The sequence below is a fragment of the Maribacter confluentis genome (assembly GCF_030505015.1).
Lineage (GTDB): Bacteria > Bacteroidota > Bacteroidia > Flavobacteriales > Flavobacteriaceae > Maribacter > Maribacter sedimenticola.
Genome location: NZ_JAUKUC010000001.1, coordinates 2249190 through 2306860 on the forward strand (window position 1 = coordinate 2249190; position 57671 = coordinate 2306860).

Below are 57671 nucleotides of genomic sequence, written 5' to 3' on the forward strand. Positions count from 1 at the left end.
GATCACTTTTTTTCCTTCAGTAATATTTATGGTGAATTATCTTGAATCTATAAAAAAACCAAAATTTCTAGAATTAATACTTATAACTAGTATTGTTGCCCCTTTAATAGTATTCTTCACCAAACTTTAGTTTTGTTCTTTAAACTTTATCTTTGTAAAAAATAAAATATGTTCAGCAACTTTGCTTTTACCATTTTTAACGAGAGTATAGATAATTATCATCTTAAGGATGATGTTTATCAGGATTTCACCAATCCGTATCCGGCAGATAGTATTGAACATTTACTTTATAGAAAAAACTGGATAGATACCGTCCAATGGCATTATGAAGATATTATACGTAACCCCGAAATTGACCCTAAGGACGCATTGATCTTAAAACGTAAAATTGATGCCAGTAACCAAGATAGAACGGATTTGGTTGAATATATCGATAGTTATTTCCTAAGCAAATACCAATCGGTACAAGTAAAAAGTGAAGCTACTATCAATACGGAAAGTCCTGCTTGGGCCATTGACCGTCTTTCTATTTTAGCTTTAAAGATTTATCATATGAAGGAGGAAGTAAGCCGTATAGATGCTTCTGAGGAACATAAGGCCAAATGTCATTCCAAATTGGGTATTCTTTTGGAGCAAAAGAAAGATCTTTCCCAGGCAATAGACCAATTGATATTGGATATTGAGAACGGCAACAAATACATGAAAGTGTACAAACAAATGAAAATGTATAACGATGAGGAACTAAACCCCATCCTTCGTGGAAAAAAATAGAACACCCCATATTTTGGTCATCCGTTTATCTGCCATGGGAGATGTTGCCATGACCGTACCCATACTGTACGGACTTATAAAAAAATATCCAGATTTACATATAACGGTTGTTACCAAACCTTTTTTTAGCCCAATTATAGCACAAATACCTAGAGTCAAGGTTATTCCTGCCAATGTCAAGCAAAAACATAAAGGATTTTTTGGGCTCTGGAAACTGTATAGCGAGCTAAAGGTGTTGAATATTGATGGTGTTGCAGATTTGCACAATGTATTGCGTAGCTCAATTTTAAAACAATTCTTTAGGTTGCAATCTGTTCCCTTTATACAAATGGATAAGGGAAGAAAGGACAAAAAACAATTGACCGATCCAAACAGGAAGTTTTTTAAGCCATTAAAAACTACATTTGAGCGCTATGCTGCTGTTTTTGACAAGCTTGGTTATCCCATAGGTCTCAATGAAATGCATTCCTTGCCTAAGGAACAAATTCCTTTAAAGAAGAAGGAATTTGTTGTAACACAAACCAAAATTCAAATTGGTATAGCGCCTTTTGCAGCGTTTGCAAGTAAAACATATCCAACGGAGTTAATGGAAAAGGTTATTGCTTTACTAGATAATACCAAAAAGTATTCTATTGTTCTTTTTGGTGGATCGGAACAGGAAAAAAAGCAATTGACCGCATGGGAAAAGTCATTTACACAAGTAACGAATATTGCAGGCTTGTATGATTTTAAAGATGAATTGGCTGTGATATCCAATTTAGATTTAATGATTGCCATGGATAGCGGTAATGCCCATTTGGCAGCTATGTATTCGGTACCTACACTAACATTATGGGGCGTTACACATCCCTATGCCGGTTTTTATCCTTTTCAACAACCAATTTCAAACGCTTTATTGGCCGATCGAGAACAATATCCAAAAATACCTACTTCTATTTATGGAAATAAGGTGCCAGAGGGTTATGAAGATGTAATGAGAACCATTACCCCGGAATCCGTTGTTCAAAAAATCAATGAGATTTTAAGTGAACAGTCTTCCTAAATTGGATTAAGTGGTAACGGCTTTGGGTTCCAAACTTTTAAAATATTGTCGCAATTGTGCCATAAACCTATATTTTTTGGCACTGGGTGAACTGCCTACCATTAAGGTCCGCACGCCAAAATAAGAACTCATTAAAAAAGTGGCTACAGCTTCGCAATCTACATGTCTGTCCAAAAAACCGTTGAACTTTCCTTTCTGTAATGCGGTAATTAAATTGACCTCCCAAACCGTAACGATTTCGTTTAAATGCTGCATTATAACATCATTCTTACCATTAAACTCGGCAATGAAATTATGAAGTATACAACCGTAATCCATATCATTGTGAACGGCCGTTTCCATAGCATTATCAAAACAGGCAGTAATCAAATTTAAAGGATTTTCATGACCTTCTAATGGTTCAATTAAAGTACTGTACACTTTACGAGCCATTAAATTCTGAATGATCTGTACAAAAAAATCCTCTTTGGATTCAAAATGATAATAGAAAGCCCCTTTAGAAAGGTTCAACTCCTTTAAAATATCATCTACACTTGTATTATAATATCCCTTGGAATAAAATAGCTGTAGTCCGGTAACTTGAATTCTGTGCATGGTGGCCATGCGCTTAAGGCTCTTGTTCATAATATGTAGATTTGGGTCTAACCGACCATATGGTCTATTCAAAGAACAGATTTTATGTACTGTGGAAGTATATTTCTAGTTGAACGGCACAGTAAACTCGGTAAAAGTTGATTTTTCCGATGAAATACAAGGGAAATTTTCCCAAAAACGAACTCTTTGGTCTGTTATAATGTGTTGTTTTATAGAATGTTACAAAGTAAATATTGATTATTAAAATTGAAAACAATCTGATTTTTGAAAATGGAGGTTTTCAAAAAAATGATGAACCAGTTAGAATCCACAATCTATAATTGTCAGAGAATTGAACAAAAAAGCATAAGCTGCATTTTATTGTTTCACAAAAACCTGAAATTATTATTGGCGGATTGATATAGTAGCTTAAATGAGGTCCGGCTATAGTTTAAGGGCTGTATATTTATGTCAATGCGGAAAATTCAAGGATGATTTACAATCAATAAATCATCCTTGAATTTTTAAAATTAGGCTACCGTACCTTGGCAACTACTACCGGCCCCTGCGGTACAGCCATAGCAATGTTGGGAAATAATGATATTCCTATCATTTAATATATCCTCATTGTAGTCTTTTATATGTTTTACTTTACTGGCCACTTTTAAATCCAACATTTGGTTAAAATCGCAATCATAAAGCCAACCGTCCCAACTAATGGAAATGGTATTGGTACACATTACATTGGCAACTGCACTGGGGTTATATGCCTCTACTAGTGCATACATGTAGTCCTCATAATTTTCAGATGCGATCAAATAATCCAAAAAGCGGGCAATAGGTAAATTGGTTATCGCAAAGAGATTATGAAACTGAATGCCAAAATCCTCTTTCAGCGCTTTTTTAAAATCTTTTTCCATGGCTGCCTGATCACCGGGTAAATATGCTCCAGATGGATTATACACCAAATCTAACCTTAAATCGCTGCCCGGTAGCCCGTATCCTCTTTCATTAAGTTCTTGCAATGCTTTTATCGATTTGTCAAAAACACCGTCTCCACGTTGCTTATCTGTCTTTCCTCTGGTGTAATGGGGCATGGATGATATGACGTGCACATTGTGTTTTTTAAAGAAATCCGGCAGATCATGATATTTTTTATTGGCACGTATGATGGTCAAATTGGATCGCACGATAAAATCCTTGATTCCTGCTTTGGCGGCCTCTTCAACGAACCATCTAAAATCCGGATTCATTTCCGGTGCTCCACCCGTTAAATCCAACGTGTGGGCCCCTGTGTTCTTAATGACCTCCAGGCATAATTGCATTGTTTCCCTGGTCATAATCTCCTTACGGTCCGGTCCTGCATCCACATGACAGTGCTCGCAAACTTGATTGCACATATAACCTACATTAATTTGCAGGATTTCCAGTTTTTTAGGGCGAAGTGGAAAATGTCCAATTTTTGCAATTTGATCCTTAAAATAAGGTAGTTCCCCATCAGCAAATATTCCGCCATTAAGTATTTCTAGTTGTTTATTGGAAACCGCTAAATCGTTTCCTTTTGCCTTTAATGATTTTGTAGCCATTTTTTTAGTTGTTCGTTGTTCGTTGTTTGTTGTCGGCATTATTTAAAATGCTTCAAATTCTAACATTACAACATATAATTTCTTTTTCTTTTTAATAGATGTTTATGGTAAACACCCTATTTGCAATATCTTATTTAAATTTAGTTGATTTGGCTTCTAGAGGTGGATGCTTGGAACAACCAACAACCAAAACAAAATTTACATGGATAATTTATTGTACTTGTTCATCATTTGTACGCCATGTACTAGAGTTGCCCCACTTTCAATGGCAGCGCCAACGTGAACGGCCTCCATCATTTCTTCCTTCGTAATCCCCTTTTGTAAGCCGTCTTTGGTATAAGCATCTATGCAATATGGGCATTTAACCACGTGGGAAACGGCCAAGGCTATTAATGATTTTTCCCTAGCACTTAGTGCACCTTCTTCGAAAACCTTACCATAATAATCAAAAAATTTAGTACCAAGTTCTTCGCTCCATTCGGTAATCTTTCCAAATTTTCTTAAATCTGCAGGGTCATAATACGTATTTGCCATTTTTTTCTGTGTTTTAATTTGTTTTGAATTTTGTTGATCTTGATTAAAGTATATTGGAATTCCCTGTGCCATTTTTTCCACTTCCGGCAAAATTTCCATGTTGTCCCATATACCGGATGTAAGCGTATCTCCATAAGCTTCTGGCAAATGGTTGGCATACATTAATTTTTGAGCGGTTCCTGCATCATAGTCAAATGATTTATGGGAATAGAGAACTTTATCATCATGGATATCCATAATCATATACCAAACCCTTGCCGTACCGTCATTTGCGGGCATACCTATTACGCCTGGATTTAGCCACAATTTTTCTTTTATGGGCTGATGAAAGGGTAGTCCACAGTGTCCTGCAACGATGATATCGCTTTGGGTCTCCTTAAAAGCTTGTTGTTTGCTTTGGTCCGCGTTGGAAGCAAAAATGAACTCAGAGGTATTACCAAAATTACCATGTACTACGGTTACTTTTTTGTTCCCGTAATCAAAAGTTATGTATTCCGGTATTTCCTTCATCCAATCCAAAGAAGTTTGTGAAAGATGCCCTTTGGTATAAGGGAACCACATTTTTGAAAAATCATCACATCTACTTCCTTCCTTAAAATCGCATCCGCAATCCTCACTATCATTGGCCAATTGTAGCTCAACATTACCAGCTATGCTTATAGCACCCCATTTTCTAAATAGCTGAACGGTTTCTTCTGGTTGTGCGCAATATCCTGTAATATCACCGGTACAAATACAATTTTCCGGTGCAATACCTTCTTCCTGGGCAATGGTTATCAAACGCTCCAATGCCTGAAGATTACTATATACACCCCCAAAAAGCAACAGCTTTCCGTATTTTGTGCCAATATGTTTTATTTCTTTATCCATGTTGGTATATGATAAGCAAAAAGGCAACAAATTATGCCCCAAAAATTAACCCAAAGTAAATCGGCATACTTGCCGGTCGTAAATATCAATCCTGTCGGAAACCAGTTTAAAAGGAGTATACATCCAAAAAATATTCCCCCAAATACACTTAAATGAAAGCTCAGTATGGTAGCCTTGTCCTTCCAAAAAATAAAAATAGGTGTTAAGCCTATTACCATAGTACCGCTAATTGTGGTTGCAGATAAAATTTCTGCATTTAGAAATACAGGTATGGTACCTACTATAGCAATGATTACCATAGACCATCTACCTATGGTAAGTGTATTCCCTAATTTTAAATCTACGGCCAATAATTTTGAAAATGAGGAAAATGTAGAATCAAGAGTAGATGCCGCTGAGGTTATCATAATAAAATTAATAACCAACAAGATTACAATACCAAAGGCCTTGCCGACCTCTACGGCAGCCTGCCCTTCCATTCCTTGAGATTGGGCATACACACCAATAATACTGAACAATATAATACATAGCCCACCTAATATACTGGCCCAAACAAAACTTTTAAGGGTTACTTTAGGGTTACTAATAAAACCGCGATCCGTTAATACAGGGTCATGAAACGGATAGCTAAATGATTGTAGCACTGCTGCGAACAATAAGTTTAAGCCCGTGCCAAAGGACCAAGTTCCAGATGTAACTACCTCTGTTACGGTAACGGCATTCGAATTTCCAAAAATAGTGAACAATATTACCGCCAAAAGAATGGTAAACAGACCCATTTGAACAACATCGGTAAAAATAGAACTGCTCATTCCTCCTTTAATGACATAAGCCAATGTCAATGCCGTGAATATTAAGATCGACCAATAATACGCGGGAGAACCCATAGGGCCAAAATAGGAACCTATGACCATAGTATTGCTCCATACCTCATTGAACAAACGAATGGCAATAAGGATAGAAAATACCGATATAGCAGATTGCCCAAATTTGGAAGAAAGAAAATGGTGAATACTGGTATACCTTCCTTGCAACCGCATCTTATAAATTATCCACCCGGCTATGGCAAATGACAGATAATATCCGGCATAGGCCACACCTCCCACAATACCATAGTCCAACCCTAAATTGGCCGCATTCGTTATGCTTTTTGCAAAAATCCATGAAATGATCAGACTGCCCGTAAGCATTAAGGTATTTGGGGCTTTCTTATTCTGAACCGCTTTAAAAAATTGATTGGTATTTTTTGCCAAAGGGGAAAGTAAAAATAGCATCAAACTTGATGCTATAATTAAACCCCATTGCCAAATATTTACTTCAGTCATTTTTGTTTTTTCTCCTAACTCCTAACTTGATTATTCATCCCACCACACGGGAACATTTATACTATTGCCATCGGTTTTATTTGCGGCCTCTGCATAGTTGTTACTGTTCAATGCTTCTTCTTCTGCAGGATATGGCATTCTTACTGGAATAATATTATTGTTCAAACTTGCCGATATTGTACGTAATTGGGGAAATCCAGTTCTTCTATATTCTATCCAACCATCATAACCGTTTATCGTATTGGCAATCCATTTTTGAGTGATGATATTTTCTAGTTCCATCCCATCTTCAAGGGCTGCATTATTCATTATATAGTTTTCGGGAAGTGGTACTTGCCAATACTCAAAGGCTTGGGAAATACCCATTTGGTATAGACTTTCAGTATTACCGGATATATATCCTTTTAATGCGGCCTCTGCCAATAAAAAATGTGTTTCCATACTGGTCATGAAGTTGGCATCCAACAAACCTGTATTTTCCCTAAAAATTGTTCCCAGTAACGAATAATCCGCAACAGAAACCCCGGTAGAGGCATCAATACCATTCAGCAGGCCTTTAAAGTTGTTGTCGCCAGCATTACCTATAGGTCTATACAACCTTTCAATTCGTGGATCGTTCAATGCCTTCAAAATATCTTCCATGGTTTCCGATAGCACATAATTATTGAAATCCCCGATCCTTAGCCTTGCCAACCTAAAATTATTGGGCTCACCATCCGTAAAATTAAAAATGGCATTTTGCATGTTGGTGCCTATATAGTTATCCTCATTAAAAATGGATTGTAATTGGGGAGCTACATCTACTTTAGCAGAAATACGCATTAGGTATTTTATCTTCAACGAATTTGCAAAACGAATCCATCCTGATAAATCGCCCTCGTATAAGATGTCACCTTCTAAACCAATTGTGCCCGTATAGTTTTCCAATGCAGTTATTCCTAATTCAAGGTTGTTCAATATGCCCCCGTTATCCAAATAAATAGCTTCTTGACTATCATAAGCTGGCGTTACCGTTTCAGCATTACCTTTAAAAGCTTCCGAATAAGGGACATCCCCATATAAATCCGTCAATGCGGCGGCCATATATGCCTTTAGAATTCTTGCAGGGCCTTCATATACCGCAAATGCAGTATTTTCCTGGGAAAGGTTCAATAGTATTTCGTTGTCCCTTAAATTTTGGTACAATATTGGCCAAGGATTTCCGCCCAACTGAGGTGATTTTAGATCATGACGATCAAAAAGGTTAAAATCCAAAGCGGTACTGTATTGGCCCAATAAATTACCGGCAGTAAATCCTTCATAGGACATTTGCTCACCGTAATCATAAATGACCTGTCTCAACAAGAGGCTAGGTTGCACGGTAACGGGGGCATTGGTATTGGTATTTATTTCTTCGAAATCTCTAGTACATCCAACAAAAACCAACAAAATGAATATGTTATAAAATTTTCTCATGTTTTTTTAAAAATTAAATGAGGCCTTACATCCTATACTTCTAGAGGTAGCGTAGGACATGTCCTCTACGCCACTTATAAAACCATTGCCCTGTACGGCCAATTGTTCTGGGTCAAAATGTGGGTTTTCCGTTATTGCGAACAGGTTTTTTCCAATTAAGGACAGGTTCAATGTTGCATCTGTATTAAAAAGGTTCAGATTATTGAATGTGTAGCCAATAGCCAATTGCCGTAATTTTAAAAATGAGGCGTCATAAGTATTGTTCTCTTCATGGTTTCTATCATAAAATTGACGGTAATAGCTCTCTGCGGAAACTGCTATGGTGTTTGGAACATACACAGAGCTCTCCTCCGTACCGGTATTGACAACACCTTCGGGGACAATACCGGATTCTGGTCTAAACGCGGTTTCTGCCAACTGGCCACCCACGTTACCCAATGCTTTTGTCCTTGAAACCAAAATGCCTCCTTGCCTCCAATCTAAAAGAAAGCCTAAATTCCAATTTTTGTAGTTGAACCGATTATTAAACCCTACCATAAAATCAGGATTATAATTACCCAATTTTTGTAGATCGTTATTGGGGATGTATCGTCCTTCATCCGTCAAGATAAAATCACCATTTTCATTTCTTAAATACCCTGTTCCATACATATCACCAATTCTACCTCCTTCTTCTACCTGAAAAAATACCGTTTGGTTCTGACTGTCATATATTCGTGAATAGGCCAGTGTTAAACGGCCATCTTCTTGTGGCAGACTTTCTACTGTTGAACGGTTGATGCTAAAATTCACGGTACTGTTCCAGCTAAAATTTTCACTCACTATGGGCGATATACCCAATATGACTTCCAAGCCTTTAGAGCGGACTTCGCCGCCATTGACAACCTGTTGGGTATAACCTGACGAGATACCTATGGGCAATGCAATGATTTGATCTTTGGTCAATGCATTATAATAGGAAATATCAAAATGAAGTTGATCACGGAACAATCTTATATCCGCTCCAACTTCAAAAGAAGAGGTGCGTTCTGGCTGTAAATTAGGATTGGCAATGATATCTGTGTTACTAAAGGTAGGTTGGCCATTAAATGGGGTCTGTGCAATAAAAGTACTACTGGTCTGGTACGGATTGGTGTCATTACCTACTTGCGCCAAACTTGCCCTTAGTTTTGCAAACGATATACTTTCAGGCAGATCAATTACCTCCGACAAAATAAAACTGCTGGAAACCGATGGATAAAAGAAAGAGGTGTTTTCCACGGAAAACGGTGTGGCTAATGCACTGGACCAATCATTACGACCGGTTATATCCAAATAAAGGTAATTCTTATAACCAAATTTGACCAAACCATACAAACTATTAATGCGCTTGTTGGATTCATATTCAAATACCTCTATTGGTGATGCCGCGTTGGATAACCTAAAAATACCCGGTTGTGCCAGACTTGTGGTCTGTGATTGTGAGGTAAACGCTTGTTGGTCCAGCCTGTTTCCCCCTAAAGATACATCTACACTAACATCATTGAACCGATTGGTATAATTTAATAGAAAATCACTGTTTATCTCTCTAAAGAAAACATCATGCTCTGCATAACCACCGTTTTTAAAACGATTGGAACTATATGCCCTTCGTAGTTGACGCAATTCACTAGAATAGTCCATACCCGTTCTTATGGAAGCCGTTATATTATCCGTTATGTCATAACTGGCAGAAATATTACCAAATATACGATCCCTATTAAAGGAGTTTCTATTTTCATAAAGGATGAAATAGGGATTGTCAAAGTAAGTATAATTAAAGGAATACTGTTGAACGCCTTCTAGGCCTGGTTGCCAGTAGTCTTTAAGATTATTGATGTTAAGCGAACGTGGTCCCCAGGCAACAAGGGAATAATTGACATTTTCGGAACCGTAACCGTTAGATGGGCGGTTATCACTCTTTGAGTTGATATAACTAATGGATGAATTAATCGCTAATTTGTCAATTGGTTGAAAATTTAGTCGAGTGCCAATGGTCTGTCTGTCCAAATTAACACCGGGAATTATCGATTCACTGCGCATGTCGGTAAACGACAGTCGGTAATTTCCCTTATCAAACCCTGATGCTACGGAAATGTTATTAATAAAAGTAGTACCCGTTCTATAAAAATCCTTTAGGTTATCCTTATAGGACCTAAATTCAGTTGGTGTAATGGTATTGCCATTATATAGGGAAGTATCTCCGCCACGTACTGTTGAACCATCTGCCAAAGTAACCGGACCATCAAATTGGGGCACAAGGTTGCCTACATCCAAACGGGGCCCCCAGCTGTAGGTTATCAAATCATTGGTTCCTCCGCCCAATCCGTCCACAAATGCAAAAGCACCTGAATTTCCTTGTCCATACTCATTTTGAAAATCCGGTAATTGAAAAGCGGTATCCATAAAAAAGCTGGTATTGTAACTAATTCCCAAACCTTTTGTGTTTTTACCTGTTTTGGTTTCTATAATTATAACACCGTTAGAGGCTCTAGTACCATAAAGAGCAGCGGCACTGGGACCTTTTAAAACCGAAACTTCTGCAATATCATCTGGATTTACCTCCATTGCACCATTTCCAAAATCAATCTCCTGAAAACCTGCAGCTGCCTCATTGGTAAAATTGAAAATGGAAGCGTTGTTGATGGGTACACCATCCACCACAAATAACGGATTGTTATTGGAAAACGAGGCCTCGCCCCTTATGGTAATCTTTGAAGAGGAACCTACGCCTGTAGCGCCTTGATTAATGGTGACACCTGCAAGTTTACCCGATAGATTATCTAAAAAGTTAACCGACTTAACTTCTGTAATTCCTTCGGTATCCAAACTTTGGACTACATAACCCAACTCTTTGGTTTCCCTTTTCAATCCTAAAGCGGTCAATACTACTTCTTCAAGAATTTCGGTCGCTTCGGTTAGGGCTATGGAAATGTTTTTTTGATTATTAATCTTTAATACTTGGGTGGTATATCCCAATGCTGAAAATTCCAATTCTCCGGTGCGTGAAGGTACGGAGATGGAAAAATAACCGTCGTCATTGGTAATGGTACCGGTAGACGTACCTATCAACAAGATATTGACAAAAGGTATCGGGTTACCATTAACATCGCTAACAGTACCAGTAATGGTATCTTGAGCGTTGGCCTTGCATAGTAAAAGCAAGGTCAACACAAATAAAATGTGTTTCATAAAAGGCTTTTTGTACTACATTATCATTTATCCAACTGTTGGATAAAGGGGGATTGGGGTAAATGAATCTGCTGGAGAGCCTTTATTAAAGTAGCAGCGGGTAGCATAGCTATCTATATAGATATGGAGGGTGTAGTATAGGTGTTCAGTATTTCTTAATATACTTAGGATGAGCAACAACAGTGTGGTTGACAAACTATAAGAAAATGACAATATGGATTTTAGATCCTTTTCTGTATCAAGGTCTTGTAATACGGGTAATTGAACTACCTCTAGGGACTTTTTCTTTAGGGACAATGATATTTGTTTGAACAGGCCAAACCTTTGCCAAGGAAGGTTTTTTAAATCGTTGCTGTCAAAATTTACTCTTTGCAGTCCAAATAAATAGAAACCTCCGTCAATAGAACCTCCAATTACGGGTTTTCCTAAAGCTAACTGTTTTGCGGTATATATTAAATGCTGTGTTGTTAACTGCGGAGTGTCATTTCCTATTACGATAATATTATGAAAACCTTTATCATATATTGCCGTCATTGCATTGGTAAACCTTTCGCCAAAATTTGAGCCAATTTGCTCTTTTTCCGTGAAATGGAATACCGGCAACCCCGTTCTTCTAGCCTTGCCAAGAGTTACTTGCGTAAGAATATCGAACAGTTTTTTACTGCGTACAATAGATTTACAAACCAATTCCCGTCTGGAAGAATTGGCAAATAATAATATAGCCGTACTGTTCAATGCATTCAATGGGCAGACTTCTTTCTTGTTATTAAACTTACGTAAAAATATTGCAATGGTTTATTTTTTTTGGAATTTCTGAATTTAATAAATGAATCGAATAGATTGAATAAGTCAAAATGTCAGTGTAAACCATTCAGTCGGTTTTATCTATCAAAAAATAAGACTACATATGGTACATCATCGAAATTGGCTTGAAAAAATCGGATAAAAAGTCAATAGTGATCATTAATTAAGGGTCATTTTTAAACCTACAGACTGGTTAGTCTAAAAAATCCCTTAAAATTTCATTTATTTTTAAAAATATTTTAGCATTTATAATCGACCTTATGGCACACCTATTGACAACTTAAGATAAAAGAATTTTATTAAATTTATGTCATATGAAATCAGATACAAATACTAAAAGTGCTTGGAAAATATATTTATTTTCAGCGTTGATTGCATTTGCGGTCAGTTATGGGGTAATTGAGTTGACCAAAGAACAGACCAAATCAACTTCAGGAGTCACCGTTGTAGAATCAGTACCGGGTAGCCGAGTCCTGTATACCGCGGACAATGAAGGAAATTTTAAACCATTGGATTTTACGGACACTTCAGAAAAAGTGCTGGATGCGGTAGTGCATATAAAATCTACCCAAAATGGAACCAGCTATGGAAATCAAGGCGCACGTGAATTGCCCGATCCGTTCAAGGAATTTTTTGGTGATATGTTCAAAGGACAATCTCCTGAAGGTATGCAGTCCAGACCACGTGTTGGTACCGGGTCTGGTGTCATCATCAATGATAAAGGGTATATCGTAACCAATAACCATGTAATTGACAATGCAGATGAGGTAGAAGTTACTTTGTACAATAACGAATCATATAAAGCTACGGTAATAGGGACAGACCCAACTACAGATTTAGCATTATTACAGATTAAGGCAGATAACCTTAAAACAATGGCCTTAGTGAATTCTGATGATGTTGAGGTGGGTGAATGGGTCTTGGCCGTTGGTAATCCTTTAGGATTAAATTCTACGGTTACCGCTGGTATTGTTAGTGCAAAGGCAAGAAGTATACATATTAATACGGACAAATTTGCCGTGGAGAGTTTTATCCAAACAGATGCGGCCATTAATCCGGGCAATAGTGGAGGTGCTTTGGTAAACCTTGATGGCAATCTGGTCGGTATCAATACGGCTATAGCAAGTAGAACAGGAACCTACACCGGCTATGGTTTTGCCGTTCCAAGTAATATTGTTACCAAAGTGGTAGAAGATCTTTTAAAATATGGCAATGTTCAGCGTGGTATGTTAGGGGTTACCATACGTACCATGGACAGTAACTTGGCTAAGGAAAAGGATGTGGACTTTACAAAAGGTGTTTGGGTGGAGCAAGTTGGTGAAGACAGTGGTGCAGATTTGGCCGGTATAGAAGCTGGTGATATTATTGTAAGTGTCAATGGTAAGGAAACCACCACATCCCCTAGATTACAGGAAATTATTGCAGGCAAAAGACCTGGTGACAAAGTAATGGTTACCATTAATAGAAATGGCAGGGAGAAAGAATTAGAAGTAGAGCTTCATAATTCTCAAGGAGGTACAGATATTATCAAAAAAGAAAAGAAAGAGGTATTTAACCTTCTTGGAGCCGATTTTGAAAACTTGAGCAAAGACCTTGCTAAGAAGTTGGATATAGATGGTGGAGTTCAGGTTACAAAACTTTATCCCGGAAAAATAAAGAAGGAAACACAAATAAGAGAAAGGTTCATTATAACCCATATTGATGGTAAGCGTATTAAGGACATCAATGATATTGCCTCATTATTGGAAAATAAAAAAGGCGGGGTAATGTTAGAAGGTGTATATGAAGATGGTTCTAAATATTATTATGCCTTCGGATTGGATTCATAGTCCGCTTTAATGATTAATTTTATGCCAAGTGGATAATGTTGTCCACTTGGCATTTTTTTTGAAATTAATTCTAGATAGATGCAAATACGTTCAAAATCCATAGGATTGGTACTTTCAGGTGGTGGTGTACGCGGTATGGCGCATATAGGTGTTATCAAGGCCATGCAGGAATTTGGCCTGGAAGCAAAGGTCGTAGCCGGAAGTAGTGTAGGGGCATTGGTAGGTGCTTTGTACGCAGCAGATAAATCCGTGGTAGATATGCTTTGTTTTTTTAAGGACACACCACTCTTTAAATATAATTATTTTGCTGTTGCCAAACCCGGTCTTTTAAATACCGAACGGTTTATAGATGCGTTTCTGCATTATTTTCCTGAAGATAGTTTCGAGGCCCTTAAAAGAGAACTTTTTGTTGTGGCCACTAATTTGGAGCAAGGCGAAGAAGTGTTTATCAATGAAGGGGCATTGATTCGTGCTCTCTTGGCGTCTGCAGCTTTACCGCCCGTTTTTAGTCCCATTGAATATAATGGCGCACTACATGCAGATGGTGGTATTATGAATAACTTTCCGGCGGAACCGGTGGTAAAACTTGTAGATTATGTCATTGGCAGTAATGTGTCATTGGTTGCCAAATTGGAGAAAAAGCATTTAAACAATTCATTTCAATTGACCGGAAGGGTCACTGGCCTTATGATTTATGCGATAAATAGAGAAAAAATAAATAATTGCGATTTAATCATTGAACCACAGGAACTGGAACATATAGGTATTTTGGACCGTAGAGGTATTGAAAAGGCCTATGCCATTGGGTATGAGACCGCCGTTCGTAAATTAAGCGCAATTTTATCCAACTAGTTGAGCATGGCACTCAACAATAAGGTACCTACACCCCACAGGACTAAGGAAATTACTCCACCAATTACCAAAAAATGTTTGAATTTATATATTCCCATACTATAGATCAATGCGTTGGTTTGATAGCCTAATGGGGTGAAAAAACTAAAGTTGGACGCGAACATAACGCATAAAATAAAAGGTTTTGGGTCCAAACTTAAACCACTGGCCAATGAAATACCTATCGGTGCCATTATAATTGCCGTAGCATTATTGGAAACGACACTACTAAACAGCATGGTGGTCAAAAACAATAATCCTATAATAAATGGTGGTTGTTGACCAGCCATTAGGGATAATAGCTCCTCTGTGATCCAAGTGTCTGCTTTGGCATTGCTCATTGCAATTCCTAATGGAATCATACCTGCCAATAAGAATATGATCTGCCAATTTATCTTCTCATAGATACGGTTTAATTCAACACATTTAAACAATAGCATGGCCAATGTTCCGGTAATAACACTGGTCATAACCTCAAATACACCCGTTGCGGCCATTGCAATTGTGGCGACAAGAATTATAATAGATAGGTTTCTTTTAAAAGGTGTGGCAGGTGTACGGCCTTCATATTGGTTAAGTACCGCCAAATTGTTACTGTTCTCAAAATTTGAAACATATTCCGGTTTTGTTTGTATCAATAACCGGTCGCCCACATGAAGTCGGGTAAATTCGTGATTGCTCTGGTGAAGTCGGTTTTTTAAGATTCTTAATTTCTTTCTTTTGTTGACCGCTAGAGGTATTGCCCTTGGAATCAACATGGTTTTAAGCTCGGTTAAATTTCTACCTAAAAATTTAGATCCCGGTAACAGCAATAATTCCAACAATAAGTTTTCATCCTTAGACTGCTTAACTTCTTCGCTCTTTTTGTCAGAATCACTAACCTTTTTGATCTGGGTATTTTTCGTAGATTGAAACCTGTCATTTTTCTCAACATCAATCTCAAAATAACCTTCGCCACGCATTTTTTGAAGATTTTCCAGACTGCAATGCAAAAGGATAATGTCGTTAGGTTGAATCAATAGTTCATGATTCAATAAATTCTGGTCATAGCCATTTCTGGTGAGTCGTAAGACAGTAATATCCGTTTCCTTGAACATAAAACTTTCGCCAATTGGCTTTCCTACCAGAGGGGAATCTGCTTCAACCGTAAGGGTCAATAAATAGCGATCAAGGTCATAGTTATCAGATAGATTACCTGTGTCCTTTGGCAAAAAGCGATAGAATACTGCAATGATACCCATGGAGATGCCTAAAAAGATGACGCCCATTAACGAAAATTCAAAGAAACCAAGTTTTTCCCCTGTGTACCTTGCTGCAATATTGTTGACCAATAAATTGGTAGAGGTACCCATTAAGGTGCAACTACCACCCAATATACTGGCAAAGGAAATAGGCAACAATAATTTGCCCGGGGGGAGTTGGTATTTTTCCCGTAATTCCGCTACGATCTTAATAAATACAATGACTACCGCTGTAGAACTTACAAAAGCGGAAATGCTTCCTGCAATGAGCATAATGGCAAGCATGGCCAAAACAATGGGCCAGTTTTTCAAAATTTTTAGTCCTTTGGCCAAAAATGTAATTGCACCGTTCTCTTCTAGTCCGATCGCTAAAATCATCAAACATAGAATGGTGATGACCGCTTTGTTTGAAAAACCGCTTACAGCTTCTTCTGGAGACACCAAACCTGTCAGTAAAAGTGCGGCTATGATGCAAAAGGAAATCTTATCCATTGGAAATACCTCAAACGCAAACAGGAAAATAACTGCCGCAATGATGATAAAAACACCAATGATCTCTATGGTCATGCTTTAAATTATTGAAAATTCTATCAAAGGTATTTCAACTGCTCAATAAGAATAACTCAATCCATTTAAATTTTGGCTTAGATAAGGAAGGATTAATTAAAAAACAAAAAACGCCTATGCATGGTGCTAAACAATTTGATGGATAGGAATATCTATTCAACAGATTGCTTCAGTACGCTTACAAAGACGTTACAATAAAGTTTGTTTTGCGCTTATCTATACATCATCATAATCTACCTTTATAGTAGGTGTAGTGGCGTGTGCCTGGCAAGTTAAAATAAAGCCGTCCGCTATTTCCTTGTCCGTTAGAATCTGGTTCATGACCATTTCTGCATGGCCTTCTGTTACTTTGGCTATACAACTGCTGCATACCCCACCTTGGCAAGAATATGGTGCATCAATATTTTCTTTAAGAACGGCATCAAGAATTATGTTTTTCTTGTCCATTGTAAACTGAAATTCCTCATCATCAACAAGTACGGTAACTGCTGTTTGACCATCGGCCTGTATAGGTAGTTCCTCTTTTATTTCAGTAGGTGTAAAAAGTTCAAAATGGATTTTATCCTTGTCAACTTCATTCTCTATTAAAGTATCCTGTACCAAACGGATCATCTTCTCTGGTCCACATAAATAGTATCCATCAAAATCAACGTCCTTATGCTTGTTCAATAATGCATAATTTACCGTTGAGGTATCTATTCTACCAAATAAAGCCTTGTCTTCTCTGGTTTGACTGTTGGTGAAGTAAACAAAAAACCGATTGGCATATTCTAATTCCAATTTCACCAAATCTGTATAGAACATAGTCTCCTCGTAAGATTTGTTACCGTACACCAAAACAAATGTATTCTTTGGGTTACTATCTAAAACAGACTTAACAATACTCATAATAGGGGTTATACCACTACCTGCTGCAAATGCGGCAATGTTCTGTACCTCTTTTGTTCTTTTAAAAACAAAACGACCTTCTGGTTCCATAACCTCTAAAGTATCGCCTACCTTTAATTGTGAGTTGGCGTAATTGGAGAATCCGCCATTGTCTACCTTTTTGATTCCAATAGTGATACCATCCTTGTCCGTAGATGAACTAATAGAATATGCTCTTCTAAGTTCTCTGCCCTTTATTTCTTTTTTTATGGTGATATACTGACCCGCCGTAAAGGTGAAAGTCTGTGCCAATTCTTTAGGAATTGAAAATGTAACGGCAACAGATGTTGGCGTTAATTTTTTAATATGTTTTACCGTTAATGGGTGAAATTGCGACATATGTTCATTTCTTTAAATCGATCTACAAAATTAAGCATGCTTTGTCGATATCATATGACATTTGTCAAAAAAGTCTAACCATCAATGGTATTTGAAGGATTTTTATCATATTAAATAATTCTTAACTTATCTTTTTTTGAAAAAAACCTATAAAAATTGTCCCTAATTTGATTTCGGTAACGTCATGGGGTAAACATGAGAACTTAGAGTAAGTTCTATGAACAACTAAAACAGTTAAATTATGAAAGATTTTATGATGATTTTTATTGGTGCAGATTACCAAGAATTAGGTTTATCACCAGAACAATTACAGGAACGTATGGGGAAATGGTTTGCTTGGAACGAAAAAATGCAAAAACAAGGTATTGTTAAATCTGGCGATGCATTAATGCCTCAAGTAAAAAGAGTATCTGGACCAAACCGTACCGTTACCGATGCCCCTTTGATCGAAGGTAAAGAATTGATCGGCGGTTACTATATTGTACAGGCAGAGAATGCCGAAGCTGTAGTTGAAATCGCTAAAGATTATCCAGATTATGATTTAGACGGTACTGTTGAGATTAGGGAAGTAATGGTTTTTGAGCAATAAATTAAATGGAACATAAAGTAGTTGACCATCTTTTTAGACATCATTACGGGAAGATGGTCGCTATTTTAACCCGTTTTTTCGGGTTGTCATATATAGAGACCATTGAAGATGCGGTACAGGATACCTTTATAAAAGCAGCTTCGCAATGGCGGACTAAAATACCCGATAATCCAGAGGGGTGGTTGAACCGTGTCGCCAAAAACAGAACCATTGATATTCTTCGTAGTATACAAGCCGAAAAGAATAGAAACCTTAGCATTACAACTGGAGCATCATCTTTACAAATAGACGAACTGTTTTTAGATCATGAGGTTGCAGACAGCCAGTTGCGAATGATTTTTGTTGCCTGTCACCCAAGTTTACACCCTAGCGAACAAATAGCCTTTGCACTTAAAACTATTTCCGGTTTTAGTATCAAAGAAATAGCCGCTGCCTTATTGACCAAAGAGGAAACTATCGCTAAGCGATTACTCCGAGCAAGAAAAACCATTCAGGATAAAAATATTCAGTTTCAATACCCAAGTCCTGAAACTGTTCAAGAACGAATGGCACGGGTTATGGAAGTCATTTACTTAACGTTCAATGAAGGCTTTCATTCTACAAACAAGGAAAAGTTAATTAAAGAAGATTTATGTGGCGAAGCTATTCGCCTTTGTCAATTACTTTTAAAAAAGGAGCAATTTAGAAGTGGCAGTTTGTATGCACTTTTTGCATTGCTATGTTTTCATATGTCACGACTGGAAAGCAAAGTTTCTTCTGACAATCAAATAGTTAATTTGCAGTTTCAAGACCGTACCAAATGGTATTTTCCATTGATAAAGATGGGAAATAGTGCTATGCTTAAAGCTACGGAGTATGAAGATACCTCTGTGTATCATTATGAAGCTGCGATAGCCTCTGAGCATTTAAATGCCAAAACATTTAAAGATACCCATTGGAAAAATATCTCTTATTGGTACGAACAATTGTATATGTTTAAACCCAATATGTTTACGTTGTTAAATCATGCAACAGTATGTCTTCAGTTATCTGATTTTGAAAAAACACATCAATTGTTAAAGCGCATTGATGTTGCAGAACTTGGTCAACGGGCTTATTTATATTACGGTTGTTATGCGGAATATTATATGAAAATAGGAAAGAGACAATTAGCGATTTCTTTTTTGGATAAAGCATTGGCTGGGACCACGAATAGGTTAGAAAGGGACTATTTGACTTGGAAGAGGCGAACATTGCTGAATTAATGTTGGACTATTCGTTTACGTTAAAAACCATTAAAATCTAATTATTGTACTGTTTCCATCAATATAAATACATTATAAAATTATATTGATTTAATTAAAGGATTTGAACTTTTTAAAAGGTCTTATTTTTAGGAATTGTGGAGCAAAATATGTTGGAATTTAATTTGATCTGGACAATTATAGCTTTTCATGTGATATCTAATTAACTTGGATAGGTCTGTATTTCGTTTAGTCCAGTGCTTTCTATAGTTATACCAGGAACTATTTAAATGTAAAATGAAATTGGTTAAAGTGTTTGTTTCCGTTCTTCGGGAATTTTAATTTATCCAATTTGTAACAATTCAAAGTCTTTTATTACTTATAGCATGTACGCTAAAAACCAACTCAATGTTCAAACGCTTTTCTTCCTTACAATGGAAATCTTTTTTTAGGTCATCCAACCTTGGCAAAAGTCTTGGCATTAAAATCTTAATGGGTTTTTTTGGGGTCTATATGCTTTTGTCCCTTGCCGGTATGGGTACGGGTATGTATTTCATTTTAAAGAAAGTATTTCCCGATCAAAGCCCAATGTGGAGCATTAGCCAATATTTTGTGTATTGGATATTGATTGAATTGTTCTTGCGGTATTTTATGCAAAAACTTCCGGTGATGGATATAAAGCCTTTTTTAACCACTCCGGTAAAGAAAAGTACCATAGCGCATTATATCTTGGGAAGGTCTGCGGCATCTATCTATAATTTATTGACTTTGTTCTTTATTGTACCTTTTGCAATTGTGCTATTGTTCAACAACTACCCTGTGCTTAATGTTGTATTATGGACAATTGGCGTTATGGCCATTGTATTTTGCATTAATTATGTCAATTTATTGGTCAATAAAAACGAAAAAGTACTCATTGGTATAGGTAGTGTACTTGCCCTTGGCTATGGGTTGGATTATTTTGGGATGTTTTCAGTAAAAACATTTTTTGCCCCTATTTTTCATGCCCTTTATGCTTATCCCATTACAGTATTTGTGCCCATTGCCTTGGCCGTATTGGTATACTATATCAATTATGGATATTTACGTAACAAGATTTATTTGGATGCAACCTTAAAACCAAAATCCGTTCAGGCAAATACATCAGATATGTCCTGGACTAGAAGATTTGGCGAAATGGGGTCCTTTCTCCAATTAGATCTTAAAATGATTTGGCGAAATAAACGTACCAAATCGCAAGTTTTTATTTCCATACTCTTTGTATTCTATGGCCTCGTATTCTATACTCAGGACATTTATAGTAGTATGATGCCTATGAAAGCTTTTGTTGGCATATTTATGACAGGTATTTTCCTAAGCAATTTTGGACAGTTTATTCCAGCTTGGGACAGCAGTTATTATAGTATGATGATGTCGCAGAACATACCTATGCGAAAATATTTGGATTCAAAAGCTTCCCTTATAACGGTTAGTGTGGTAGCCATGTTCTTTTTGACTATTCCTTATGTATATTTTGGATGGGATGCCTTGGCCATTAATTTTGGTTGTGCACTATACAATTTAGGTGTTAATATACCGGTCATTTTATATTTTGGCTCCTTTAATAAGAAAAGAATAGAATTAGATCAAAGTCCGTTCGGAAACATGCAAGGAACCAGCGCCACGCAATTTCTAATTATGCTCCCGGTATTGGTAGCTCCCATCATTATCTTTTCCATCTTTTATTACATTTTTAATTTGCAAGTTGCGGTAATTGTATTATCTGTATTGGGTATTATTGGATTTTTAATGAAAAATTATCTGTTGAATATCATTACGGTACAGTACAGGAAAAAGAAATATGGAATGATTGCCGGTTTTAAGGAAAAGGCCAGTTAGCAGTTTTTAAAATCGTGCAGATTAAACAAATTAAAAATAGAATATAAGCTTATGATAACAATAGAAAACTTATCCAAAAAATACGGAACACAGCAAGTATTGAACATTGAGTCGTTACAGATTCCTTCTGGTCAAAGTTTTGGTTTGGTGGGCAATAACGGCGCAGGTAAAACAACCCTTTTTAGTTTGTTGCTTGATTTAATACAACCTACAACGGGACATATAATTAATAATGAAGTCCAGGTGAACGTTAGTGAAGCATGGAAACCCTTTACATCTTCCTTTATAGATGAAACTTTTTTGATAGGGTATCTAACACCAGAGGAATATTTCTATTTTATTGGAGACCTCAGAGGGCAGAATAAGGCAGATGTGGATACGTTGTTGGAACAATATCAGGATTTTTTTCATGGAGAGATTTTAGGCCAGAAAAAATACTTAAGGGACCTGTCTAAAGGAAATCAGAAAAAAGCAGGTATCGTTGCCTCTTTTATTGGAAACCCCAAGGTGGTCATTTTGGACGAACCCTTTGCAAATTTGGACCCAACCACCCAAATACGATTAAAGCAAATTATTAAAGAATTGGCGGCCCAAAAAGACGTAACCGTATTGGTATCTAGTCATGATCTTATTCATGTAACCGAAGTATGTGAGCGTATAGTAGTTTTGAATAAAGGAGAAGTCGTAAAGGATATTGTTACTTCTGCGGAAACCTTAAAAGAGCTTGAAGTCTTTTTTGGAGCGGAGAGTGAAAAAACAGCTATTGTATAAGCTGAAACCATACTTTTTTAGGGACATTATCTTTTTACCTATTAAAGCCTCTTTTAACTGTTAGCAGCATTTGTACCTAATACTAAAAGACTAATTGGTCTGTTTAGTGATTTTGTGCCCTCCTTTAAAATAATTTACGATCGGGTATTTGTTTGAATAAATCGTTAAAACGTTGATTTTAAACTCAATTCTTACTTTTTGGGCCATTTACAAACTCGCCAGTCTATAAATTCTATTGTAAAATAGTTGAATCATTAAGATCGGTCTGGGACAAATATGTATTTTACCGATGAACTGTATAATAATATGACGTTTTTTAAGTTAAACATACATACGTATACCTAGTATTTTGAACCTTAGAAAAAAACTTATTTTATCCGGTGTTTTGGGAATTGTGCTCTTTACTGCATGTTCCACAAAAAAGGATGCTTTTATCAATCGTAATTGGCATGCCTTAAATACCAAATACAACACGCTGTACAATGGTAATATCGCCTTTGAGGAAGGGCGTAATACGCTAAACGATTCATACCAAGATGATTATTATGAATTGCTCCCCATTGAACGCCTAGAGGTAAGTGGAGAGGTTAAATTGGATTCAGAAGATAATAATCCCAATTTTATAAAGGCAGAAGAAAAAGCCACAAAAGCCATACAGCGGCATAGTATGGATATTAAGGACGAGGAAAGAAATCCACAAACGGATGAAGCTTTTCTTTTATTGGGAAAGGCACGTTATTTTGACGAACGTTACATACCTGCTCTAGAATCCTTTAATTACATTCTTAACAAATACACTGAAAGTGACAAACTGAACGAAGCCAGTATCTGGAGAGAAAAAGTCAATATACGTTTGGAAAATGATGACCTTGCCATTAAAAACCTTAAACGGTTAATGAAATATGAGCAATTAAAGGATCAGGAATATGCAGATGCCCGTGCAATGATGGCCCAGGCATATATTAATCTAAATGCCCCGGATACCGCAGTGCAAAATCTTAAGATTGCAACACATTACACTAAAAAGAACCCTGAAAAGGGTAGATACTTTTATATTATTGGGCAATTATATAATCAGCTGGGATATAAGGACAGCGCCAACTATGCTTTTGATAAGGTCATTGAACTGAACAGGAAGTCTCCCAGGGTATATATGATCAATGCCGAGATAGAAAAATTAAAAAATACCCAGATAACTCCAGAGAATAGGGAGGAAGTGTTGGAATTCCTGACTTATATGGAAGAAAACAGGGAGAATAGGCCATTTTTAGACAAAATATATAGGCAGATCGCTGAATTTCACTTGGCCGAAGCTTCAGATAGTTTGGCAATTTTTTATTTCAATAAGTCGCTCAGGGCTTCGCAAAACAAACCCAAGCTCAATGCGCTGAACTATGAAAACCTTGCGGAATACAATTTTGACAGAAGCAGCTACAAAGCTGCGGGTGCATATTATGACAGTATGCTCACAAATTTGGCGGAAAACACCAAAAAATATCGTTCCATAAAAAGAAAGTTGGACAATTTGGAAGATGTCATCAAGTATGAGGATATTGTTCAATATTCGGACAGTGTTCTAACATTGTATAATATGTCCAAAGAAGAGCAGTTGGCCTATTTTGGCAAGCATATAGAAGGGTTGCAAAAAGCAGAAGAAGCAGCCCAGAAAAAAGAGAAGGACAGGATAACAGAAGGTTTTGCCGCTTTTAATAAAAGTAAGGGCGGAAAGGAAAACAAAGGGAAATTTTATTTTTATAATATTACCAGTTTAGGGTATGGCCAGAATGATTTTAAGAACCGTTGGGGCAATAGGGAGTTGTCCGATGATTGGCGTTGGTCAGATAAAACTATCAGTACTAGGGAAAATGTGGTTCAGCAGACTACTTTAGGCGCCACTGATAGTACTAGTGTGGTTAGTGAAGATGAAAAATTCTCCTTGGACTATTACATGGACCGTTTACCTACAGATGTTGTCGTAATAGATAGTTTAAAGGCAGAACGCAATTTTGCAAATTATCAATTAGGCTTGATATATAAAGAAAAATTCAATGAAAATCTTTTGGCAGCCGGCAAGCTGGAAGATGTTTTAGCCTCCAATGCAGAGGAACGTCTTATACTACCGTCCAAGTACAATTTGTATAAGATATACGAAGAAGTCAATAGTCCGTTAAAGGAAAAAATGAAAGCGGATATCATCGCAAACCATAGGGATTCTAGATATGCCGAAATTTTATTGAATCCACAGGCAATCCTTACAGATAACTCTGACAGTCCTGAAAAACGATATGAAACATTGTTCAAGAAATTTAACGAACAGCGATTTTTAGAGGTCATTACAGGTGCTGAGGAAAATATCAACAGATTTACCGGTGATCCTATTGTTCCCAAATTTGAAATGCTTAAGGCTAATGCCGTTGGCAGGTTGCAGGGGTTCGAGTATTTTAAGGAAGCCTTGAACTACGTGGCCTTGACCTACCCTAATAATCCGGAGGGCAAAAAGGCAGAACAAATGGTGGCAGAACAATTACCTAAATTAGAACCTAAGGAATTTTCCCCAGAAACGGACTCTAAAGGTACTTCTAACTGGAAAGTGGTTTTTCCGTTCAAGAGAAGCAATAACGAAAAGGCTTTAAAATTAATGGAGCTACTAGAAAAATCCATCAAGGATCTTAGATACAAAAATACCATATCAAAGGATATATATAACCTAGAAGACCAGTTCGTAGTAGTACACGGGTTTAAGTCAAAGGATTTTGCCTTGGGGTATGCGGAGCTTTTAAAAAACAATAAGGATTACCGCGTTGCTGATGAGAATTTCGTAGTTTTATCAGAGAACTATAAAATCATACAAGTACATAAGAATATAGTTGATTATAGAAATACGCTTTTAACCCCAAAACCGTGAACAATGTTTTCAGACAGACAAAAACCTAAGAGTATGAATGAGATAGGTGGGCAACCTAATAGAATTGAGAAGAACACTAAGATAAAAGGAGATATCATTTCAGAGGCAGACTTTAGAATTGATGGTAAATTAGATGGTAATGTTAAAACATCCGGAAAAGTCGTTATTGGTAAGGATGGCTATATTCACGGTAAAGTGGAATGTGTCAATGCAGATATTGAAGGCAGTTTTAACGGCGAACTTATGGTTTCTGATTTACTTTCCTTAAAAGCATCTGCGGTAATTGAAGGCACCGTTTCCGTAAATAAATTGGCTGTAGAACCAGGAGCAACGTTTAATGCTTCATGTACTATGGGCGGAAAAAAAGGCCAAGGATCATCTAACTTTAAAAATAGCAGTCATGAAGCCGCAAAAGCCTCATGATAAATCCGGATTGTTAAGAACGGCAGCAAGTTTATCAGGTATTGCCATACAAATGGGGGCTACCATTTATTTAGGCAACCTGTTGGGAGAGTGGTTAGATGTCAAGTTCAAAAAAACATATTTAGAGGATACCATTACATTACTTGCCGTATTTTTGTCCATATATTTGGTCATTAAAAAAGTAATGGCCCTAAATAAATAGGTCAATTGTTAAAAAATATTCTCATACTACTGGTCGTGTTCATTTTTGTGGGCACGACTTCTTATTTTATTCATTTATATACATTGGTAAATGAAGGGTCTTTTAAGCCTCTGTTAGAAAAGGCCTATCTTTTTCATGGGTTTTTTTCACTAGGGATGCTTATCCTCTTTACAATTTTAGCTCAATTTAAAAAATTTTTTGACCAACTTGGGTTCATTTATATGGGTTTGCTAGTTTTTAAGATCGTAATTTTCACCAGCCTTTTTTATCCACAACTTTTAGGGGATAATCTATTGCCCCGTTTTTACAGGGCTTCCCTATTAATTCCGGTCATTGTATTTTTGCCGCTTGAAGTGATTTTCATTTCAAAATTGATGAGAAGCAAAAAAGCTTAAATTTTAAAGCTCTAAAATTGCATAGATTAGGTTAATAATAACTATTTTTGCGCAAAATTTCAGGAGCTTAATTTTCAATAATAAAGGATGAAGAAAGTTTTGAAAACGTTAGTATTAGTTTTTACAGTATGTTTTTCACTACAAAGTTTTGCATTTTCAGATGAAGGACAAGAGGGAGCGGTAGACACCAAAGCAGAGGTAGATGCATATATTGCTCATCATATTAAAGATGCGCATGACTTTCATTTATTTTCCTACACTACTGATTCTGGGGAACGTAAGCATGTAGGTTTTCCACTTCCTGTTATTTTATGGTCAAGCAAAGGGTTGGTTACTTTTATGTCCTCTCAATTTCATCATGACGATGATGGTAAAGTTATCGTAGAAAAGAACGGTGCCAATTTCGTAAAATTACATTCTAAGATTTATGAACTTGATGCTGGTGCCGAATCAGTAATTTTTGATGAAGAGCATCACGCAACAAATGCGCACAAAGTACTAGATTTTTCTATTACAAAAAGTGTCATGGGAATTTTGTTAGTTGGGTTGTTCATGTTAATTGCATTTTCTTCTTTAGCAAGGCAATATGCTAAGAAACAAGTCCCCACTGGATTTGGACGGATATTAGAACCATTGGTTATTTATGTAAGAGATGAAATAGCTAAACCAAATATTGGTGAGAAAAAGTATAGAAAATTTACAGGTTATCTATTAACTGTATTCTTTTTTGTATGGATTTTAAACCTTTTAGGGTTGACTCCCTTTGGATTTAACGTGACAGGGCAAGTTGCAATTACAGCTGCCTTGGCAATTTTCACTTTAATTATCTATACGTTTAGTGGAAATAAAGATTATTGGATGCATATGTTGTGGATGCCAGGAGTTCCTGTTTTGATAAGGCCGGTTTTGGCGATTATTGAGTTGGCAGGAGCATTTTTAATTAAACCGTTTTCTTTATTGGTTCGTTTGTTTGCAAACATAACTGCTGGTCATATCGTTTTTATGAGTTTAATTGCAATCATGTTTGTTTTGAGGGAATCATTAGGTACGGCAGGTGCAACAGGATTATCCTTGATTTTGTCAATTTTGATTTTTTTAATTGAAATTTTAGTCGCCTTTTTACAAGCCTACATTTTCACAATGTTATCGGCACTTTTTATAGGTATGGCAGTTGCGGAACATGATCATGAGCACGAACATGAAGCTAATGGACACGATGTTCCAGATGCGGAAGATGTAAGAGCGGATTTTATTTAAAAAAGAGAGTTTTATTTAATTTAATATATAAATCAATTTACTATGTACAATTTAATTGGAGCAGGTTTAGTAGTAATCGGAGCAGGTATTGGACTTGGTCAAATCGGTGGTAAGGCAATGGAAGGTATTGCTCGTCAGCCGGAAGCGACAGGAAAAATTCAAACTGCGATGATTATCGTTGCGGCACTTCTAGAAGGTTTAGCTTTCGGTGCATTAATCTTAGGTAAAGGTTAATTAAGTCAACGTGAACTTAAAAAACATTCCTCTGTAACGGTTGGTTACAGAGGATGCTTTTAATTATTGATTTAGTATTTTAAAAAATGTTGTAATGGAAACTATAATTAACGATTTTTCACCAGGGTTATTCGTTGTAATGACAATCTTATTTTTAGCATTAATCTTTTTAATGGTGAAATTTGCTTGGAAGCCTATCTTAAATTCCTTGAACGAAAGAGAATCTGGTATTCATGATGCATTGGCAGCAGCAGACAAAGCGCGTGCAGATATGCAGAATTTACAGGCTGACAATGAGAAAATGTTACAAGAGGCACGTGCTGAGCGTGAGGCTATGTTGAAGGAGGCTCGTGAGATCAAGGAGAAAATGATCGCTGATTCCAAGGAACAAGCAAAGGCAGAAGGTGATAAAATGTTGAGGCAGGCACAGGTGGCTATTGAAAGTGAAAAGAAAGCGGCAGTTGCGGATATCAAAAACCAAGTGGCACAACTTTCCGTTGCCATTGCCGAAAAAGTCTTAAAGGAAGAATTGTCTAGCAATGATAAACAATTGAAATTGGTAGATTCAATGTTGAGCGACATCAAACTTAACTAAGATAATAGTATGAGCGAATCTAGAGCTGCATTACGTTACGCAAAGGCAATATTGGATATGGCCAAGGAAAAAAAAGCCTTGAGTGCCGTTGAAAAAGACATGCGATCAATTGCATCTACCATTTCTGATAGTAAGGAGTTAAGAGATGTACTTGCAAGCCCAGTGGTTTCCGGTTCATCCAAAAAAAGTGCTTTAGCGGAAATTTTTAAAGGTAGTCATGCAATTACGGAAGGTACCATAGGTATGTTGGTAGACAACAAACGTGTGGCAATGTTGAATGAAGTTGCATTGAAATATATCATTCTTAACGAGCAATTGAAAGGAAAAGATGTAGCTTACGTGACAACTGCGGTTCCCTTAAGTGCCGAAATGGAAAAGAAGGTACTGAAACAAGTGGCCAATATTACCGGTAACGAGGTAACCATTGAGAATAGAATTGATGAAAGCATTATTGGCGGTTTTATTTTAAGGGTGGGTGATCTGCAGTATGATGCTAGCATTTCCAATAAGCTAAGTAATATTACAAGAGAATTTTCAAATAGTCTATAATAACTATATAAGGTCCAGGATTTTAATCCATGACCTAATATCTTATATCTAATTAAAAATGGCAGGAGTAAAAGCCGCTGAAGTATCAGCAATTTTAAAGAAACAATTATCAGGATTTGATGCTACCGCTACTTTGGACGAAGTAGGTACTGTGTTACAGGTAGGTGATGGTATCGCAAGAATCTACGGATTAGCCAATGCCCAGTATGGGGAATTGGTTGAGTTCGAAGGTGGTCTTGAAGGTATCGTTCTTAACCTGGAAGAAGATAATGTTGGTGTGGTTCTTTTAGGACCTTCAAAGTCAGTTGGTGAAGGGGATACCGTTAAACGTACCCAACGTATCGCTTCTGTTAAAGTTGGTGAAGGTATTGTTGGTCGTGTTGTGGATACCTTAGGTAACCCAATTGACGGTAAAGGACCTATTGCCGGTGATACTTACGAGATGCCACTTGAGCGTAAAGCTCCAGGTGTAATCTATAGAGAGCCTGTAACCGAGCCAATGCAATCCGGTATTAAAGCTATTGATGCGATGATCCCGGTTGGTAGAGGACAAAGGGAGCTTGTTATTGGTGACCGTCAAACTGGTAAGACTACAGTTTGTATCGATACCATTTTGAACCAAAAAGAATTTTACGATGCCGGTGAGCCTGTTTACTGTATCTATGTTGCCATAGGTCAGAAAGCATCTACTGTTGCCGGTATTGCTCAAGTATTGGAAGATAAAGGCGCAATGGCATATACTACCATTGTAGCTGCTAACGCATCTGACCCTGCACCAATGCAAGTATATGCACCGTTTACCGGAGCATCTATTGGTGAGTATTTCCGTGATACAGGTCGCCCTGCATTGATTATATATGATGATTTATCCAAACAAGCGGTTGCTTACCGTGAGGTATCCCTTTTGTTAAGAAGACCACCAGGTCGTGAGGCTTACCCAGGTGACGTTTTCTACCTACACTCTAGATTATTGGAGCGTGCTGCAAAAGTTATCAATGATGATGATATCGCAAAAGAAATGAATGATTTGCCAGAGGTGTTAAAACCAATGGTAAAAGGTGGTGGTTCTTTAACGGCTTTACCAATTATTGAAACTCAGGCAGGTGACGTTTCTGCCTATATCCCAACGAACGTAATTTCTATTACTGACGGACAGATATTCCTAGAACAAGATTTATTCAACCAAGGTGTTAGACCGGCAATTAACGTAGGTATTTCTGTATCTCGTGTTGGTGGTAACGCTCAGATTAAATCAATGAAAAAAGTTGCCGGTACATTGAAACTAGATCAAGCACAGTTCCGTGAATTGGAAGCCTTTGCTAAATTTGGTTCTGATTTAGATGCTGCAACATTGAACGTAATTGAAAAAGGACGTAGAAACGTTGAAATTTTAAAGCAAGCTCAGAACGATCCATTTACTGTAGAAGATCAGGTTGCAATTATCTATGCTGGTTCCAAAAACCTGTTAAGAGATGTACCTGTTGAGAAAGTAAAGGAATTCGAGCGTGATTATTTGGAGTTTTTGAACGCTAAGCATAGAGGTGTTCTTGATACATTGAAGGCAGGTAAACTTACTGATGAAGTAACAGATACATTGACTTCTGTTTGTAAAGAGCTTTCTGCGAAATATAAGAATTAAAAAAGTACTGAGTACTGAGTAAAAAGTACAAAGTGTTGAAACAACTTAATACGTTGTACTTTTTACTAAATACTGAAAAAAATGGCAAATTTAAAGGAAATACGAAATAGGATTTCATCGGTTTCATCAACGATGCAGATTACCAGTGCCATGAAAATGGTATCTGCCGCAAAATTGAAGAAAGCTCAAGATGCCATAACGGCCATGAGACCTTATGCCGATAAACTAACTGAACTGCTTCAGAATTTAAGTGCCAGTTTAGAAGGGGATTCCGGTAGCGTATATGCAGATAACCGTTTGGTCAAGAAGGTATTAGTTGTTTCCATCACATCCAACAGAGGGCTTTGTGGTGCGTTCAATACCAATATTTTAAAGCAATCCGTACATCTTGCCGAGAACGTTCATCAAGGGAAAGACGTTGATTTTGTTGCCGTAGGTAAAAAAGCAAATGACTATTTAGGAAAACGTTATAATGTAATCGCTAATTATAGCGGGGTATATGACGATCTGAATTTTGACAATGTTGCTGATATTGCCGAACACTTAATGGGCCTTTTTACAAAAGGGGCCTACGATCGAATTGAAATTGTATACAATAAATTCAAGAATGCGGCTACCCAGATTATTATGACCGAACAGTTCTTGCCAATCGTACCATTGGAGATTGAAGGTAATGTAAGTGCAGATTACACTTTTGAGCCTTCTAAAGTTGAAATTATAGAGCAACTGATTCCTAAATCTTTAAAAACACAATTGTATAAGGGCATAAGGGATTCATTTGCTAGTGAACACGGTGCACGTATGACCGCAATGCACAAGGCTACAGATAATGCAACCGAGCTACGTGACCAATTGAAATTGACATATAACAAAGCAAGACAAGCAGCAATTACCAATGAAATTTTAGAAATCGTTGGTGGTGCAGAAGCATTGAACAATTAAGAATGTTCAAATACAGATGACTTCACGTTGTCTAAATCGTTAACGCTTTAAACAATAAATAAAAGCCCCACTCACCAGTGGGGTTTTTGTTTTTATTGCTTTAATTTTCCTTTTTTTACCCGACTTTTGTCTTCACCATGAAATCCAATAAAACCGCCTTACTTTTTATATTCATAACCATTCTTGTTGATGTCATTGGTATCGGTATAATTCTACCCATCATTCCTGATTTAATCATGGAATTGACCGGAGAGGGTAATCATATGGCTATAATTTATGGCATGTGGCTTACCACGGCTTTTGCGGGAATGCAGTTTTTATTTTCCCCAGTCCTTGGAGAAATTTCAGATAAGTATGGTAGGCGACCCATTCTTTTATTGGCATTATTAGGGCTAAGTGTAGATTACATGATACACGCTTGGGCACCTACAATAACTTGGTTATTCTTAGGAAGATTCTTGGCAGGGATTACGGGTGCAAGTTTTACTGTTGCTTCCGCATATATAGCTGATATCAGTACAAAAGACAACAAAGCCAAGAACTTTGGGTTGATCGGGGCCGCTTTTGGCATAGGTTTTATCATTGGACCAGGTATAGGAGGTTTTTTTGGCGAAATAGATATTAGATTACCGTTTTATATTGCTGCAGGTCTTACGTTCGCTAATTTTTTATTTGGGTATTTCTTTGTTCCGGAATCTTTGACTCCTGCCAATAGAAGGCAGATCAATCTATTGAAAATGATTCCTGGTGTTTCATTGGTAGCACTTAGAAATTATAAAGGAATCTTATTATTGATATCTGCTTTTTTTCTAGCAAACCTAGCCGGTCAGGCATTACCGTCTACATGGTCTTATTACGGTATAGAACGGTATGATTGGAACCCAAGACAAATAGGACTTTCCCTTATGGTCGTAGGTTTGTTGGTTGCAGTGGTACAAGGTTTTTTAGTGGGAGTACTGGTGAAAAAATTTGGAAAACGAAAAGTTATTATTTTCGGATTTTTGTTATGGACCGTTGGTATGTTTCTCTTTTCCTTTGCCACGGAGCCTTGGATGCTCTATGCTTTTTTAATTCCCTATGCTTTGGGCGGAATTGCAGGTCCAACGGTACAAGGGGTAATTTCCAACCAGGTCTCGGAAAAGGAACAGGGAATTCTGCAAGGTTCCATAACTGGTCTGGTCAGTATTACTGCAATTTTGGGTCAATTTATCTTTGCCCCGGTTTTTTACTATTTTATCCGCCCACAGACCGATTTTTATTTTCCGGGCGCTCCATATGCCCTTGCCGCATTATTTTTATTGGGCGCATTTATTTTGGCTTCTACTGCTATAAAACGAATGGATGTAGAGCCAGAATAAACTTTTTTATTTAATTGACGTAACATTTTTTAATTCTTGAATCTAAAGGGTAAATAATTAAAACTCTTATGATGACTACAATTAAAAATGTAATGTTCATACTCTTATTTGCCATTACCTTTTCGGGAAACTCACAATCGGATTAATGATCTTAAGCTTATTACTAAGGATTGGGTTTGAACTTTATAGTTTACGGCAGTCTAGAAAGCTTAGTTTTATAAAAAATTCAGCCACTTTCAAACATGACCTCACCAAGTATTATATATTCAGGAAAATAGTCCATTTCTTGGTAACTCCATTTTCCATAGCAGTATATATTATCGGGTTTTTGACATTATTACCCTTGTTCAAGGCGACTATGTCCGCTGGATTTTATGCGTACATTTTGATTTCTTCTGTAGTACTTTTATTTGTTTTGGGGCTTTTTATATTTAAACAGATAGGACAAGAGCTATCCAAACTAAAGCAGTTACAGATGAAGGAATAAGCTTGGTTCAACCCTTTTTTCTTTAAACATTGTTGAGGGAGTTCAATTGTTATAGGAATAAGCCATCTAAATATCCAAATTTGGATATAAATTAAAGTGGTATTCTAATTTATGGTGGTTAGAGTTAAAACTAGCTTTGTATCTAGGCTTTTAATAGGTACTTTTATTGTCTGAATTGTATAGTGATTGAATCCACTCAAAAAACTTTTTAAACAAACAGCTATCTATGGCTTGGCGACTGTCTTGCCAAGGATGCTCAATGTAATATTGGTGCCTATCTATACTGGGGTAATGCGGCCCGGTTCCTATGGACAGGTGGTCGTAATATTCGCCTATTTTGCCATATTCAATGTTTTTTTGGCATATGGTATGGAAACAGCGTTCTTCAGATTCTATAAAGAGCTCGATAATAGGAAAAAGGTGGTCTCTACCTCACTGTTATCCATACTAGGTTCTACTGCACTTTTTTTATTGATCGGGTTTATTTTTAAAAATTCATTATCACATATTCTAGAGATTTCCATTGAATATATTGGGTACGTTTTTTGGATATTGGCGCTAGATGCATTGGTCATAATTCCCTTTGCCTGGTTAAGGGCCAATGAAAGACCCATGCGCTATGCCATCATTAAATTGATTAACGTTATTTTGAATTTAGGCTTAAATTCCTTCTTTTTGATCTTGCTGCCAAATTTTGTATCCGAGGAAAGTACGGGAATTTTGGCTTCCATGTATAGGGAAAATTTTGAAATTTCATATATATTGATATCCAATCTAGTTTCAAGCGCGGTGACCCTCCTGTTAATGTTACGGGTTTACTTAAGGAGACCCTACATATTTGATACTGATATCTGGAAAAGAATGATTGCATATGCAATGCCGGTCATGGTAGCTGGTATTGCGTTTACCGTTAATGAGGTTCTTGATAAAATATTATTGGAAAAGATATTACCTGTTGAAATAGCAAGTGACGAGGTAGGTAAATATGGTGCTTGTATAAAACTTGCAGTGTTTATGACGCTATTTGCTACGGCATTTAGAATGGGTATAGAGCCGTTCTTTTTTAGTCATTCCGATACTAAAAACCCACAAAAGGCATATGCCCAAATAACCAATTATTTTGTGGTCTTGGGGAGTATTATTCTATTGGCGGTTGTTGTTTTTTCAGATGTGCTTAAAATAATGTTCGTTAGGGATTCTGCATATTGGGAGGCAATGCCCGTTGTACCTTTAATACTTTTGGCCAGTTTCTTTTTAGGTATTTATCATAACCTTTCCGTTTGGTATAAGGTTACGGATCGGACAAAATTTGGAGCTTATATATCTATGATCGGTGCCGTGTTGACCATAATTATCAATATTGTGTTTATTCCTTATTTTGGATATATGGCCTCTGCAGTTGCCACATTATTGGCATATGGTAGTATGATGATGTTATCGTTTTATTTTGGACGTATGTATTACCCTATTCCATATAACTTTAGAAAAATTATCTTTTATTTAGGAGTGTCCGTCTTGTTTTCTACCCTATCATTTTACATTTTTGATAGAAATCTATATGTAGGCATTCCATTATTGATTTTGTTTCTTGGTTTGGTATATAAACTTGAGTTTGAAAACCTTAAAAAATTATTTTTAAACAGATGAAGATTAATATAATCAATACTTCCGGTCACGAATTACCGCATTACGAAACCAATGCTTCTGCAGGTATGGACCTAAGGGCCAACTTACAGGATCCCGTTACCTTGCAACCGTTGGAAAGAGCAATTATACCTACTGGTCTATTTATGGAATTGCCTGTGGGAATTGAAGCTCAAGTTAGACCAAGAAGTGGGTTGGCGGCCAAAAAAGGAATTACGGTACTCAATGCTCCTGGTACTATTGATGCCGATTATAGGGGAGAAATAGGAGTGATTTTGGTAAATCTATCCAATGAGGTGTTTACCGTAGAAAACGGGGAACGTATTGCCCAAATGGTCATTGCAAAGCATGAACGTGCACAGTGGCATGAAGTGGATACTTTGTCAGAAACCGAGAGGGGTACTGGCGGTTTTGGTAGTACAGGTATCAAATAATAACAATTTCTACTAATGAAAATATGGTTCTTTTTGATAATAGTAGCTACAGGTGGTTGTACTACCATACAAGCCTATGCGCAAGAAGAACAGCAAATTATGGTAGAAGAAAGTGCAGAAGTTTTTTTGGAAGAATATTCAGATACGTTTCAAGAAAACTTTTTTGAGGGATTAAAACAAAAAGGCATTCGTAATTATGACCGGGCAATTGCCTATTTTTTAGAATGTAAGCGTATGCAGCCCAATAATACTGTGGTTTCGTTTGAATTGGCAAAATTTCACCTTTATGAAAGTCAATATATGCTTGCCCAAGAATATGCTATTGAAGCTATATACGGGGAACCTGAAAATTATTGGTATGCCAAAACACTGATTGATGTCTTGGAAACAGGCAAATCCCCATTAGATAATGTCAAGCAAGATATCCCTTGGAACGATCTTTTGTTGAGAAAGAATATTGCGGAGATTTATTTTAAAAAAGCCCGCTATAAAACTGCAATGGAGGTACTGCATAAGTTAAGGGAACCTAGTCAGTATGCATATCTGCAAAGTAGAATTTTGGATTCCATTGCTAAATATGAGAATACCAGTACGGTGGTAAAAGGTACGGAAACCATTACATCCAATGAAGAATTACGTTCTGTTGAAGGCTATAGGGAAAACCTTAAAAAATTACTCAATGTCGAATCAAGCACCGTTGATTTGCTCCGGATTTCCAAAGAGGCTATGGACAGTTACCCAACGCAGCCTTATTTTTATTATGCCAATGGTACCGCACTTAATCGTATGCAAAAATTTGAAGAAGCCCTTGAACCTTTAGAAACAGCTTTGGATTATATTATTGAGGATGTTTCTCTGCAAAGATTAATATATACGGAGTTAGCAGTGGCCTATAAAGCACTTGACAATATGACGAAAGCAAATATGTACCTTAGTAAAATTAAATCTGGTTCTTAATGATGGAAATATTGAAAACATTTGGCTCAAAAGCATTATTGCTAATGGCTTTTTTAATCTTTGTTACATCATGCAAAAGCACTAAAGTGGTAACTGAGGGAAGGGTAAACGATAAATTGACCGCTAAATCGGTTATCAAATCGCATTACCTTAACGGCAGTAAATTTGCCTCATTGAACGGTAGGGTAAAGATTAATTATTCGGATGGTGAATCCTCTCAAAGTGTATCGGTTAGTTTACGCATGAAGAAGGATGAGGCAATCTGGTTAAGCGCACCTTTGGGTATCGTAAAAGCATATATTACACCAGACCGCGTATCTTTCTATAACAAACTTGAAAATGAATATTTTGATGGAGACTTCTCTTATTTGAGTAGTTTATTGGGAACAGAGGTAGATTTTCCAATACTTCAAAACTTATTATTGGGACAGGCAATTTTAGATTTGCGAGATGAAAAATATACTATTGATATTGATGAGGACACCTATAGGCTTACCCCTAAATTACCGGGATCACTTTATAAAATTCTCTTTAGGATAGAGCCTAAGAATTTTAAAATGAACTTGCAACAGCTATCACAACCATCGGAACAACGGTTGTTGCAAATTGCTTATCAAAATTATCAGAAAATCGATAATGAGATTTTACCAAATGAAATCCATATTAAAGCGTTGACCAAGGATAGTGAGAACACTATTAAGTTAGAGTTTAGAAATATAGAATTGAACGGAGCGGTAAATTTTCCTTATTCAATACCAAAGGGTTTTAAAGAAATAGAACTATAAATAATGTGTAGCCTTCTTAGACATCACGTCATTTTTTTTGTACTGTTAGCGTCAATGGTCAGTAATGCACAGACTACTGAACAAAAGGCTTTAGAGGAGAAACGTGAACGGTTGCAATCAGAGATTCGGGATATTAACCGGTTACTATTTGCGGAAAAAAAGGAAAAAGGCAATGTATTGGATCAAATGGAGGCCTTGGACAAAAAGATTACGGTAAGACAACAACTCATACGTGTTACCAATCAACAGTCCAATTTATTGAATAGGCAGATCAATACAAACATCAGGAATATAGGAAAGCTTAAAACCGAGCTCCAAAAAGTTAAGGACGAGTATGCAGCCATGATTCAAAAATCATATCAGAACAAATCCAAACAAAATAGACTTATGTTCTTATTGTCCTCAGAAAGTTTTTTTCAAGCCTTTAAGCGTCTACAGTACATGAAGCAATATACGGACTATAGAAAGGAGCAAGGGACACAAATATTGGCAAAGACAGAGGAATTGGCGCGACTTAATGCGGATTTAAACGAGGAGCGCAAGGTCAAGGAAGTATTACTGGCACAGAACAAAAAGGCTAAGAACCAATTATTTGCAGAAATACAGGCACAAAAGGCATTATTGGGAACGATCCGTAAAAATGAAAGTAAATACGCAAGTGCCATAGATGCCAAAAAGAAAGAAGCCAGGAAGATAGATAGGCAAATAGAGCTTTTGATACGGAACGCTATAGCCGCCAGTAACAAAAAATCTGGTAGTACTTCCAAGAGTACAAGCAAGTTTGTGTTGACACCAGAAGCAGCTATCGTAGCCAATAATTTTTCGGCCAACAAAGGTAAACTCATTTGGCCGGTGGAAAAAGGAATTAAAAGTCAGGGTTTTGGTATTTATAGCGATCCTGTATATCCGGGCATAAAACACCAAAGTAACGGGGCAATCATTGCAACGGACGAGGGGTCCAAAGCACGGGCTATTTTTGAAGGTGAGGTCATTGCAATATTGGCCGTTCCGGGAGGTAACAAAGGAGTTCAAATAAAACACGGTAATTTTATCAGTACATACTATAACCTTTCTGAATTAACGGTCAAAAAAGGGGATAGGGTTTCCATTAAAGATGAATTGGGCACTGTTTATACCAATCGGTCCAATGGACAAACGCGGTTAAAGTTTTATTTATATCAAGATACCTCACGGTTAAACCCAGAGGAGTGGGTATACCGTCTTTAATAGTTGGCTTATGGAAAAAAGATTTTCAATTACGGATTTAAATGGGTCGTTTACCTTACACAACGGTGTAAAAATGCCCTATTTAGGCTTAGGTACCTACCAGGCCGATAATGAACAAGAAGTAGTTGAGGCGGTTAAAAATGCAATAGAGATTGGGTATCGCCATATAGATACAGCAGCCATTTACCAAAATGAAGAAGGTGTTGGAAAAGGCCTGCGTGAAAGTAAGGTGGATCGTAGCGAGTTGTTTGTAGTAAGCAAGGTGTGGAACAATGATCAAGGTTATGAAAGTACTATTAAAGCGTTTGAGCAGAGTCTAGAGCGTTTGGGCTTGGATTACCTAGACCTCTATCTAATACATTGGCCAGTACGGGGTAAATATACCGAAACTTGGAAAGCATTGGAATATTTGTACAACCAAAAAAGAATAAGGGCCATTGGGGTCAGTAACTTTTTACAACATCATTTAGAGGATATCCTTGAGGATTGTACCGTAGTTCCTATGGTGAATCAAATGGAATTTCATCCACATGTGGTACAACAAGACCTTATTGATTTTTGTAGAGCCCATGCTATTCAATATGAATCTTGGTCGCCATTTATGCAGGGTGAAGTTTTTAAACTGGAGATTTGTAATGAATTAGCAAAGAAATATGCTAAATCTGTAGCACAGGTTATCCTACGCTATAATTTACAAAAAGGGATTGTGGCCATACCCAAATCTGTTCATACAGAACGCATAAGGTCTAATGCCGATATTTTCGAATTTGAATTGAGCAAGGAGGATATTGCCTATTTGGATAGCTTGGAAAATGGTAAGCGCACAGGCCCTGACCCGGATAATTTTGATTTTTAATTTTTGGTGAACAGTGCCTTTAATTCAGTAGCATCATCCGGCTTCATCTTACCCGCAAGGACCAAACTCAATTGTTTTCTTCTTAGGGCACCTTCATAACGTATTTGTTCTAATTCCGTTTCTGGACGTAATTCTGGCACTTCTGTTGGTTTACCCGTCTCGTCAACGGCAACAAAGGTATAAATTGCCTCATTAGCCTTGGTTTTTTTTCCGTTGTAACGGTCTTCTATCCACACATCTATATAAACCTCCATAGAGGTGTTATAAGCTCTTGAAACGGCTGCTTCTACTGTAACTACACTGCCCAAAGGTATGGCCAAATTAAAGGCTACGTGATTTACGGATGCCGTTACGGTTATTCTACGGCTATGTCTTCCTGCAGCAATACTTGCGGCACGGTCCATACGTGCCAATAGTTCGCCTCCAAAGAGATTTTGAAGTGCATTGGTCTCACTGGGTAGTACCATATCGGTCATCGTAGTTCTTGACTGTGCAGGTGTCTTTGATTCCATCAACTGAATTTTTCCGCAAAGATACGGTCATGTAAGATGGTAAGAAAATGTTGTAAAGGTTATTTTTTGGATAGCAACCAAGCATCCTTGGACTGTACGCGCTTTATTTCCTTTAATGCGTTCAATGCATCCGTGGCATCTGAAAAGCTTTCGTATGTTACCACATGTAATCCATAGTTATTGGTGCCATAATAGGTAGAATTGTATCCTTTGGCCTTTAATTCCTCTATTTTTCTTTCGGCATTTGCCTTTATTCTAAATGCACCGGCAATGATATGATGCATTTCACCTTCTTTTTCGGAAGGCAACTTTGAATTTGTTGCGTCTACCGTAACAGTGGGCAGTTCCAATGGTGTTAAGTCAAAAAAAGTAGCTTCCTGTATTTGTTTGGTAACATATTCCCTAGCGTTTGTCCTTGCAACTTCCTCGTTGGTCCGTTGTTTTTCAAATACTTTATATGCCGTTAAACCGGTAGAAAACGCCAATAATAATACAGCCGCATATTTAAGATAGGGTCTAAAACCTGTACTTTGCCTTCTTTCCGAAGTTATAACAAGTGGTATATTTTCTTCAAGCTCTACTATTTCCTCTTTTAATACCTCTCTTGTTATAGGTAAGGAACTAAAATTGGATAACCCAAATGAAGAGGTAAGGTAATTTATTTCCGAAGCGGGTTGAAACAATAAAGACCCTTCATTGTTCCTGCTAAGTACACCTATATTCTTTACCAACAAAGAACTCTCATTAGCTAAGATCCTTTCCCATTTTTTTACTTGCTCTTCAATAAAATTGTGGGCAACCTCAAAAGATATCCTGTCGGTTTCGGAAATATAAGAGGCCAATAATCCATCATTAGAGGTCAATTGGCCATTGAATGCCAATAATTTAGTGGGTGCGAAAAATGTATTGGTATCTTGGTTGATCTTTGCAGATGTTCTCTGTGTCAAAAACGCACCAAATCCAGGGACAACCACACAGTTGTACCTATAAAGTAAATCGCTTATATAGTGTTCAAGTACCATACTTGCGCAAATATGAAAAAAAATAAGGGGCTTAAAAACACCTTTGGTAAGTTTTTATTAACATATTTTTTTCTCTAATTTGTGAACAATTAATGAATACCACACAACATACTGCGGATGAACTCATTGCAATTCTTAGATTGCAACATGTACCACATATAGGAGATACCCTTTCCAAAAAATTAATTGCACATTGTGGTAGCCCGTCAGCAGTATTTGAGGAGAAACGACAAAATTTATTAAAAATAGATGGTATAGGTACCCATACCACCAAGCATTTATTCGATGGCATTCACCAAGAGGCTGCCGAGGATGAATACAAATACATTACAGCGCAACAAATTTCATGTTCCTATTTTAAGGACGATACGTATCCTGCATACCTAAAGCATTGTATAGATGGCCCTATCCTATTATTTCAAAAAGGAAATATTGATTTAGAACGTCAAAAAATTATTAGTGTGGTTGGAACCCGTAATATTAGCAGTTATGGCACAGCATTCTGTGAACAGTTCATAGCTGATATTGCCCCGCTTAACCCTATAATAGTTAGTGGTTTTGCATATGGTGTAGATATTTGTATTCAACGGGAAGCCATAAATCAAGGCCTGCAGACCATAGGATGTCTTGCACATGGACTAAATCAAATCTATCCTAAAGTACATGCAAAATACCAATCTGATGTACTTAAGAATGGAGGCTTTTTTACTGAGTTTTGGAGTACAAGCAACCCTGAACGGGAAAATTTTTTAAAACGCAACCGTATTATAGCAGGTATAAGTGAGGCTACCGTGGTAGTTGAATCCGCAGAAAAAGGAGGTAGTTTGGTAACTGCCGATATTGCCAATGGATATAACCGCGATGTTTTTGCGGTACCCGGTAGGACTACGGATAAATATAGCCTGGGATGTAATAATTTAATAAAGCAACAAAAGGCACATGTTATGACCTCCGCGGCCGACCTTGTCTATTTATTGAATTGGGAAGTTGAAGAAAAAAAACAAAAGACGATTCAAAAACAACTTTTTATAGAGCTAGATGAAACCGAACAAGGTATTTATACTTATTTGCAAAATAACGGTAAACAGATGTTGGACAGTATAGCCTTGGATTGTAGCTTACCTATTTTTAAAGCTTCATCTACATTGTTAAGTATGGAAATGAAAGGGGTGATTAGGCCTTTGCCCGGGAAATTATTTGAGGCCATCTAAGATTTTACAAACCACTTGGTCTGTACTATCCCAGTTTTCTTAAACCTATTTTAAAAATTGTTGTAACAACATTGAAAATGAGCATTATGTCGTTAAATTCAATGGCTTACTCAGACCAAGAAACCACAAAACCGACTTTTTAGTCGGTTTTGTGGTTTCTGCAATATGGTGATGTTAGTTTTTAATATCCTAATTTTTCACGCACTCGAGCTAACACCCCATCTGCAATTTTACCTGCCTTTTCGGCACCAAGTGCCAAAGCATCATCAATTTCGTTTAGATGGTTCATGTAATAGTTGAACTTTTCGCGTGGTTCTTCAAATTTGTTCAAGATTACTTCATACAAAGCTTGTTTGGCATGTCCGTATCCATAATTACCGGCTAGATAATTGGCACTCATTTCTTCTATTTGGGGCTGCGTTGCCAATATTTTATAAAGTGCAAAAACGTTATCATTGGTGGGGTCCTTTGGATCTTCCATTGGCGTGCTGTCCGTTTGTATACCCATGATCTGCTTTCTCAATTGCTTATCGGTCTGAAACAGGCTTATCAAATTGCCCTTGCTTTTACTCATTTTTGAGCCATCTGTACCCGGTATATACATGGTTTCCTCTTGAACTTTTCCTTCGGGCAGTACAAATGTTTCCCCTAATTGTGCATGAAAACGCGAGGCTACATCGCGAGTTATTTCTATATGCTGCATTTGGTCTTTTCCAACAGGAACTATATTGGCATCATAAAGTAAAATATCCGCGGCCATTAACATCGGGTAGGTAAATAGTCCTGCATTTACATCTTCCAACCTATCTGCCTTGTCCTTAAAGGAGTGTGCCAAGGTTAAACGCTGGTAAGGAAAAAAACAACTTAAATACCAGGAGAGTTCCGTTACCTGAGGTACATCACTTTGTCTATAAAAAACGGTTTTTTCAATATCCAAACCAAAAGCTAACCAAGTAGCGGCCGTAGCATAGGTATTTTGCCTTAATGTTGCCCCTTCTTTAATCTGTGTTAGGGAATGCATATCCGCAATGAATAAAAAAGATTCATTTTTTGGATTTTGAGCCATTTGTATCGCTGGTATTATAGCACCTAAAATGTTCCCTAAATGGGGTGTTCCCGTACTTTGTATACCTGTTAAAATTCTTGCCATGTGCTTTTTCTCTAAGAAGCAAAGGTAAAACAAATACAAAAAAACTAACCTAAATAACTACTTTTGATTTATGCTTGAAACGTTATCTAAAATCGGTCAAAGTATCTACCGGATCTGGTTTTATATTTTGGTTGCCGTACCTATTATCCTGTTTTTTCCCATATTGCTCATATTCGCATCAAAAGAACGTTGGTACCCCCAATTTTTTTGGCTTGCCCGTAATTTTTGGGCCAAACCTATTTTGTACGGTATGTTTTGTTGGCCTAAGATAACCTATGAAGAAAAATTGAAGAAAGGAAAAAGTTATATGCTCGTAGCCAATCATACCAGTATGTTGGATATCATGTTGATGCTTGTAACCAGTAAAAATCCGTTTGTATTTGTAGGCAAGAAAGAATTGGTTGAAATTCCTTTGTTTGGGTTTTTTTATAAGAGGGTTTGCATTATGGTAGACCGTGAGGACTCGCGCAGTAGAACGGGTGTTTACAGAAGGGCACAAAAAAGGCTCCAACAAGGTTTAAGCATTTGTATTTTCCCGGAAGGCGGGGTTCCGGATGAGCATATCATTTTGGATAAATTTAAGGACGGGGCCTTTAAAATGGCCATTGCGCACCAAATTCCTGTGGTACCTATGACATTTTATGATAATAAAGAACGTTTCCCCTTTACATTTTTTAGCGGTGGTCCTGGCAAATGTAGGGCCAAAATCCATTCATTTATCACTACAAAAAATTTGAATGTAACCGATACCGTAAATTTACGCAATACGGTAAGAACGTTAATTTTAAAGGATTTGACATCGATGCTTTAAAATTTAAAATTAACCCCGCTATATACCCCTATGGAATATGGTCTAAACGTACCGTTGATTTCAGAAAAAGTATTTAGTTGATATTTAAAAATAGGCTCAATATTAAACCTGATCTTGGGGGTGAACTTGTAATTTAGGCCAAAACCCATGTTGGCGCTAAAATTGACACTGTTTATATTGTTGGCCTTGCCTATTTCCGTAGTCAGTTCACCAGCGGTCAATGAAACCGCATTATCAATCAAAAATAAGGAGCTGACACCACCAATAAGGTCAATGCCAAATTTTTTGTCCATTAGTGCATAATTCATTTCCAAAGGCAATTCCAGATAGCCTAGTTGTTGCGACATAAAACCCTCCCTGGCAGCAGTTTTTGCACTTACGTCAAAAGAAGTAGTGGCAGTGCTGAATTTATCTGAAGTGACCTTTTTACTTGAAATGGTCAATGAACTTGAGGTTTCGGCATAATCAATTGTTGAAAGCTGTCCGTTTGCGGATAAAGCGTTTTGTGAAGAAGAAAATGCCACATCCTCTGTATTATATCCATAATCTACCTTATTAATACCTGAACGTATGGTCAATTTTTTGGAAACGGCATATGCTACGGAAACCCCATAACTTAAATTGATATTACCAGATTTAGAATTAGGAACAAAAATTGAATTCACGGGTGACCCTTTACCAACGGCATTAAAGTATACAGGGGCAACACTTGGTCCGGCAGACCATTTATTTTTGTTTACGACAATTTTATCTTCTGTATCCTGCTCTTGAATTTCCTCAAAAATGGATTTTTTCCCTATATTATCGGCTACCGCATTTTCATCAGGATTTAGAACGGTAGTGCCTTTCACTTGTTTCTCGATTTCTTTTTGGGTGTCTTGAGCCTTATTTGTCAAAAGGACATCCCCTGATGATAATTTTTGATCGTGTAAATGTTCTTGCTGATTCTCCTTCATGGTAGTGTTAGCCAAACTTTGTTCACTATATGCTCTTTGACCAAATAATTTTGATGCGGAAGGGGTCTTTTCTGTATTGTTATTTATTTGTTGGTCATGGGTTGCCAGTTGAGACTTTTCATTAGATTCGTTACCTAGGTCATTAGGGTCGTCATTTTGCCGCACCAAAGCTTTTTGGCTATTGATATGGCTTTCGCTCCCATTACTTTCAACTTGTGAATGTGCTTGGGCAGCAGTGTTCTCTTGAACTAAAATTTCATCGGTTTCTATATTAGTATCCAACCCATTTTCCAAAGTTTTTAAGGAATCCTTATCGTCAATACTTTTATTGGTATCCACAATTATTTCCTGTAAATTTTCCTTTTCCGTAAACGGATTAAGCAAAAACACCCCTAATGTAATTGCGGCCGCTATACCTCCTATTTGCCACCAAAGGGGTATACCGCGCTTTTTACTTTTTTTGTCAAGTGACGCATCAATGGAACGCCATACCTTATTGTCCGGTGTTTCCTTGAAGTCCAAGAATTTTTCTTGGAAAAATTCGTCTAATTTCTTTTTCTGCATCTTTTAAGATTTCAGGTTTTCAACCAATTGTCATTAGAAAACATGTGTTGTTATCAGCATTAATATTCCAATAATTGATTGGGAAGCTTTTGCTTCTATTTTTTCTTTTAATAATGTGCGGGCCCTTGCAAGATTGGACTTGCTGGTTCCTATAGAGGTCCCAAGTAGCTCGCTAATTTCTTTATGGGTATAACCGTCCAGAACATATAAATTGAACGTTGTACGATATTTATTAGGTAATTCTTGAATATACCTTAACAAGGTCTGAAGACAGATGTCAATATACCCATCATCTATAGTAACCTCTTCCTCAACATTATCGGTAACTACTTTTAAATATTCTTCTCTTCTATATTTCTGTAGTACCGTATTTATGGTTATTCTTTTGATCCACCCTTCAAAAGAGCCTTTTCCCTTATACTGGCCAATTTTATCATAGATGGTCATAAAGCTATCATGAAGGCTATCTTCCGCTTCTGACTTGGAATTGGAATATTTTAGGCAAATGCCATATAAGGTCGTTGCATAGGCCCTGTACAATAGTTCCTGTGCTTTACGATCGTTTTTTTTACAATTTTGTATGAGCTCTTCTAGACTCACAAAGGGATTATTAGATTAAGGTTCGTTTACCGGCACTATTACTTCAAAATATTCAGCTTCGCCTTCGCTGTTGTCACCTGTATAAAATTTGAATTTATAGGGTTCATTATATATAACCGTAAAGTTGAACGAAGCGGTTTGCTCCACTGCTTCCTCCGTACAGTCATCAACATCCAATCTTACAGAACCAATGGCAACGACACTTCTAACGGTCAATGAATCCTTGATTACATCAAAACCCTCATAATTTGTGCAACTGTCCGGTTTTATATAATTGACCTTGATTTCATACGTCCTGTTAAAATCAAAGGATTCCGGTAATTCTGCATCAACAATCTCCAATGCGGTAAAATGGAAGTTTGGCGCATCGTCATCTAGTGAACAACCATTGCTTAAAAAAGCTACCAATGCGGCCAACAGCATAAATTTTGTTCTCATCATATAAATATTTTTTCATAAGATGAAAATAGCTGGCAATGGTTGCGTAGATGCTATTGAGATTTTCTAATATATGGACTTTTAAGCGTTCAATGCTTTAATGGCTTCCCTAATTTTACCGTCCAGTTCTTCAAATAGTTCTGGATTATCCAGTAAAATTCCTTTTACGGCATCACGACCTTGACCTAGTTTGGTATCACCATAGCTAAACCACGATCCACTTTTCTTGATAATTTCATATTCAACACCTAGGTCAATTACTTCACCGACCTTAGAAATGCCTTCCCCGTACATGATATCAAATTCTGTTGTACGAAATGGGGGTGCAACCTTGTTCTTTACAACTTTGACCCTGGTCTTGTTACCTTGTACATTACCGTCCGTATCCTTGATCTGGGTAGACCTTCTTATATCCAGACGAACGGAAGCATAAAACTTAAGGGCGTTACCACCGGTGGTGGTTTCCGGATTTCCGAACATAACCCCAATTTTTTCTCGCAATTGGTTAATGAAAATTACGGTACAATGGGTCTTGCTGATCGATCCTGTAAGTTTTCTCAATGCTTGTGACATTAAACGGGCATGAAGTCCCATTTTAGAATCACCCATTTCTCCTTCGATCTCACTTTTTGGGGTCAAGGCAGCTACGGAATCAATAACGACAATATCAATAGCCCCCGAACGAATTAAATTGTCCGCTATTTCCAGACCTTGTTCACCATTATCCGGTTGTGAAATAATTAAATTATCTATGTCTACACCCAATTTTTGGGCATAGAAACGATCAAATGCATGTTCAGCATCTATAAATGCCGCGATTCCTCCATTTTTTTGGGCTTCGGCAATGGCGTGTAAGGTTAATGTGGTCTTACCCGAAGATTCCGGTCCGTAAATTTCAATTACACGACCTCTAGGATATCCGCCTACACCTAACGCAATATCCAATCCTAATGAGCCGGAAGGTATTACTTCAACGTCTGCAACAACACTATCGCCCATTTTCATTACAGCGCCCTTGCCATAGGTCTTATCCATTTTGTCAAGGGTCAACTTTAATGCTTTTAATTTTGCTTCTTTTTCCGAACTCATTTTTTGATTTTTTTGGAAGGCTAATTTACCATTTCTTTTTTGAATTGTATAATTATGAATCTGATAACGCAACCATTTTAATCTTTAGGCATCTTATTTAAAATTGAACGTAGTTCAATAAAAATATTATCCGTTGTTTTAGTGTCAACGGACTACTGGTGGCTATTTCCTTTTTTTTATGTTCTGAAAGAATGCTATGAAGAAGAAAGAAAATGGAATAGTCAAAAAGAGCCTAGATGCACCTAGGCTCTTTTTATGACCTACCGCTGGACGGTCACTATATCTTTTGATTTCTTAATAATGTTTACTTTTGCACCTTACTTTATTTTTTTAACTTAAAACTATTGGTATAGCATGCAACTGTACAATACATTAAGTGCAAAAGAAAGAGCCGCTTTAATTGAAGAAGCGGGTAAGGAGCGCCTAACCATTTCTTTCTACACCTATGCACATATTGGCAATCCGGAAATATTTAGAAACCATCTGTTCATTCATTGGAACGAACTGGAGGTCCTAGGAAGAATCTATGTCGCTCATGAAGGAATTAATGCACAATTATCCGTGCCGGCAGAGAATTTTGATAAATTCAAGCAGCATTTGGATAGCATTTCCTTTTTGGAAAACGTTCGCCTGAACATTGCCATTGAGCAGGACAATCTTTCTTTTTTAAAATTAAAGGTGAAAGTGCGGCATAAAATTGTAGCAGATGGACTAAACGACCATACTTTTGATGTTACCAATAAAGGCATTCATGTAGATGCAGAAAAGTTCAACGAACTTATTGAAGACCCTGACACCGTATTGGTAGATATGCGCAATCATTACGAAAGTGAAATAGGTCACTTTAAAAATGCAATAACACCTGACGTAGATACATTTAGGGATTCATTGGATATTATTGAGCAGGATTTGGCAGACCATAAAAAGGATAAAAAACTGGTCATGTATTGTACAGGCGGAATCCGCTGTGAAAAAGCCAGTGCTTATTATAAACATAAAGGATTTGAGCAGGTTTATCAATTGGAAGGAGGTATCATAGAGTATACGCGCCAAGTTGAAAAGAAGAAACTTGAAAATAAATTTAAGGGCAAGAATTTTGTGTTCGACCATAGAAGGGGCGAGCGTATAAGTGATGATATTATTGCCAATTGTCACCAATGTGGTGCACCTTGCGATGACCATGTCAATTGCGCCAATGAAGCTTGCCATTTACTATTCATACAATGTAAAAGTTGTGAGGAAAAGATGAACAGCTGTTGTTCAGACGCTTGTAAGGAAATTCATGAATTACCTTATGAAGAACAAAAGGCTTTAAGAAAAGGTAAAGTGGTCAGTAATAAAGTTTTTAAAAAAGGTCGGTCAAAAGTGCTTAAGTTTAAAAAGTAATGTGTGTACTATATAGTAAAATACAGGATTTGCGCTTAAATCAGCTTTATTTTATTAGGAAAGAAATGTAGAGTAGGTAAATAGTAATTGCGTTGTTAAAGGCCCGTCTCTGGTAACTTTATTAAATGATGGCCATAAACTATGCTTTCATATCACATTAAAAAAACTGTATCTTTACCTATAAGTTTTTTATGAACCTTTTTTGGTGAATTTTTAAAAATTCGGCCAAATCAATATATATAATATGGGTTGTAGTAGTTGTTCTACCGGTAAGGATGGACAACCAAAGGGATGCAAGAATAACGGTACTTGCGGTACAGATGGTTGCAATAAACTGACAGTTTTTGACTGGCTTTCAAATATGTCGCTCCCCAACGGGGAACGGCCATTCGATTTTGTTGAGGTAAGATTTAAGAATAGCAGGAAGGAATTTTTCAGGAATACCGAAAATCTTTCACTTTCTATTGGCGATATTGTTGCCACACAGGCCCAATCCGGGCATGATATTGGTATGGTTACCCTAACGGGAGAACTGGTAAGGGTACAGATGAAGCGAAAAAAGGAATCTTTTGACGAAACAAGCGCTTCTAAAATCTACCGTAAGGCCACACAAAAAGATATCGATATTTGGCAAAAATGTCGAAATAGGGAGGAGGAGATTAAAAAGAGAGCGCGCGAAATTGCCATTATCCTTAAACTTCAGATGAAAATTTCAGATGTGGAATTTCAGGGAGATGGTTCCAAGGCCACATTTTATTACACCGCAGATGAACGCGTAGATTTTCGCCAGCTCATAAAGGATATGGCAAAAGCTTTTGGTATACGTATTGAAATGCGCCAAATAGGTTACCGTCAAGAAGCCCAACGTCTGGGAGGAATTGGTTCTTGTGGTAGGGAACTATGTTGTTCTACATGGCTTACGGACTTTAGATCGGTGAGTACTTCTGCGGCACGTTACCAACAATTATCCCTAAATCCACAGAAATTGGCAGGACAATGTGGTAAACTCAAATGTTGCCTTAACTATGAGTTGGACGTATATTTGGACGCCCTAAAGGATTTTCCTTCCCAAGACACCAAATTATTTACCGATAAGGGATTGGCATTTTGTCAGAAGACAGATATTTTTAAGGAAATGTTGTGGTTTTCCTATAAAGAAGACCCGGGCAACTGGCATGTTCTTACCAAGGACCAAGTGAATACAATTTTGGCCAAGAATAAAAAGAAGGAAAAAGTTGCTAGTTTGGAAATGTATGCAATTGATGTCAATGTAGAAGAAAAAGTGGTTTTTGAAAATGTTGTAGGTCAAGATAGCTTAACCCGTTTTGATAAGCCCAAGGGCAAGAACACTAGAAATAAGAACAAGAATAGAAACCGAAATAAGAACAAGAACAGAAATCGTAAAAGAAATCAAAAAAATGCGTAATCTATCTTTTTGCATTTTGGCGGTAATGTTTATTTCCTCCTGTAATTCCAATATCGTACAGTCAGAATACCAATCTTTAAAGGACGGTGTTTGGGACAAGGACAATGTTCTTGAATTTTCTGTTGAGACCAATGATACGGTACAACCGCATAATATATTTATAAATGTGCGCAATGATACTAAATATCCATATAGCAATCTATTTATCATTGCTGCAATGACAACTCCGGAAGGTGAGGTAACGAAAGATACGTTGGAATATGCTATGGCCTTACCGGACGGCACGTGGTTAGGAAAAGGAAGTGGTAGTGTCAAGGAAAATAAATTATGGTATAAGGAAGACATCGTTTTTGGGTCTTCTGGCGTATATACTATAGAGGTTTCGCACGCAATGCGTAAAAATGGCAGTGTTACTGGTATTATTGGCCTTGAAGGTATAACAGACGTAGGAATAGAAGTAACAAAAAACAATCCGTAATTATGGCAAAAGCGGTTAAAAAGAAAGTAACGAACAATAGTTTCACCAAATTCATTTTATGGTTTTGGATTTTATTCATTTCAGGCTTTGCCTTGGTAGCCCTAATATTTCTATCGGCTTCTTGGGGCTTGTTCGGAGAATTGCCACCATATGAATATCTAGAAAACCCGCAGACCAATTTGGCTTCGCAGATTATTTCTTCCGATGGTACGCTATTAGGAAAATTTTATTTGGACGATAACCGCACGGATGTAAAATTTGAAGATCTGCCAGATAATTTGGTCAATGCATTGATCGCAACCGAAGATGCCCGTTTTAGAGACCATTCTGGAATAGATGCTAGGGGTACGGTTAGGGCTTTTGCATATTTAGGTAGCAAAGGTGGGGCAAGTACCATATCTCAACAGTTGGCAAGACAACTTTTTGTAGGTGTGCGTTCCAGAAGTAAGTTCGATGCCATAAAGCAGAAAATAAAGGAATGGGTCTTGGCAATCCGGTTAGAGCGTAGTTATACCAAGGAAGAGATTATAAGTATGTATTTTAATATTTATGATTTTGGTAATAATGCAGACGGAATTAGATCAGCGGCACGTATCTATTTTGGCAAAGAACCAAAAGATCTTAAAACAGAGGAATCTGCCATGTTGGTGGGTATGTTCAAGAATTCATCGTTGTTCAACCCACTACGAAGGGAAGAAATGGTCAAGAATAGGAGAGATGTAGTACTTGCCCAAATGGCCAAATACGATTACATTACCCCAGTAGAGAAAGATTCCCTACAAGCCCTAAAAATGGATATTAATTTTAATCCTGAAAACCATAGGGAAGGTTTGGCCACCTATTTTAGAATGTACCTGCAACGTTTTATGAAGGAGTGGATCGAAAAGAATCCTAAGCCTGCTATAGATGGGGGGCGTGACCGTTACAACCTTTATTTGGACGGCCTAAAGATTTACACGACCATAGATTCAAAGATGCAAGCCAATGCGGAAGAGGCCGTTGAGGAGCATATGACCAAACTTCAAGCAGAATTCTTTAACCAAAATACCCCTGCTAGGAACAAGACCACACCTTTTTCGGATATTACACCAGAGGAAACCACCATGATTATGGAACGGGCCATGAAAACATCGGAGAGGTGGCGTATTATGAAAGAGGCCGGAAAATCTGAAAAGGAGATTCGCGAGTCTTTTAACAAAAAAACGGAAATGACTGTTTTTGATTGGAACAGTGATACAAAGGAAAAGGATACCGTACTTACCCCAATGGATTCCATTCGTTATTACAAAACTTTTTTAAGAACGGCAATGATGTCCATGGAACCTCAGACAGGCCATGTAAAGGCTTGGGTGGGGGGCATAAATTATAAACATTTTCAATATGATAATGTTATCCAAGGAGCTAGGCAGGCCGGATCTACCTTTAAACCTTTTGTGTATGCTGCCGCTATAGATCAATTGAGATTATCTCCCTGCGAAACTAGGCCAGATACACAATATTGTATAGAAGCCGGCAAGCATGGTAATATTGAACCTTGGTGCCCTAGAAACTCGGACTTAAAATATTCAGGTAAGAGTTTTACATTAAAAACGGCCTTGGCAAATTCCGTAAATACCGTAACAGCGCAATTAATTGATGAGGTAGGACCTAAATCTGTAGTAAGCATGGTGCGTAATCTAGGGCTTACCGGTGATATTCTGGAAGTACCTGCTATAGCCTTGGGTACATTGGACGCCAATGTGTATGAAATGGTAGGTGCGTATGGAGCATTTGCAAACCAAGGTGTTTATGTAAAACCGGTAATGGTTACACGTATAGAAAACAAGGATGGTACTGTTCTATATGAATATGTACCCGAAACAAAGGATGTTTTGAGCAAGGATGTTTCTTACGCAATTTTAGATTTGATGAAAGGGGTAACCCAAGGGGGTTCCGGTACACGATTGAGAACAACGGGAGTTAATAAATGGAGAGGAGAGTATGATGAGATCATTACCGGGTATCCTTATAAATTAACGAACCCTATTGCGGGTAAAACTGGTACTACACAAAATAATAGTGATGGTTGGTTTATGGGCATGGTACCCAACTTGGTAACCGGTGTTTGGGTAGGTGGCGAAGAGAGATCTGTGCATTTTAAAAGTATTACCTATGGGCAGGGCGCCTCAATGGCTCTACCTATTTGGGGGTTATATATGACCAAGAATTATGCGGATGAAGAACTAGGGGTTTCCAAGGGAGATTTTGAGAAGCCCGAGAATATGTCAATTGAGATAGACTGTGAAAAGTTTTCCGCTACCAATAAGGAGGAAGATGATATTGAAGATGACCTTGAAGACCTTGATTTTTAAGAAATTTGAACTATAAAATATTATGAAAGTCTTAGCATTCGCTAAGACTTTTTTATTAAGTCCCATTTTTAATCGATAAATTAGTGACAAGATAATTAATAAGAAAATGATACGTAAGACTGTAAAAGATGTAAGTGATGCATTGGCAGGAATACATGACGGAATGACCTTTATGTTAGGTGGTTTTGGCCTATGTGGTATACCTGAGAACGCTATTAGTGAATTGGTACGATTGGGTGTAAAAGATCTTACCTGTATTTCCAATAATGCGGGAGTTGATGATTTTGGCCTAGGGTTATTGTTGCATCAACATCAAATTAAAAAAATGGTTTCATCCTATGTTGGGGAGAACGATGAGTTTGAACGACAAATGCTTAGCGGCGAATTAGAAGTTGAATTGACACCACAAGGAACCTTAGCGGAAAAATGCAGGGCCGCACAAGCGGGTATACCGGCTTTTTATACACCCGCGGGTTACGGAACGGAGGTCGCAGAAGGAAAAGAGGTCAGGGAGTTCAATGGTAAAATGTATATTCTTGAAAAGGCGTTCAAAGCTGACTTTGCATTTGTAAAAGCATGGAAGGGAGATGTGGCGGGAAATCTAATTTTTAAGGGAACTTCAAGAAATTTCAACCCTTGTATGTGCGGTGCCGCCACTATTACCGTTGCGGAAGTGGAAAAATTGGTCCCAGCGGGGGAATTAGACCCAAATCAAATACATATTCCCGGTATTTTTGTACAACGCATTTTTCAAGGTACCGATTACGAAAAAAGAATAGAACAACGAACAGTACGTCAAAAATAAAACCATGTTAGATAAAAACGGCATTGCCAAAAGAATTGCACAAGAAGTAGAGGATGGCTTTTATGTTAACCTTGGCATTGGTATCCCAACATTGGTGGCCAATTATGTGCGTGATGATATAAGTGTGGAATTTCAGAGTGAAAACGGTATTTTGGGTATGGGACCTTTTCCCATTGAAGGAGAAGAGGATGCGGATTTGATTAACGCAGGAAAACAGACCATTACCGCCCTACCAGGAGCATCATTTTTTGATTCTGCAACTAGTTTTGGTATGATTAGGGGCAAGCATGTAGATCTTACGATATTAGGAGCCATGGAGGTGGCGCAAAACGGAGATATCGCCAATTGGAAAATTCCGGGTAAAATGGTCAAAGGCATGGGCGGCGCTATGGACTTGGTCGCATCTGCAGAAAATATTATCGTAGCAATGATGCATACGAACAGGGCTGGAGAATCTAAATTATTGAAGCAATGTACCTTACCTTTAACCGGTGTAGGTTGTGTAAAGAAAATAGTGACCAATTTGGCTGTGCTAGAAGTTACTGAAAATGGTTTTTTATTGTTGGAACGTGCTCCAGGAGTTTCTGTAGATGAAATTAGGGAAGCAACGGAAGGTGTCTTGATCGTTAATGGCAATGTTCCCGAAATGAATATTCAATAAGGTTCATTGGGCGATGAAATTTGATTTTTATATTTTATACCACATTAGGTAAAGACTACACAACAATAATTTTAAAAATAACGGAGTTATATTGTATCTTTAAGATGTAAAATAACCAGATAACCTTTTAATACAGTAAAACCACATGAACTCCCAAATTAACCACATTGCTTCTGAGGAAAAAGTACAAGTTTACCGTAACGATTTTATCAGCGGTTTCTTGAGACTTACAAAAAAGTTATTTATGATATAAATTACTTTTAACAAAATGTAAAGAGCGACTTTTTGAGTCGCTCTTTTTTTTTGCTCTTTTTTTATTTTTCAAAATTGTACCGAGCCCTAATATTAGGTTGTTGAACGTTGCCATTCTAAATATTTAGATTTCACAACAAGTTTTAAGCGATTGACCACATAAATTAAAATGTAAGAAAAAGACTACATATATTTGAAATGTAATTTAGAGTGAATCCCAAATCGCGCTATAAACTTAACCTAATATGAAGCTCTTGTTGAATTGCCTGATACTGACAATATTTTTTGCGTCCTGTTCCAAAATTGAGGAAAATAATGATCCAATTATAGGTATTTGGAAACACACGGTCAAAACCGCTACAAATACAAACAAAATGGTCATAGATAATGAGGAATATATCTTTAATGATGTATATCTAGGTAGATTTCATGGGTATAAAGAGGGTCAAATTGTATTTCTGACCGATTTTAAATGGACATATGAAAACGGTCATTATATAGTTAGCTATCCCGGAACGGATTTTCCTAATGATGTTCTGGAAATGAAAGAGACAGAGGAAGGTACCATGCTCATACGTTCACAAGGCAATATTTTTGCCCTTAAGACCAACTAAAAATAGTTTTATAATTATTTATAATGAATTAACCGTGGAATGCCCATCTAAACTATAGTTTATATTTCCCCCGATTAGGAGCAAAGAAATTTGCTCCTTTTTTTATATTCGTACTATGGAACTTAACTATACCCTATGTACGTTAACTGACCTGAAATCATTAAAGGAAATATCAGAGCAGACATTTATTGCTGCCTTTGAAAAGGATAACAATCCTCAAGATTTTAAGAACTATATTTCATCTGCCTTTGCCCTTGAAAAAATTAAAGAAGAGCTTCTTGATGAAAATAGTTTCTTTTATTTCGCACGAATAAAGGACAACATTGTCGGTTATTTTAAACTTAATATTAATAGTGCGCAAACAGATATTAAAAAAGCCGATTATATTGAACTTGAACGCATATATGTTTTACCACAATATCAAGGTAAGGGTCTGGGCAAGAAAATATTGAACTTTATAAAACGTCTACCTCTAGTTAAACATAAAGAGCGATTATGGTTAGGGGTGTGGGAAAACAATACAAAGGCCATAAATTTTTATCAAAATAACGGTTTCGTAAAGTTTGGGACACATCCATACTTAATTGGATCTGACCAACAGACAGATTGGTTAATGGGTTTTAAATTAAGTACCTTGTTATAAAAATTTACGGTAATGAAAATCAGTTTTTTTACGTTATGTCTACTGTTCGGTTTTATAGGCAATACACAACAACCTTATTTTCCAAATGCCCATTCAAGATGGGAACAACGGTCACCAAATGATTTTCATATAGATGAGTCAAAGTTAAATTCAGCGGTTGCTTTCGCAGAAGCCAATGAATATTCTGGATCCAGAGATTTAAGAATTGCTATATTAAAGGGTTTTGAGCGCGAGCCCTTCCATCAGATTATAGGACCTACCAAAAAACGGGGAGGCCCGGCCGGATTGATCATTAAAGATGGTTACATAGTTGCGCAATGGGGAGATATCAAAAGAGTGGATATGACCTTTAGCGTTACTAAAAGCTTTTTAAGTACAATGGCTGGTCTGGCCGAGGATAAAGGGTTGATACGGGATACTAAAGATTTGGTTGGCGATTATATTTGGGACGGCACCTTTGATGGGGCACACAATGCTAAGATTACCTGGGAACATTTATTGCAGCAAAATTCCGCTTGGTCTGGTGAACTTTGGGGAGGTAAGGACTGGGCAGATAGGCCACCACGGAACGGGGGTATTGATGATTGGAAACTGGATACCCCAAAAGAGCCTGGTACCGTCATGGAGTATAACGATGTTAGGGTTAACGTACTTGCCTATGCTTTGACCCATGTTTGGCGTAAACCTATGCCACTTGTATTAAAAGAACATATCATGGATAAAATTGGGGCTTCTTCTACATGGCGGTGGTTTGGTTATGATAATGCTTGGACAGAAATTGACGGTTTGCAAATGAAATCAGTTACTGGGGGTGGGCATTCCGGAGCAGGTATATTTATAAATGCAGAGGACATGGCACGTTTCGGTCTTCTATTTTTAAATAATGGAAAATGGCAAAATGAACAATTAGTTTCATCCAATTGGATTAAAAAAGCTACCAAACCGTCTATTCCTAATGTAAATTATGGGTTTATGTGGTGGCTTAACAAAAAAGGTGAAAGGCATTGGCAAGGTCTATCTGAAGATATTTATTACGCCGCAGGTTTTGGAGGAAATTTTATCGTGATTGATAAAACCCATAATATGGTCGTTGTTACACGTTGGTTAGAACCGAACAAAATTGGGGATTTCATGACTAAAATCAACTCGGCATTTAATTAAGGTTGCATAATATTTCTGCCGCTTTTTCCAATGTCTCTTTCTTTTTGGCAAAACAAAACCTAAGCATATAATCATTTCTATTAGCTACATTGAAGGAAGATATAGGTATAGAAGCCAATCCGCTTTCTATTATAAGGCGTTCTGCCAATACTTCATCTCTTTCCTTAGTTAAGGGAGTGTATTGCAATAGTTGAAAATAGGTGCCTTGGGAAGGTTTATATTTAAAT

Annotated in this window: 55 protein-coding genes and 1 pseudogene (2 of these 56 cut by a window edge); 38 read left to right on the top strand and 18 right to left on the bottom strand. The window is 37.2% G+C overall.

Translation table 11 applies throughout. The annotated features are described in order from the left end of the window. The 3 genes in view from Q2T41_RS09830 to Q2T41_RS09840 are tightly spaced (at most 38 nt apart) and all read left to right on the top strand, a layout consistent with a single transcriptional unit that may run on beyond the window. On the top strand, positions 1-130 hold the 3' portion of the coding sequence (locus tag Q2T41_RS09830) for a DUF6427 family protein (protein ID WP_304435936.1). Its footprint begins 800 nt before the window's first position; 130 of the gene's 930 nt are visible here — the last part of the coding sequence; the start codon falls outside the window, past its left edge; its stop codon occupies positions 128-130. Positions 131-168: 38 nt separating this feature from the next. Further along, entirely contained in the window at positions 169-771 is a 603-nt protein-coding gene (locus tag Q2T41_RS09835) for a DUF4254 domain-containing protein (RefSeq protein ID WP_304435937.1), read from the top strand. Continuing rightward, positions 758-1813: a glycosyltransferase family 9 protein gene (locus Q2T41_RS09840; RefSeq protein ID WP_304435938.1), complete on the top strand. Its 1056-nt coding sequence runs from the start codon at positions 758-760 to the stop codon at positions 1811-1813. The genes Q2T41_RS09835 and Q2T41_RS09840 overlap by 14 nt, the downstream gene beginning before the upstream one ends. A gap of 6 nt (positions 1814-1819) precedes the next feature. Here the strand turns inward: Q2T41_RS09840 and Q2T41_RS09845 are convergent, their stop codons facing one another. The 8 genes and pseudogenes from Q2T41_RS09845 to Q2T41_RS09880 all read right to left on the bottom strand — a co-directional run bounded on the left by Q2T41_RS09845 (position 1820) and on the right by Q2T41_RS09880 (position 12110). Continuing rightward, the gene (locus Q2T41_RS09845) at positions 1820-2479 is read right to left on the bottom strand and encodes a TetR/AcrR family transcriptional regulator (protein ID WP_304435939.1); all 660 of its coding nucleotides are present in this window, start codon (positions 2477-2479) and stop codon (positions 1820-1822) included. A 437-nt stretch (positions 2480-2916) separates the two neighbouring features. Continuing rightward, a complete protein-coding gene (gene arsS, locus Q2T41_RS09850) occupies positions 2917-3972 on the bottom strand; it encodes an arsenosugar biosynthesis radical SAM (seleno)protein ArsS (protein WP_089258381.1) in 1056 nt (351 codons plus the stop codon). 198 nt (positions 3973-4170) lie between these two features. Beyond that, entirely contained in the window at positions 4171-4506 is a 336-nt protein-coding gene (locus tag Q2T41_RS09855) for an arsenosugar biosynthesis-associated peroxidase-like protein (protein WP_081819435.1), read from the bottom strand. Positions 4507-4740: 234 nt separating this feature from the next. Further along, a pseudogene (locus tag Q2T41_RS09860) lies at positions 4741-5376 on the bottom strand (metallophosphoesterase family protein); the annotation flags it as partial. After that, positions 5361-6701: a sodium:solute symporter gene (locus Q2T41_RS09865; RefSeq protein WP_304435940.1), complete on the bottom strand. Its 1341-nt coding sequence runs from the start codon at positions 6699-6701 to the stop codon at positions 5361-5363. The gene Q2T41_RS09865 and the pseudogene Q2T41_RS09860, both read right to left, overlap by 16 nt. Positions 6702-6731: 30 nt before the next feature. Further along, on the bottom strand, positions 6732-8156 hold the full coding sequence (locus tag Q2T41_RS09870; protein ID WP_304435941.1) for a SusD/RagB family nutrient-binding outer membrane lipoprotein: 1425 nt from the start codon (positions 8154-8156) through the stop codon (positions 6732-6734). A gap of 6 nt (positions 8157-8162) precedes the next feature. Continuing rightward, entirely contained in the window at positions 8163-11366 is a 3204-nt protein-coding gene (locus tag Q2T41_RS09875) for a SusC/RagA family TonB-linked outer membrane protein (RefSeq protein ID WP_304435942.1), read from the bottom strand. A 27-nt stretch (positions 11367-11393) separates the two neighbouring features. After that, positions 11394-12110 carry a TIGR04282 family arsenosugar biosynthesis glycosyltransferase gene (locus tag Q2T41_RS09880; RefSeq protein ID WP_304435943.1) on the bottom strand — a complete coding sequence of 239 codons (717 nt, stop codon included), beginning with the start codon at positions 12108-12110 and terminating at the stop codon, positions 11394-11396. A gap of 374 nt (positions 12111-12484) precedes the next feature. On the opposite strand from Q2T41_RS09880, the gene Q2T41_RS09885 reads away from it, so the two are divergent. After that, positions 12485-13999 carry a Do family serine endopeptidase gene (locus tag Q2T41_RS09885; protein WP_304435944.1) on the top strand — a complete coding sequence of 505 codons (1515 nt, stop codon included), beginning with the start codon at positions 12485-12487 and terminating at the stop codon, positions 13997-13999. A gap of 78 nt (positions 14000-14077) precedes the next feature. Continuing rightward, positions 14078-14851 (top strand): patatin-like phospholipase family protein, encoded by a 774-nt coding sequence (locus Q2T41_RS09890; RefSeq protein WP_304435945.1) that lies wholly within the window; start codon positions 14078-14080, stop codon positions 14849-14851. Here Q2T41_RS09890 and Q2T41_RS09895 read toward each other — a convergent pair. Continuing rightward, entirely contained in the window at positions 14848-16698 is a 1851-nt protein-coding gene (locus Q2T41_RS09895; RefSeq protein ID WP_304435946.1) for an SLC13 family permease, read from the bottom strand. The genes Q2T41_RS09890 and Q2T41_RS09895 overlap by 4 nt on opposite strands. Positions 16699-16914: 216 nt before the next feature. After that, entirely contained in the window at positions 16915-17964 is a 1050-nt protein-coding gene (locus tag Q2T41_RS09900) for a ferredoxin--NADP reductase (protein WP_304435947.1), read from the bottom strand. Between the two features lie 241 nt (positions 17965-18205). Here Q2T41_RS09900 and Q2T41_RS09905 point away from each other — a divergent pair, with 241 nt between their 5' ends. From Q2T41_RS09905 to Q2T41_RS10005, 22 genes are all read left to right on the top strand, one after another. Next, positions 18206-18553 carry a YciI family protein gene (locus Q2T41_RS09905; protein ID WP_071340838.1) on the top strand — a complete coding sequence of 116 codons (348 nt, stop codon included), beginning with the start codon at positions 18206-18208 and terminating at the stop codon, positions 18551-18553. Positions 18554-18558: 5 nt separating this feature from the next. Then, positions 18559-19797 carry an RNA polymerase sigma factor gene (locus Q2T41_RS09910; RefSeq protein WP_304435948.1) on the top strand — a complete coding sequence of 413 codons (1239 nt, stop codon included), beginning with the start codon at positions 18559-18561 and terminating at the stop codon, positions 19795-19797. A 387-nt stretch (positions 19798-20184) separates the two neighbouring features. After that, positions 20185-21654 carry a DUF5687 family protein gene (locus tag Q2T41_RS09915; protein ID WP_304435949.1) on the top strand — a complete coding sequence of 490 codons (1470 nt, stop codon included), beginning with the start codon at positions 20185-20187 and terminating at the stop codon, positions 21652-21654. A gap of 51 nt (positions 21655-21705) precedes the next feature. After that, the gene (locus Q2T41_RS09920; RefSeq protein WP_304435950.1) at positions 21706-22425 is read left to right on the top strand and encodes an ABC transporter ATP-binding protein; all 720 of its coding nucleotides are present in this window, start codon (positions 21706-21708) and stop codon (positions 22423-22425) included. A 349-nt stretch (positions 22426-22774) separates the two neighbouring features. Further along, the gene (gene porW / locus Q2T41_RS09925) at positions 22775-25330 is read left to right on the top strand and encodes a type IX secretion system periplasmic lipoprotein PorW/SprE (protein ID WP_304435951.1); all 2556 of its coding nucleotides are present in this window, start codon (positions 22775-22777) and stop codon (positions 25328-25330) included. Positions 25331-25333: 3 nt separating this feature from the next. Further along, positions 25334-25753, top strand: a complete 420-nt coding sequence (locus Q2T41_RS09930) for a bactofilin family protein (RefSeq protein ID WP_089258409.1) — start codon at positions 25334-25336, stop codon at positions 25751-25753. Further along, the gene (locus tag Q2T41_RS09935; RefSeq protein WP_089258414.1) at positions 25731-25955 is read left to right on the top strand and encodes an AtpZ/AtpI family protein; all 225 of its coding nucleotides are present in this window, start codon (positions 25731-25733) and stop codon (positions 25953-25955) included. The genes Q2T41_RS09930 and Q2T41_RS09935 overlap by 23 nt, the downstream gene beginning before the upstream one ends. Before the next feature lie 5 nt (positions 25956-25960). Beyond that, complete coding sequence (locus Q2T41_RS20775) at positions 25961-26350, top strand: DUF6168 family protein (protein WP_222430302.1); 390 nt, start codon at positions 25961-25963, stop codon at positions 26348-26350. An 87-nt stretch (positions 26351-26437) separates the two neighbouring features. Beyond that, entirely contained in the window at positions 26438-27607 is a 1170-nt protein-coding gene (atpB, locus tag Q2T41_RS09940) for a F0F1 ATP synthase subunit A (RefSeq protein WP_304435952.1), read from the top strand. A 42-nt stretch (positions 27608-27649) separates the two neighbouring features. After that, positions 27650-27841, top strand: coding sequence for an ATP synthase F0 subunit C (gene atpE / locus Q2T41_RS09945; protein ID WP_089258428.1), 192 nt, complete (start codon positions 27650-27652; stop codon positions 27839-27841). 94 nt (positions 27842-27935) lie between these two features. Further along, positions 27936-28436 (top strand): F0F1 ATP synthase subunit B, encoded by a 501-nt coding sequence (locus tag Q2T41_RS09950; RefSeq protein WP_304435953.1) that lies wholly within the window; start codon positions 27936-27938, stop codon positions 28434-28436. Positions 28437-28445: 9 nt separating this feature from the next. Beyond that, positions 28446-28985 (top strand): ATP synthase F1 subunit delta, encoded by a 540-nt coding sequence (gene atpH / locus Q2T41_RS09955; RefSeq protein WP_089258432.1) that lies wholly within the window; start codon positions 28446-28448, stop codon positions 28983-28985. 58 nt (positions 28986-29043) lie between these two features. Beyond that, positions 29044-30624, top strand: a complete 1581-nt coding sequence (gene atpA, locus Q2T41_RS09960; protein WP_089258434.1) for a F0F1 ATP synthase subunit alpha — start codon at positions 29044-29046, stop codon at positions 30622-30624. A gap of 81 nt (positions 30625-30705) precedes the next feature. Continuing rightward, positions 30706-31566 (top strand): ATP synthase F1 subunit gamma, encoded by an 861-nt coding sequence (gene atpG / locus Q2T41_RS09965; RefSeq protein ID WP_304435954.1) that lies wholly within the window; start codon positions 30706-30708, stop codon positions 31564-31566. A 137-nt stretch (positions 31567-31703) separates the two neighbouring features. Beyond that, positions 31704-32924 (top strand): TCR/Tet family MFS transporter, encoded by a 1221-nt coding sequence (locus tag Q2T41_RS09970; protein ID WP_304435955.1) that lies wholly within the window; start codon positions 31704-31706, stop codon positions 32922-32924. A gap of 145 nt (positions 32925-33069) precedes the next feature. After that, on the top strand, positions 33070-33411 hold the full coding sequence (locus Q2T41_RS09975) for a hypothetical protein (RefSeq protein WP_304435956.1): 342 nt from the start codon (positions 33070-33072) through the stop codon (positions 33409-33411). A 186-nt stretch (positions 33412-33597) separates the two neighbouring features. Next, entirely contained in the window at positions 33598-35058 is a 1461-nt protein-coding gene (locus tag Q2T41_RS09980) for a lipopolysaccharide biosynthesis protein (protein ID WP_304435957.1), read from the top strand. Next, positions 35055-35489 carry a dUTP diphosphatase gene (dut, locus tag Q2T41_RS09985; protein ID WP_144803777.1) on the top strand — a complete coding sequence of 145 codons (435 nt, stop codon included), beginning with the start codon at positions 35055-35057 and terminating at the stop codon, positions 35487-35489. Before Q2T41_RS09980 ends, dut begins: the two co-directional genes overlap by 4 nt. 15 nt (positions 35490-35504) lie before the next feature. Then, complete coding sequence (locus tag Q2T41_RS09990) at positions 35505-36446, top strand: tetratricopeptide repeat protein (RefSeq protein ID WP_304435958.1); 942 nt, start codon at positions 35505-35507, stop codon at positions 36444-36446. Then, positions 36446-37231 (top strand): lipoprotein insertase outer membrane protein LolB1, encoded by a 786-nt coding sequence (lolB1, locus tag Q2T41_RS09995; RefSeq protein WP_304435959.1) that lies wholly within the window; start codon positions 36446-36448, stop codon positions 37229-37231. The genes Q2T41_RS09990 and lolB1 overlap by 1 nt, the downstream gene beginning before the upstream one ends. Positions 37232-37285: 54 nt before the next feature. After that, on the top strand, positions 37286-38458 hold the full coding sequence (locus Q2T41_RS10000; protein ID WP_304435960.1) for a murein hydrolase activator EnvC family protein: 1173 nt from the start codon (positions 37286-37288) through the stop codon (positions 38456-38458). 10 nt (positions 38459-38468) lie between these two features. Next, positions 38469-39314, top strand: coding sequence for an aldo/keto reductase (locus Q2T41_RS10005; protein ID WP_304435961.1), 846 nt, complete (start codon positions 38469-38471; stop codon positions 39312-39314). Here the strand turns inward: Q2T41_RS10005 and Q2T41_RS10010 are convergent. Beyond that, on the bottom strand, positions 39311-39826 hold the full coding sequence (locus Q2T41_RS10010) for an acyl-CoA thioesterase (RefSeq protein WP_304435962.1): 516 nt from the start codon (positions 39824-39826) through the stop codon (positions 39311-39313). The two genes, Q2T41_RS10005 and Q2T41_RS10010, sit on opposite strands and share 4 nt — an antisense overlap. 59 nt (positions 39827-39885) lie before the next feature. After that, positions 39886-40848 (bottom strand): HU domain-containing protein, encoded by a 963-nt coding sequence (locus tag Q2T41_RS10015; protein ID WP_304435963.1) that lies wholly within the window; start codon positions 40846-40848, stop codon positions 39886-39888. Positions 40849-40940: 92 nt separating this feature from the next. Between Q2T41_RS10015 and dprA the strand changes: the two genes are divergently transcribed. Then, positions 40941-42059 (top strand): DNA-processing protein DprA, encoded by a 1119-nt coding sequence (dprA, locus tag Q2T41_RS10020; protein ID WP_304435964.1) that lies wholly within the window; start codon positions 40941-40943, stop codon positions 42057-42059. 181 nt (positions 42060-42240) lie between these two features. Here the strand turns inward: dprA and trpS are convergent, their stop codons facing one another. After that, positions 42241-43209: a tryptophan--tRNA ligase gene (gene trpS / locus Q2T41_RS10025; RefSeq protein ID WP_304435965.1), complete on the bottom strand. Its 969-nt coding sequence runs from the start codon at positions 43207-43209 to the stop codon at positions 42241-42243. A gap of 70 nt (positions 43210-43279) precedes the next feature. Between trpS and Q2T41_RS10030 the strand changes: the two genes are divergently transcribed. After that, on the top strand, positions 43280-44020 hold the full coding sequence (locus Q2T41_RS10030; protein ID WP_304435966.1) for a lysophospholipid acyltransferase family protein: 741 nt from the start codon (positions 43280-43282) through the stop codon (positions 44018-44020). Here the strand turns inward: Q2T41_RS10030 and Q2T41_RS10035 are convergent. The 4 genes from Q2T41_RS10035 to recA form a co-directional block, all read right to left on the bottom strand. Continuing rightward, positions 44017-45540 carry a hypothetical protein gene (locus Q2T41_RS10035; protein WP_304435967.1) on the bottom strand — a complete coding sequence of 508 codons (1524 nt, stop codon included), beginning with the start codon at positions 45538-45540 and terminating at the stop codon, positions 44017-44019. The two genes, Q2T41_RS10030 and Q2T41_RS10035, sit on opposite strands and share 4 nt — an antisense overlap. A gap of 33 nt (positions 45541-45573) precedes the next feature. Next, on the bottom strand, positions 45574-46140 hold the full coding sequence (locus tag Q2T41_RS10040) for an RNA polymerase sigma factor (protein WP_304435968.1): 567 nt from the start codon (positions 46138-46140) through the stop codon (positions 45574-45576). 15 nt (positions 46141-46155) lie between these two features. Then, a complete protein-coding gene (locus Q2T41_RS10045) occupies positions 46156-46581 on the bottom strand; it encodes a hypothetical protein (protein WP_245838723.1) in 426 nt (141 codons plus the stop codon). A 78-nt stretch (positions 46582-46659) separates the two neighbouring features. Further along, positions 46660-47667, bottom strand: coding sequence for a recombinase RecA (recA, locus tag Q2T41_RS10050; RefSeq protein ID WP_089258472.1), 1008 nt, complete (start codon positions 47665-47667; stop codon positions 46660-46662). A 354-nt stretch (positions 47668-48021) separates the two neighbouring features. On the opposite strand from recA, the gene trhO reads away from it, so the two are divergent. The 9 genes from trhO to Q2T41_RS10095 all read left to right on the top strand — a co-directional run bounded on the left by trhO (position 48022) and on the right by Q2T41_RS10095 (position 57444). Then, positions 48022-49053, top strand: a complete 1032-nt coding sequence (gene trhO, locus Q2T41_RS10055; protein ID WP_304435969.1) for an oxygen-dependent tRNA uridine(34) hydroxylase TrhO — start codon at positions 48022-48024, stop codon at positions 49051-49053. A gap of 244 nt (positions 49054-49297) precedes the next feature. After that, on the top strand, positions 49298-50479 hold the full coding sequence (locus Q2T41_RS10060) for a PSP1 domain-containing protein (protein WP_304435970.1): 1182 nt from the start codon (positions 49298-49300) through the stop codon (positions 50477-50479). Continuing rightward, positions 50472-50957: a gliding motility lipoprotein GldH gene (locus tag Q2T41_RS10065; RefSeq protein WP_089258478.1), complete on the top strand. Its 486-nt coding sequence runs from the start codon at positions 50472-50474 to the stop codon at positions 50955-50957. The genes Q2T41_RS10060 and Q2T41_RS10065 overlap by 8 nt, the downstream gene beginning before the upstream one ends. Positions 50958-50959: 2 nt before the next feature. Continuing rightward, complete coding sequence (locus tag Q2T41_RS10070) at positions 50960-53308, top strand: transglycosylase domain-containing protein (RefSeq protein ID WP_304435971.1); 2349 nt, start codon at positions 50960-50962, stop codon at positions 53306-53308. A gap of 106 nt (positions 53309-53414) precedes the next feature. Then, on the top strand, positions 53415-54113 hold the full coding sequence (locus Q2T41_RS10075) for a CoA transferase subunit A (RefSeq protein ID WP_304435972.1): 699 nt from the start codon (positions 53415-53417) through the stop codon (positions 54111-54113). A 4-nt stretch (positions 54114-54117) separates the two neighbouring features. Then, a complete protein-coding gene (locus Q2T41_RS10080) occupies positions 54118-54774 on the top strand; it encodes a CoA transferase subunit B (protein ID WP_304435973.1) in 657 nt (218 codons plus the stop codon). 497 nt (positions 54775-55271) lie between these two features. After that, entirely contained in the window at positions 55272-55640 is a 369-nt protein-coding gene (locus Q2T41_RS10085) for a hypothetical protein (protein WP_304435974.1), read from the top strand. Between the two features lie 115 nt (positions 55641-55755). Continuing rightward, a complete protein-coding gene (locus tag Q2T41_RS10090) occupies positions 55756-56283 on the top strand; it encodes a GNAT family N-acetyltransferase (protein ID WP_304435975.1) in 528 nt (175 codons plus the stop codon). A 12-nt stretch (positions 56284-56295) separates the two neighbouring features. Continuing rightward, positions 56296-57444, top strand: a complete 1149-nt coding sequence (locus Q2T41_RS10095; RefSeq protein WP_304435976.1) for a serine hydrolase domain-containing protein — start codon at positions 56296-56298, stop codon at positions 57442-57444. On the opposite strand, the gene Q2T41_RS10100 is transcribed toward Q2T41_RS10095, so the two are convergent. Then, on the bottom strand, positions 57437-57671 hold the final stretch of the coding sequence (locus Q2T41_RS10100) for a methionine aminotransferase (RefSeq protein ID WP_304435977.1). Its footprint extends 926 nt past the window's final position; 235 of the gene's 1161 nt are visible here — the last part of the coding sequence; its start codon lies off the right edge, out of view — the gene reads right to left on this strand; it ends in the stop codon at positions 57437-57439. The genes Q2T41_RS10095 and Q2T41_RS10100 overlap by 8 nt on opposite strands.

What these genes read in the sequence shown, in the direction of transcription:
- Q2T41_RS09835 (WP_304435937.1), top strand. Translation starts at nt 169, where the DNA reads ATGTTCAGCAACTTTGCTTTTACCATTTTTAACGAGAGTATAGATAAT.
- arsS (WP_089258381.1), bottom strand. Translation starts at nt 3,972, where the DNA reads ATGGCTACAAAATCATTAAAGGCAAAAGGAAACGATTTAGCGGTTTCC.
- Q2T41_RS09855 (WP_081819435.1), bottom strand. Translation starts at nt 4,506, where the DNA reads ATGGCAAATACGTATTATGACCCTGCAGATTTAAGAAAATTTGGAAAG.
- Q2T41_RS09865 (WP_304435940.1), bottom strand. Translation starts at nt 6,701, where the DNA reads ATGACTGAAGTAAATATTTGGCAATGGGGTTTAATTATAGCATCAAGT.
- Q2T41_RS09870 (WP_304435941.1), bottom strand. Translation starts at nt 8,156, where the DNA reads ATGAGAAAATTTTATAACATATTCATTTTGTTGGTTTTTGTTGGATGT.
- Q2T41_RS09875 (WP_304435942.1), bottom strand. Translation starts at nt 11,366, where the DNA reads ATGAAACACATTTTATTTGTGTTGACCTTGCTTTTACTATGCAAGGCC.
- Q2T41_RS09885 (WP_304435944.1), top strand. Translation starts at nt 12,485, where the DNA reads ATGAAATCAGATACAAATACTAAAAGTGCTTGGAAAATATATTTATTT.
- Q2T41_RS09890 (WP_304435945.1), top strand. Translation starts at nt 14,078, where the DNA reads ATGCAAATACGTTCAAAATCCATAGGATTGGTACTTTCAGGTGGTGGT.
- Q2T41_RS09895 (WP_304435946.1), bottom strand. Translation starts at nt 16,698, where the DNA reads ATGACCATAGAGATCATTGGTGTTTTTATCATCATTGCGGCAGTTATT.
- Q2T41_RS09900 (WP_304435947.1), bottom strand. Translation starts at nt 17,964, where the DNA reads ATGTCGCAATTTCACCCATTAACGGTAAAACATATTAAAAAATTAACG.
- Q2T41_RS09905 (WP_071340838.1), top strand. Translation starts at nt 18,206, where the DNA reads ATGAAAGATTTTATGATGATTTTTATTGGTGCAGATTACCAAGAATTA.
- Q2T41_RS09910 (WP_304435948.1), top strand. Translation starts at nt 18,559, where the DNA reads ATGGAACATAAAGTAGTTGACCATCTTTTTAGACATCATTACGGGAAG.
- Q2T41_RS09915 (WP_304435949.1), top strand. Translation starts at nt 20,185, where the DNA reads ATGTTCAAACGCTTTTCTTCCTTACAATGGAAATCTTTTTTTAGGTCA.
- Q2T41_RS09920 (WP_304435950.1), top strand. Translation starts at nt 21,706, where the DNA reads ATGATAACAATAGAAAACTTATCCAAAAAATACGGAACACAGCAAGTA.
- Q2T41_RS09930 (WP_089258409.1), top strand. Translation starts at nt 25,334, where the DNA reads ATGTTTTCAGACAGACAAAAACCTAAGAGTATGAATGAGATAGGTGGG.
- Q2T41_RS09935 (WP_089258414.1), top strand. Translation starts at nt 25,731, where the DNA reads ATGAAGCCGCAAAAGCCTCATGATAAATCCGGATTGTTAAGAACGGCA.
- atpB (WP_304435952.1), top strand. Translation starts at nt 26,438, where the DNA reads ATGAAGAAAGTTTTGAAAACGTTAGTATTAGTTTTTACAGTATGTTTT.
- atpE (WP_089258428.1), top strand. Translation starts at nt 27,650, where the DNA reads ATGTACAATTTAATTGGAGCAGGTTTAGTAGTAATCGGAGCAGGTATT.
- Q2T41_RS09950 (WP_304435953.1), top strand. Translation starts at nt 27,936, where the DNA reads ATGGAAACTATAATTAACGATTTTTCACCAGGGTTATTCGTTGTAATG.
- atpH (WP_089258432.1), top strand. Translation starts at nt 28,446, where the DNA reads ATGAGCGAATCTAGAGCTGCATTACGTTACGCAAAGGCAATATTGGAT.
- atpA (WP_089258434.1), top strand. Translation starts at nt 29,044, where the DNA reads ATGGCAGGAGTAAAAGCCGCTGAAGTATCAGCAATTTTAAAGAAACAA.
- atpG (WP_304435954.1), top strand. Translation starts at nt 30,706, where the DNA reads ATGGCAAATTTAAAGGAAATACGAAATAGGATTTCATCGGTTTCATCA.
- Q2T41_RS09970 (WP_304435955.1), top strand. Translation starts at nt 31,704, where the DNA reads ATGAAATCCAATAAAACCGCCTTACTTTTTATATTCATAACCATTCTT.
- Q2T41_RS09975 (WP_304435956.1), top strand. Translation starts at nt 33,070, where the DNA reads ATGATCTTAAGCTTATTACTAAGGATTGGGTTTGAACTTTATAGTTTA.
- dut (WP_144803777.1), top strand. Translation starts at nt 35,055, where the DNA reads ATGAAGATTAATATAATCAATACTTCCGGTCACGAATTACCGCATTAC.
- Q2T41_RS09990 (WP_304435958.1), top strand. Translation starts at nt 35,505, where the DNA reads ATGAAAATATGGTTCTTTTTGATAATAGTAGCTACAGGTGGTTGTACT.
- lolB1 (WP_304435959.1), top strand. Translation starts at nt 36,446, where the DNA reads ATGATGGAAATATTGAAAACATTTGGCTCAAAAGCATTATTGCTAATG.
- Q2T41_RS10000 (WP_304435960.1), top strand. Translation starts at nt 37,286, where the DNA reads ATGGTCAGTAATGCACAGACTACTGAACAAAAGGCTTTAGAGGAGAAA.
- Q2T41_RS10005 (WP_304435961.1), top strand. Translation starts at nt 38,469, where the DNA reads ATGGAAAAAAGATTTTCAATTACGGATTTAAATGGGTCGTTTACCTTA.
- Q2T41_RS10010 (WP_304435962.1), bottom strand. Translation starts at nt 39,826, where the DNA reads ATGGAATCAAAGACACCTGCACAGTCAAGAACTACGATGACCGATATG.
- Q2T41_RS10015 (WP_304435963.1), bottom strand. Translation starts at nt 40,848, where the DNA reads ATGGTACTTGAACACTATATAAGCGATTTACTTTATAGGTACAACTGT.
- dprA (WP_304435964.1), top strand. Translation starts at nt 40,941, where the DNA reads ATGAATACCACACAACATACTGCGGATGAACTCATTGCAATTCTTAGA.
- trpS (WP_304435965.1), bottom strand. Translation starts at nt 43,209, where the DNA reads ATGGCAAGAATTTTAACAGGTATACAAAGTACGGGAACACCCCATTTA.
- Q2T41_RS10030 (WP_304435966.1), top strand. Translation starts at nt 43,280, where the DNA reads ATGCTTGAAACGTTATCTAAAATCGGTCAAAGTATCTACCGGATCTGG.
- Q2T41_RS10035 (WP_304435967.1), bottom strand. Translation starts at nt 45,540, where the DNA reads ATGCAGAAAAAGAAATTAGACGAATTTTTCCAAGAAAAATTCTTGGAC.
- Q2T41_RS10045 (WP_245838723.1), bottom strand. Translation starts at nt 46,581, where the DNA reads ATGATGAGAACAAAATTTATGCTGTTGGCCGCATTGGTAGCTTTTTTA.
- recA (WP_089258472.1), bottom strand. Translation starts at nt 47,667, where the DNA reads ATGAGTTCGGAAAAAGAAGCAAAATTAAAAGCATTAAAGTTGACCCTT.
- trhO (WP_304435969.1), top strand. Translation starts at nt 48,022, where the DNA reads ATGCAACTGTACAATACATTAAGTGCAAAAGAAAGAGCCGCTTTAATT.
- Q2T41_RS10060 (WP_304435970.1), top strand. Translation starts at nt 49,298, where the DNA reads ATGGGTTGTAGTAGTTGTTCTACCGGTAAGGATGGACAACCAAAGGGA.
- Q2T41_RS10065 (WP_089258478.1), top strand. Translation starts at nt 50,472, where the DNA reads ATGCGTAATCTATCTTTTTGCATTTTGGCGGTAATGTTTATTTCCTCC.
- Q2T41_RS10070 (WP_304435971.1), top strand. Translation starts at nt 50,960, where the DNA reads ATGGCAAAAGCGGTTAAAAAGAAAGTAACGAACAATAGTTTCACCAAA.
- Q2T41_RS10075 (WP_304435972.1), top strand. Translation starts at nt 53,415, where the DNA reads ATGATACGTAAGACTGTAAAAGATGTAAGTGATGCATTGGCAGGAATA.
- Q2T41_RS10080 (WP_304435973.1), top strand. Translation starts at nt 54,118, where the DNA reads ATGTTAGATAAAAACGGCATTGCCAAAAGAATTGCACAAGAAGTAGAG.
- Q2T41_RS10085 (WP_304435974.1), top strand. Translation starts at nt 55,272, where the DNA reads ATGAAGCTCTTGTTGAATTGCCTGATACTGACAATATTTTTTGCGTCC.
- Q2T41_RS10090 (WP_304435975.1), top strand. Translation starts at nt 55,756, where the DNA reads ATGGAACTTAACTATACCCTATGTACGTTAACTGACCTGAAATCATTA.
- Q2T41_RS10095 (WP_304435976.1), top strand. Translation starts at nt 56,296, where the DNA reads ATGAAAATCAGTTTTTTTACGTTATGTCTACTGTTCGGTTTTATAGGC.